Here is a 57,671-nt window from a genome sequence, read left to right as displayed (position 1 = left end):
GCAGGCCGCGACCGTCGCGCTTCCCTGCGTGTGGCTGATGTCGAAACACTCGATGCGCGCCTCCTCTTCATCGTCGGGTTCGAGAGCGAGCGCACGACAGAGGGCGTCGAGCCTGGCACCCTGTCGCGCCAGCAGGTTGCGGCGCGAACGGATCGCCAGCTGAGCGTTCTGCTCGGCCATTTCGACCCAGATCCGCTGCATCGTCGATCTGGGCTCCCCGATTCTTGTCGGCTGTGCGGCCATTTCCTTGAGGCAGTCGCCAACCTCGTCGTCGGCCAATGCCAGATTGACGAAGATTCGCGGCGGGATCGGATGCGAGAGATAGTGCTGGTAGAGAAATGCCGTCAATGCCTCGCGCGGCGTGGACTCGGCGGCATGGACGGGGAACTGCGGCCGGTCGCCGAGGTGCCGACCACCTCGCACCATCGCCAGGTTGACGCAGAGCAGGCCGCCATTCTCGACGGCGGCGACGATGTCGGCATCGCCATCCCTGCCACTCTCGACGTACTGCTTTTCCTGGACCTGCCGCAGCGACTGAATCTGGTCGCGATACACCGCCGCCTGCTCGAAGGCGAGCCGCGCGGCCGCCTGATCCATGGCCGCCGAGAGACTGCCGATCACGTCCTGCTGCCGGCCCTGCAGAAACAGGGTGGCCAGGCGCACGTCCTCGGCATAGCGTGCCGGCGCGATCAGCCCCACGCAGGGGCCCGAGCAACGTCTGATCTGGTAGAGCAGACACGGCCGTGAACGATTGTGGAACACGGGATTTTCGCAGGTGCGCAGGCGAAACATCCGCTGCAGCAGATGGATGCTCTCGCGCACCGCGGTCGAAGACGGGAAAGGGCCGAAGTAGTCGGCGCGCCGGTCGGTGGCGCCGCGGAAGAAGCCCAACCGCGGATAGCCGTCGTGCGTCAGAACGATGTAGGGATATGACTTGTCGTCACGAAACAGGATGTTGTAGCGGGGAGAAAGGCTCTTGATCAGATTGTTCTCGAGCAGCAGCGCCTCGGCCTCCGAGCGCGTGACGGTCGTTTCCACGCGGGCGATCTGCGCCACCATCAGCGCGATGCGCGGACTTGGATGATTTTCCCGGAAGTACGAGGCCAGCCGCTTGCGAAGATTCTTCGCCTTGCCGACGTAGAGCACCTGCCCGGCAGCATCGAGCATCCGATAGACGCCGGGCAGCTCCGTGACGCTGGCCAGCAGCGATTTCGCGTCGAAGGGTTCGATAGGGGTGGGCATGACCGTTAAGCCATAGCCGACGGCTGAAGTCGTTTGGCGACTTTCATCTTATCATGCGCGTCTGCGTTGTCCGCGTCAGCCCTGTCCGATGTGCGAGAATCGCCGCGGGACATGTGCTCTCAGCTCATCGACGACTTCCTTGACGCCGGCGGTTGGCGATGACCGACCGGGCAAGCTGCCAGCGTCCGGTCACGCCGGCGGGTGCACGGAGACGAGGATCGCGCATGGCGTGAATCGCGCTCACCCTCCGCGCGCGCTCGGTCAGCTGCCGCAAGAGGCCAATTCCAGGTTATAATGATTTGTTTTATCGTTGATTTCCGGATTCGCAGGATGAACTTCGCAGCACGCCACGCGGCTCGCGCGTTCGCCGATTCGCGGGCCAGCCGCTGCCGTCGAACGTGCAGCGCATCACAGGCGAGTCTTGCCGCTGGCAGTGCGCTTGGCGCCGGGGCTGGCCGGGGTACGGACTGGCCGCCTGCAATTCGTTCGTGGTTCGCGGGAAGCGTTTCGTGGAGAAGGAGAAGTCGAGGTGCTCGGTACGGTCTGCTATGACTGGTTCGGCTTGAACCAGGCAATTTTTGCCGCAGTGAATGGCTTCCATGGCCCGCTGCTCGACCCACTGATGGTGCTCGCAACCAGGCTGGGAGCATTTGGCAATGCGCCGTGGATCATGGCGGCTATGCTCTGTCTGCTCGCCGTGCCGCCTGTCGCAGCGCGGCCGGCGGTGCTTTCCTGGCTGCCGGCGCCGGCAACCGTCTTGCGAACGCTGGTGATTTTCGTGTTCGCTTGCGGGCTCTCCGTCGTGCTCGTGAGCCTCATGAAGATCGGCTTCGACCTGCCTCGCCCGTCGGCCGTGCTGCCCGCAGGCAGCGTGCGCGTCCTGGTCGAGCCGGAATCGCCACACAGCTTCCCCAGCGGGCACTCGGCATTCGCCATGCTGGTATTGACCGTCTTCTGGCGGCCGGCGGGGTACGGCTGGCGCGCGGTCCTCGTGCTTTTTGCTGCGCTGGTCGGCGTCTCGCGGGTCAGCGTCGGCGCACATTTTCCGGCGGATGTTCTCTTCGGCTACCTCTGTGGCGGAACCTGTGGCTGGATCGCGACCAGCGTCTTTTCCCTCCCGCGCCGCGCCGCGTCTCCTGTCGCGCCTCCTTCGCCCGCCGACGGCGAACGAGCAACGCTGCCGCCGAGTGCTGTGTGAAGCGGCTGGATCAAGCGGCGGGCCGGCGTTCGCGATGGTCGACGATGAGTGCGTGCCGTCTGCCGCTCGGCGCATTTGCGCGGACGGCCAGGCAACGACGACCGCCGGGCAGCCCGATCCTGCGCCACTTGCTGGCCGCCCTGGCCCTGAGCACGATGCTTGCCGGAGCGAGTTTCGCTGACGACATTCCGGATCCGACCAGGACACCGGGAGCGGTCCGCCCGGGATTGACCAAGGCCAGGATCTGCAGCATCCGCTGGGGTCGTGACGAGCGCCATGTGAGCGACGCCATGAAGCAACAGGTTTTTGAAGCGTATGGCCTGTCCGGCAATGACGACGCCCGCTGCGTGCCCGATGCGCGTGGCAGACGCTGTGAGATCGATCACCTGATCAGCCGTGAACTCGGCGGTGCCGACGAGGTGAAAAACCTCTGGCCGCAGACCTATGGCACCAGCCCATGGAACGCCGCACTCAAAGACAAGCTCGAGAACCGCCTCCACATCGAATTGTGCGCCGGCAGAATCTCCCTCGATGCTGCGCGGGCGATGCTGGTCAACGACTGGCGAAAGGCCTACGAGAAATATTACGGCAAGCCGTGAGCGTCGTTCTCCGGGCAGCACTCGCCGCCCCGCGGTGCACGGCCTTGCTCATCTTTCCTTCTCGTCACCCGCTCCCGGAGGAATCCGCTCGGCGGTGCGAAAGCACACGAAGGAAACGGCGATCGTCAGCACGGCCAGGATCAGCGCCAGTCGCCGGCCATGCCAGAGACTGCTCAGCCAGCGCGTCAGATCGTCGGCGAAAACTGCAGCCTTACCGCCGAAGCGTTCCAGATCGTGGCGATAGATCTTGGAGTCGCCGGTGGTGACCGGATAGCTCCTGCCGTCGACGATCTCGTAGCCGATCACGTCGCTGGCATCCTCGCCAGCGGTGAAAAAGATCCAGGCCGACGCCGCGAGACCAATGACGAGCACCAGCGTGCCGATCAGGTTGAAACGGGATTGTCGCGCTGCGTTTCTTTCGTGCATGGCTCCAGATCATTCGACGTACGCATGGGGCCGACATATCCGACGACTCTTGTGAGCGCTTGCGACCTGCGGGAATAAATCGGCAGCGGCGGAAGTATGGCATGGTGTATCCATTCCGCGTTGACGCGAAGGAGCAGAACTCATGAAAAACGCCATCGATCGGCGCGAATTCATCCGCCTCGCAGGCTTGGGCGGCATCGTCTTCGCCTCCGCCGTACGCGCGGCGGGCTACGGTGCCGCCAGCGCGGCCGACGATTTCTATTTCGTGCAGCTTTCCGACACGCACTGGGGTTTCGACGGAGCAGCCAACCCCGATTCGCGCGGCACGCTGCCCAAGGCGATCAAGGCGGTCAATTCGCTGTCGCGACCGCCGGATTTCGTGGTCTTCACCGGCGACCTGACCCACCTGACGCTCGACGCCAGGGTGCGACGCGCGCGGATGGCGGAATTCCGCGAAATCGTCGACCGCTTGAACGTCGGCAGCGTGCGCTTTCTGCCTGGCGAGCACGACGCGTCTGCGGATCGCGGAGAAGCGTTTCAGGAGTTTTTTGGCCCGACGCATTACAGTTTCGACCATCGGGGGATCCATTTCATCGTTCTCGACAACGTATCGGACCCCAAAGGCGTGATCGGCGACGCCCAGCTGGCGTGGTTCGCCGGCGATCTGGCGAAACTCGACAAGTCGCAGCCGATCGTCATCCTCACCCACCGACCGCTGTTCGACCTGCAGCCGGAATGGGGCTGGGCGACGGGCGACGGCGCCCGCGCCGTCGAACTCCTCCTGCCGTTCCCCAGGGTCACGGTGTTCTACGGACACATTCACCAGGACAACCGACACGTCACCGGCCACATACCGCATTACGCCGCGAGATCACTGATCTTTCCCCTGCCGGCACCGGGGTCGGCCGACCACAAGCCGATGCCGTGGGACCCGGCGCAGCCCTATCGTGGACTCGGCTGGCGCGAGATCGAGGTCGAGTCGAAGGGAGCGGCGTACGAGATTCACGAACATCCCGTGGTGGCGGGCTGAGAGATCATGCGCCGAATTGGCTCGCCTCTCGGGAAGCTGCCGCGGACGACGGTCAGCGTGTGTGCCTCGGTCGCTCTCGTGCTCGGATCACCATGCCATGCTGCGCCAGTGGATGGTAGCCGGAGCAGGATCGTTTTCACCGCAACGCAGATGGACGTTTCGCTCGACGGCAGCTTTGCCCGCTTCACCGCCGACGTGGACTTCGATCCGGCGAAACCTGAGACAGGCAAGGTCGATCTGGTGATCACCGTCGCGTCGGTCGCTACGGGCAGCGCAGAAGCCGACGACCTGCCGAAGGCCAAGGAGTTTTTCGACGCCGCACATTTTTCGCAGGCGACATTCACTTCACGCAGCATTGCCCCCACCGGCGCCGGACAGTTTCAGGCGCTTGGCGAGCTCTCGCTGAAGGGGCGACGCGCCGCGATCAGCGTTCCCTTCAGCGTCCGCCCGGAGGGCGGCGGCTTGCGAATCGACGGCAGCGTTCCCGTTTCGCGCCTGACCTACCGGGTCGGTGAGGGACAGTGGGCGGACCCTGGTACGCTTGCCGATCAGGTCCAGATTCGCTTCAGCCTCTACTTGCCGCGCTGAAGCGCTGATTCGATGAAGCGAACCGCGACTGCCTGAGCTTCGGCCGTGTTCATGGCTCCCACCTCATTGTCAACCGGCGCGTAGCGTACCCCAATCCCGGGAATCCGTTCGCCGGCATCGCTGTCCGCCGCACGGCAGACCGACAGCCGCCGGGAAGTGCTCTACACTACCCTTCCCTGAACATGTAAGGAGAAATCAATGATCGGCTATGTGACACTTGGCACCAACGACCTGCCCAAGGCTGCGGCTTTCTACGACTCGCTGCTGCAGGAGGTCGGTGCGAAGCGGCTATGGGAGTTCCCGCGCGGCATCGCCTGGGGAGTGGCACAGGACAAGCCGAGTCTGTGCGTCATGAAGCCTTTCGACGGCAATCCCGCGACCGTGGGCAATGGCGTCATGGTGGCCCTGGCGGTCGGCTCGCGCGAGGAGGTCGATCGCGTCCATGCCAAAGCGCTCGAGTTGGGGGGCAAGGATGAAGGTGCCGCCGGTCCGCGCGGCGATGGCTTCTATGCCGGCTACTTCCGCGATCTCGATGGCAACAAGCTCGACGTTTTCTGCCTCGGCTAGCCGGACGCCGGCTGCGCCGGGTCACGCAACTGCGCGCCCCGGCGCAGCCGACCAGTCCGGCAGTTGCTGGACGATCGCCATAAAAAAGTTGGCAAAGAAAGGAGCAAGCGATGATCTTCTATGATTGCAGCAGCGCGCCCAGCCCTCGACTGGTGCGGGTATTCATCGCAGAAAAAGGGATCGACATCCCGACCCACCAGGTCGACCTTCGCCACGGCGAGCACCTTTCGCCCGAATTCCGCAAGATCAATCCCTACTGCACGGTACCGGTGCTCGAACTCGACGATGGCTCACGTTTGACCTCCACCCAGGGCTGCTGGCGCTATCTGGAGGAAACCTTTCCCGATCCGCCGCTGCTCGGCGGCACGCCCGTCGAGAAGGCGGTCATCGCCGATCGGGTGTGGCGCATCGAGAGCGATGGCTGGCAGGCGATGACCGAGGCGCTGCGCAATTCGACGCCGGGAATGAAGGACCGGGCGCTGACCGGCGCCGAGAACTACGCGCAGATTCCCGCGCTCGGCGAACGCGGCAAGCTGAGAAGCGTACGCTTCCTCTCGCATCTCGACGAACTGCTCGCCGATCGCGCCTATCTTGCGGGAGACCGCTTCAGCGCGGCCGACATCCTGGCCATGGTGGTCGTCGATTTCGCCGGCTGGCTGAAAATCTCCCTGCCGGCGGAGGCCGTCCATGCGCTTCGCTGGTACGCCGCCGTCCGCAGTCGCCCGAGCGCCAAACTCTGAGGGCTACCCGAAGCCATCCGGTCGTTCGCGCAGGGGAGCGCGTTCCTGGCAAGCGGTCAGCGCTCGGCAGCGGCAAGGAAAGGCCGCTTCGAAACCGCATGGGGCACCTCGCGCACGAAGCGAGGAACGAGATAACCGGGCAGACGAGCGAGCAGCGCATCGTGCAGGGCTCGCACGCGCGCTTCGTCAACCGCGAAATGCGCGGCGCCGGCGACACGATCGAGCAGATGCAGGTAGTACGGCAGCACGCCGATCTGGAACAGGCGTTCGGAAAGATCGCTCAATGCGTCGGCATCGTCATTGACTCCCGCCAGGAGTACCGACTGATTGAGCAGCGTAACCCCGGCACGGCGCAAGGGATCGAGCGCCGCCGCGACGGAATCGTCCAGTTCCTGCGCATGATTGGCATGGATCACCAGGCTGGTGTGCAGGCGTGTTCGCGAAAGCATGGTGATCAGCGCCGGCGTGACGCGCTGCGGAATGACCACCGGCAAACGGCTGTGAATGCGAAGGCGCCGGACATGATCGATCGTCTCGATCTGGTCGATCAGCCACTGCAGATGACGATCGGGCGCCGACAGCGGATCGCCACCCGACAGGATCACTTCGCCGAGCGTCGGGTCCCGACGGATGTAATCGAATGCCTGCGACCAGTCGGTGCGCGACGGCTGGCTCGCCGCATAAGGAAAGTGGCGGCGGAAGCAGTAGCGACAGTGAATTGCACAATGACCCGTGACGATCAGCAGCACGCGCCCCCGGTACTTGTGGATCAGCCCCGGCACGGCCGTGACCTCGGCCAGCGGGTCGGGGCTGAAGCCGGCGTGCGCCTCGCGTTCGACGAGCAGCGGCAACACCTGCGTGAGCAGCGGGTCATCCGGGGCGCCGCGTTGCATGCGCGCGACGAAGGCACGCGGGACGCGCAGCGAGAAGGTCTGACCGCGGTCGATGGGCAGTGCCTGCGGCGCGAGGTCGAGCAGGTCGAGCAACTCGCCACCTTCGCTGACCACCGTCTGCAGCGCCAACTGCCAGGGCTCTGCGTCCCGGCCCTGCCATTTGGCCGGGCTTCGCGCTATCATGGCGCCCTTCATTTTTACCGTCTCACGAAGGAATGCAATGGCGAGCTATTCTACCAACGAATTCAAGAGCGGCCTGAAAGTCATGCTGGAAGGCGACCCATGCACCATCCTCGAAAACGAGTTCGTGAAACCCGGCAAGGGCCAGGCTTTCAATCGCGTCAAGCTGCGCAACCTGAAAACCAACCGCGTCTGGGAAAAAACGTTCAAGTCGGGCGACACGCTCGATGCCGCTGACGTCATCGACCGCGAGCTGCAGTACCTCTACAGCGACGGCGAGTTCTTCCACTTCATGGAGCCGGAGAACTTCGAGCAATACCAGGCGAGCAGTGCCACCGTCGGCGATGCCGCGCTATGGCTGAAGGAGCAGGCGGTGTGCACGGTGACGCTGTACAACGGGGCGCCACTGGCGGTGAGCCCGCCGAATTTCGTCGAACTGGAGATCGTCGACACCGAGCCGGGAATCCGCGGTGACACGGCCACCGGCGGTACCAAGCCCGCCCGTCTGTCGACCGGCGCCGTGGTCAAGGTTCCCTTGTTCGTCAATCAGGGGGAGATGGTCAAGTGTGACACCCGTTCCGGCGAGTACGTCTCGCGCGTGAAGGCCTAGCCGTTCCGGCCTGATACCCCCTCGCCGCTGCCGATGCCGATGCCGGAAATCGGCCCGGCGGCCTTCGCGTCGGGGTCATCCCAACACCGCCGATGCCCAAGATCGACTGGCGACCCAGCGCACCGCTCGCACACCTGCGCCGCCGCGCGCGAATCGTGGCGGAGATTCGTGCCTACTTCGCCGAACACGATGTGCTCGAAGTGGAAACGCCGCAGCTCTGTCCGCGCACGGTTACCGATCCACACCTGCAGAGCATTCGCGTTCCCGGCTACGGTTACCTGCAGACGTCGCCCGAATACGCGATGAAACGCCTGCTGGCATCGGGCAGCGGCTCGATCTACCAGATCGCCCGGGTGTTCCGCGCCGACGAAGTGGGACGCCTGCACAACCCCGAGTTCACGATGCTCGAGTGGTATCGCGTCGGCTTCACGCCGGATCGACTGATCGACGAGGTCGCCGCGATCGCCCGCATTGCGCTCGGCGAGATCGGCATCGTTTGCCGCAGCTATCGCGATCTGTTTCGCACCCATTTCGGTCTCGACCCGCTGTCCTGCAGCCTCGACAGCCTGCGCTCGGCGGCGAGACAGCAACTGGACCTTGCATTCGACGATGCCGACCGCGACACCTGGCTCGAGCTGTTGATGAGCCAGGTCATCGAACCCAGGCTCGGCATTGGCGAACTGTGCTTCGTGCTCGACTATCCGCCGTCCCAGGCCGCCCTCGCCCGCCTGCACGCGGACGCCGACGGACAGGCGGTTGCCTCACGTTTCGAGCTGTATTATCGCGGCGTCGAGCTTGCCAACGGTTACCACGAGTTGCTTGACGCCGACGAACAGGGCGCACGTTTTGCTGCCGACCTGCGTGAACGCGAATTGCTCGGACTGCCGGCCGTTCTCCCCGACGAAAGGCTGCACGCTGCGCTCGCACATGGCCTACCGGACTGCAGCGGTGTCGCCCTCGGACTCGACCGCCTGATCATGCTCGCCGTCGGTGCCGATTCGCTGCGAGAGGTGATGGCATTCCCGGTGTCGCATCTCTGAGAAGCGGCATCGTCGCCCGGGAACAAAAAGCGCTTACCGCTTGCGGCGGCTCACGCCGAGGCCGGCAAGACCGAGACCGAGGATGGCAACGGACGCAGGTTCAGGCAAATCCACGTCTGACTGAAACGTCGCTGTCCAGCCGGCCTGCTGCAGAGCCGGCAACAGATACATGGTGGCATCCACCGGGAGATTGGTCTCCGGCAGGTTGAGGGTGAAGCCAAAATCCGGCAGTCCGCCAGCATCGCCATCGGACGCAAAGGCAAGGAAATACTCTCGATTGACGGTGTTGATGCCGAAGTAGTCGCTGATGCTCCCATCAGGTCCTCGGAGATTCGTCATTCTTGCAAACTGCGCCGAGTCTGCGAGGCCGGGAACAGGCAGATACCAGATCTGGACCGTGTCGAGAGTCGCCGCCGGGTCCTGCTCTCCGGGACCGCAATCGGTGAAATTGTCACGGATGCACAGAGCTCCGCCAAAGACGACCCCTTGTTCCGACACCCCAAACCGTTGCTGAATCGTCCGATTCGCATCGTATACGGTGAAAACGTCGGAAACCGCGGCGTCGGCCAGAGCCGGCCCAGCGGCAATGGCGCCCAGCGCGCAAATCGTCGTCAGAATTCGCTTCATCCTTTTTCTCCATTCCTGGAAATCGGTACACATCGCACCCGTCGGCCAAAAAGCAATATTCGTGCTAAATTTCACGAATCTCGCGTCCAAAGAAAAGAATCAATGACTTGGACTGCCACCGGCAGCTGCCCGACAGCCGATGTGTAAAACTCCCCGGCAGACTGCAACAGGTGGTGAAAGGGGTCGGTGGCGCAATCATGCGGCCGGGGCGCTTGGCCAACTGCCCGGACCCGACTTCCACCCGCTGGATTTGCCGCTGGTACTGCGAACGGCATGCAGATCGGGGAACAGGCGTGCCAAGGGCCGGCGAAGTAATGATTCGAACCGAAATGATGAGACAATCGGCAACTCGGCGGTCTGCGTAACCGCCATTCGATCGCCCCGGTTCGCGGACCGGTGCAAGGTAAGTCGCGAGGGCTTCCGCCTCGCGACGGCTGCTGAATACGGGAGAAGTTGCTGGAACCGAATGTGCACCAGCCGCGCAGATGTCGCCGCGGTCCGTCAGCTCGTCTGCTCGCCGGGCTATGTCTCGCGTGGCTGGCTTGGCTATTCCCGGAGAGTCTGTACGCTTCCGGATTGACCCGTGTAGCTACTGCTCCGCTGCCGGGCCCGACCGATGGCCCGCTGCCCGCACTGATTGCTTCGTACCGGGGCCAACCGGTGATCATCAGTTTCTGGGCGTCGTGGTGTGAACCCTGCCGCCAGGAAATGCCGTCGCTGCAGCGCCTCGCCGAACGCTGGCGTGCGCTTGGCCTGGCGGTGATCACCGTTGCCGTCGCCGACCAACGCTCACGGATCGCGGATTTTCTCTCCGAAAACGAGCTGCAGCTTGCCGTCGTCGACGATCGCGAGCGGATCGTCAGCCGCGCCTGGGGCGCCCGCCTGCTGCCGACTACCGTCGTCCTCGACCGTCGCCACCGCATACGCTTGCGCGGCGAAGGCCCGATCGACTGGGACTCGCCAGCCATCGACCAAACCCTTCAACCCCTGATGAAATAACGGAGAAAGCCAACAATGGACCGTCGCCAATTTCTCACCGCCGGCATTCTGCTGACGGCTAGCTGCCTTGCCGGATGGCGTCGGGCACAGGCCGCAGAGCAAACCTTCCAGCCGTCTCCGGCCAACGGCTGGCGAGTCTTCGAAGTCAGCACGCGTGTCGAACTGGCACCCACCGAGAGCGCCACGCGCGTCTGGCTGCCGCTGCCATCGGTCGATGAACCGGTCTGGATCAGGACCATGGGCAACCTCTGGCAGGGCAATGCGGCGAGCGTCCGGATCGAGCGCGATCCGACCTACGGCGCGCTGATGCTGGCGGCCAACTGGGAGCCCGGCGAAGCGGCACCATCGCTCGAAGTCATCAGCCGCTTTGCCACCCGCGACCGAGCGCTCGACTTCACCCAGACGGGCCGGCCGGCGCCGCTCGATGCCGCCACGGCCCGCCTCTACACGCGATCGACCGAGCTGCTGCCAACCGACGGGATCGTGAAGAAGACATCGGCGACAATCACCCGCGGTGCCCACAGCGATGTCGACAAGGCCCGGCTGATCTACGAATGGATCGTCGAGAACACCGCACGAAATCCGAAAACTCGCGGTTGCGGCGTCGGCGACATCCGCGTCATGCTCGAAACCGGCAATCTCGCCGGTAAGTGCGCCGACCTCAACGCGCTCTACGTCGGTCTCGCGCGCGCTGCCGGCCTGCCGGCGCGCGACGTCTATGGCATTCGTGTCGCCGACTCCCGCTTTGGTTACAAGAGTCTCGGCAAGAGTGGCGACATCACCAAGGCACAACATTGTCGTGCCGAAGTCTGGCTGGCGGGCTTCGGCTGGGTGCCGGTCGATCCCGCCGACGTGCGCAAGGTGGTACTGGAGGAAAGGCCCGGCCTGTCACTCCAGGACGAAGTGGTGATCGCCACCCGCGAGAAACTTTTCGGCGCCTGGGAAATGAACTGGCTGGCGTACAACGCCGCGCACGATCTTGCCTTGCCGGGATCCACGGGTCCGAAGATCGCCTTCCTGATGTATCCACAGGGAGAGAATGCGGCCGGCCGTTTCGACAGTCTAGATCCGGACGGTTTCCGCTACCGGATCAGCTCTCGCGAGTTGGCGGGCTGAACAGTGGGCGCTCCGACGCTCGGTCGGGGCGCCCACTGGAGCACGCGATCACAGTGTCTTCAGATACTCCAGCAGCGCAGTCTTGTCTGTTCCCGACAGCTGGCTGCCGAACTCGTGCCCCTGATTGCCGCCCGCCCGGCTGCGGGTATCGAACCGGGTTCCGACGCGCTGCGCCTCCGGGGTGTCGGTGACGAAGCCGACCTTGATCGGGTCGTACACGTCGTAACCCCGCCAGAACACTTTCGGGCGCTGCGCGACCGGTTCCAGGAGGTCGCGCAACGTCGGCACGGAGCCATTGTGGAGGTAGGGAGCTTTTAGCCAGATCCCGTCGAGGAAGGAGACGACATAGCCTTGCAGGTCTTCCTCGACGAGGCCGCGGCGATCGAGCCCCATGTCCTTGACGACCTGATTGGCCCGGATCGCGGCACCCTTGTTCCAGGAGTCGAGGCGTCCGCGGTCGGTCCCGACTTCGTTGAGCGGTAGCGGCCGGCCGGTAAGTTCGCTGGCGTGGCAGCGCGCGCATTCGGCAGCAAACACTGCCTTGCCGGCCGCTGCCTTGCTTTCGTCGATCGGGAAAGGATATTTGGGCGGCAAAAGCTCCGACAGATACGCATGCAACCACTTCACCTGCTGGAGAAAGTCGTCCTTGTGCGCCGGCGCTGCGCCGAGCAGGCCAAGAGCCGAATCCATCACCACCGAGTAAGCGTCCTGGCTGTCGCCGGCGTAGTTCAGGCGGTGCCCCTTTTCCCAGACGTATTTCTTCAGGTTCCAGACGGAAGGCATGTCGGTCGGACCATAGGTGTCGTCCATCGGGGCGCGGATCATGAAGTACTTGGTGAGATTCATTGCATCGTCGCGACCGCGACCCCAGTCGGGGAAGTCCGGGCGATAGATCCAGGCAAACTGCGCTTCCCGCTCCAGCAATCGCTGTTTGGTGATGGGGATGATGAAGAAGCGGTAGAGCAGCTTGTCGATCGGGTCAAGATTGGTCACGCGATTGATCTCGGCCATCAGGATGTCTGCGTTGAAGCGCGGGTCCTTGGCGCAGTCGATGAGATAGCGGAAGAAGCCTTCGACGTTGGTGGTGTGCGCCGGGCCACCGATCACGAAGACGGGGTTTGCATCCGGCGAAACACGGTAGCTGGTGGTGTGACAGACGGCACAGTTGTTGGCGACGCGTGGAAAGCCGATGGTTTTCTTGGTAAAGCCGACGGGGAGCTCCTGGCCCATTTCCCATGGCACGCCGAGCGCCGCGTAGCCGCCGGGAACGATCCTGCCGTCCTGGCTCAGCTTTTCCGGAAAGATTCGCGGCAGCACATAGAAAATCCAGTAGGGCACCCCGGCATCGTGCTCGGCACCGATCGAGCCGTACTTGAAGCGTGTCTCGGGCGTGGCGGTGACCCACGCCGGCTGTGGGTGCTCACGAAATCCGCGGTCGTAGGCGACGATGGCGCCGATCACGACGATCAGCAGCACGGCCAGGCCGATCACCGTGAACCAGGTCTTGCGGGAATTGCGGGTACTCATGATGGCATCCTCAGAAGGTCTTCAGGAATTCGACCAGCGCCCTTTTCTCGGCGGTGGCGAGTTCGGTGCCGTAGGCCTTGCCCTCGTGACCGAAATTACCGTTGCCGGGGAGCGTCGTATCAAGCCGGAAGAGCTTGCGGCCATTGACCTCCGCCTGATCGGAAACGAAGCCGACCTTGATCGGATCGAAGACGTCGTTGCCGCGGTAGAAGGCCTTGGGCCGCTTTGCTGCCGGCTCCAGCAGATCCTGCAGGCTGGGCACCGAACCGTTGTGCAGATAGGGGGCACGTAGCCACAGACCATCGAGAGGCATGTTGGCGTAGCCGTACGTCTTGCGGAAGTGAGTGAATCGCCACGGATAACCGGCATAGAGCGTGGCCTGGTTGACCGCCAGCGTGTAACTGTAGGAATCCAGCCGCCGGCGATCGGTACCGATGCGGGCCAGAGGCACCACCTGGCCAACGTATTCGCCGCTGAAGTCGCTGCCCGATGCGCCGTGGCAGGCAGCACAGTACGCCTGGTAGATTGGCGCACCACGTGCCGCAAGCTTCTCGTCGATCGGGAAGAAGTCCCCGAAGGCCGGCGGCGCCGCGTCCATGATCCACGCCTCGACGCGTGCGATCCGCGCGAGATCGATGGTGGGCGGTGTCGTCCCGGTGCCAAAAGCGGCGCTCTTGTTGCGCTCCTCGACGGTGTCGTTGTTGCCATCCCAGTGGAGCTGCATTTCCCTTGGCTCCTTGCGCTGGCGCTGCCGCCAGATCGAGGGAAAATCGGCAGGTGCGTCGAATTCCTTGGGATCGAGGTGGGCCATCGGAAAATTGAAGATCACCTTCGCCGAATTGAAGGTATCGACGCGACCCGGTCCCCAATCCTGCTGCTGGAACACCCAGTCGAACCGCCCGGCCAGCGCCAGCACCCGATCACGCATGATGGCGATGGCCACCGGGTAGACGAGATAGCGGTCGATGAGGTCGAGTCGCCCCCCCTGGCGCTCGATTTCGGGCACGATGTATTCCTTGGAAAATTTGGGGTCGGCGGCGCAGCGGAAGAAGAACTCCTCGAAACCCTTCATGTTGAAGGTCGCCGCCGGCATGCCGAGGACGATCGTGGGCGGCCGATCGGCGCCGGCGCGCACGGTGCTGACGTGGCAGACGGCGCAATTGACGAAGACGCGGTCGATGCCCTGGTAGCGTCGTTTCGACGTACCCACCGGAAGATCGCGGTCGCTGCCGTCGGGATTCTTTTCATAGACCATGCCCAGCGACTGGTACCCCTTGCCGGGCAGGTACTGCGCACAGATCTCGGGCAGCACCCGCCAGATCCAGTAGGGAAAGCCCATTTCGTGCTCGCCACCGGTGGAACCGTACTTGAAGTGTTCGCTCGGGCTGTCGTAGTCGACCGGCACGTCGCCACCAAAACGCATTGCCAGCCATCCCGCCACTGCGATCGGGATTGCCACGATCGGCAGCAGCAGGATCAGGAAACGCTTCTTCCAGGGGTCTTGCGTTGGTGTTTCGTTCATGGCGCTACCCTTCCTGTTGATGGTTTCACTGCGCCGGCAGGCAGGGCCGCAGGGCTTCGTAGCCGGCATTCAGCAGCGAGGCAACTTGCGGCGCCTGACCGTTTTCGGCCCGTAACCACTCACCCACCTGCGCCAGCAATTTCGCCCGCAAGGCACTGCCACGCCATGCCGGTGGGTCGCTACCGAAAGCCGGCAGCACGCTTTCGGGCGGCATCGGTGTCTTCGCGCGCTGATCCGGCGCGACATCGGCCATCGCCAGGCGAACGTAGAGTCGCGGCGCGCAGTGTCGAAGCCGGGTCATCACCTCGCCCGGACTGCCCTGGAGGAAATTTGGCGGAAAGGTTTCCGCGGTCTGGTGGCAGGCGGCACAGTAGAGCTGGAAGCCGCGCTGCACCGAGTCGTCGGTGGTCGTGGTCCCCTGGGCGGCAGCTGCCGGCCCCGCGGCAGCGATGGCGGGAACTTCCAGCCGCGGTGGCGGCAGGTCACGCGCCGCCTGGCAACACGGCGCACTGCTGCCGGCACCCAGTTCGCCGAACAGCGCGGCGAACAGTTCCTGGCGCGGAAATGGGGTTGCTCCGAACAGGGTCGCCGCCTGCGGTCCTTCGGCGAGACGCTCGATCGCCCGCTGCACGAGCGCGAAATCCTGCCGTACCTCGATGCGCACTTCTCCGCTGTCGCCATCGGCACGGGGCCAAACCTCGATCGAGCGAATGGCATTGCCGTCGGCAGTGCGCGCCGGCTGGCCATCGACCTGCGCGAGGAACTTTGTTGCAACCGTGGCCGTCCGGCCAACGGGTCGCAGTTCGACCGCGCTCAGTGCCGTACCGCCAGGCAGAGCGAGTCGCGTCAATTGGCCACCGAGCGCTTTCCTGCCCTGCCAGTCGACCGTGCCCGCGAGTTCCACTCCATTGGCAGCGCGGCAACGCAGCGCGGCGCGCGACGCGAGCGCGCCCGCCTCGATGCGACACGGTGCGGCAAGGCGTACCGTGTCGACCGCAGACGCTCTTGCCAGCACGCGGTCGAGTCGCTGCCGATCCGGCACCGCGACGAATTCGCCGAGACCGGCGAGCAGCCTGCCGAACGCATCCGGCGCGTCGACGCGCCAGATCTCGCGCGTCGCTCGTGGCAGCAACGGTTCAAAGTTCGCCGGCACATTCGAGACGGCCACGCGCGCAGCACGATCGGCCGGCCAGTGGGCCACGGCTTGCAGGGGGTTGCGATTGGGGATGTCGGGATTGCCGTTGGCAAGTCCGCCTGGCCAGAGGCGACGTGCTTCGGCGCGCAACGGGGCGGCGACGGTCTGCTCGAAGGCCGCATCAAGTGGCCAGTTCTGACCGGCGGCGAGAACCTGACGCAAGGTTGCGGCGAACAGGCCGGCACGGCATCGCTGCGCCACGGCGTCGTCGCCGCCACAGGCTTCACGCCAGAGCCGTTGCGTCAGCGCAAGGCCGTTCGCCCGTTCGGTTGCATTGTCGATGGCGTACGGAACGTCGACACCGCGTTCGACGGGAATGCCGTAGAACGGGCGGCCAGTGGCCAGCAACAAGGCGGCAATCTGCGGATTGGCGTTGGTCTCGTCCCACAAGGCCCGGGAGAAGATCGGCGCACCATTCTGATGGCAGGCAAAGCACAGGGTACGCGGAGCGTAAACGACCCGCGGCCGGCCACCCGCGCGGTAGTCCTTGACCAGCTGGAACTCGAAGCGACCTGCCGCTTCGTTGTAGCTGATCACCTCGAGCAGCGACGACTTCTCCTGGTAGCCGATATACAGCCGATCCTTGAGCAGTGGCGCGGCTTCGCCGATCGGCGATCCGTCGACGGCAACGACCACGCGCGGATAGGCGAAGTAGTCGGGGGCCGCGGCCGTCCGTTGCAGCGAGCGGCCGAGCGGAATCAGCACACGCTTGACGGCAGGCAGGGCGCTCCCCAAATCGCGCTGCAATTGCGCTTCAAGCCTGGCGAGCAGTGCCTCGAAGGGAAAAGGCAACTCGATTTCTGCCTGCCGGCCATGCTTCACTGCAAACACTTGGTCGAACAGCGATCGCCCCACGCGCGGTAGGTTTTCGCCGGGAAGCGCGGGGGCGACGACCCACATTGGCACCGGCGCCTCGGCCGCCGCGATCTGCGGAGTCCTTCCGGGACCACAGGCGAGGCCGAGCAGCAGGAGCAGCAGCGCTCTGCACCGAGTCATCGCTCTCTACGATCTTCGTGCCCGGCAACCGGCCGGAGTCAGGAACTGGCGGCGACCGGCGCCCGCCCCTGCGTCCCCGGCCAACATTCCTCCTGAACCTTGCCGGTCTTGATGAAATCCTCTCGCGCCTTTTCGTCGGTAGCCTTGTCGTAGAGCGTGAAATTGAGTGCGAAACCGCGGTCCAGATAGGCGCGGCCAAGGTAGAAGCCCGGCCGGATCATGCGAATCTCGTCGCGCACACGCAGGCCGCGGCGGCCGGCGAGGTAATCCGGGTTTTCCTGATAGCCGGCGATTTCGTCGGTGAAAAGGTAATCGATGATGATCGATTCCCGACGCGCGTCAAGCAGACTCTGACCACAATACAATTTGGCCGGGAACAGCAGCCAGGTCTCCTTGCCTCCGTAAGACATTTTCTTCGGCTCGCCTTCGACCAGACCGACCTTCTTCAGCAGAGACAGATCGTCGATGCGATTACGCAGCACTCGCTCGTCACGATAGAAGACCTTGCCACGCCAGAGCACTTCGCCGATGTCCTCGACGACGAGCCCCTTGATCTGTAGCGCGGTACCGGCAAAACCGCCGACGATCTCGGATAGGCGGAACTGACCGCTGCTGCCTCGCGGCAGCAGGATGCGGCCGTCAAACGCACCGTCGGGGATTGGTCCGGCGGGCAGACGGGCGTAAATCTGATCAAGCTGCTCCTGGTCAAGCGTCGCCAGATAGTCCGGAGTAATTTTCGCCAGCTCGGCGGGGGCGATCGGATACCGGTAATCGACCTGCGCCAAATCCATTTTGGACTGATAGCCCTTGTCGTACGGTGCGAAGCCGATTGTTGGTGGCTGCTGCTTGTTACACGAGGCCAGGGCAATGATGGCAAGAGCAAGCGTACCAGCTCGAAGGGTCAAGGCTTGCGGCAGTTTCATCTTGTAGTCCTCCCGTTTCCCTAGAGCGTGGCGAGGAAGGCGGTCAACGCCTTCTTGTCGGCCTCGGAGAGATCCTCGCCGAATCGATGCCCCTCGTTCTCGATCGCCTGCGTACAGGTCTGGTAATTGGCATCGATGAAGTCGCGTTTGTCGTTGAGAACATCGACGAAGCGCAATGGCTGTTTGAGAATCTCGTCGGCGATCGCCTGCAATGTCGCAATCTGGTCCTTCTTGCCGGCCGCTTCGAGTTTCGCCGGGTCGCGCTTGGCAAGAAACAGATCATCGACCAGTTGCTTGTGCGTCAGTCCATCGAGGAAACCCACGCTGGCACCGGCGGGAATCCTCACCTGTCCGAAACCGAGCAGCGGCTTCTCGGTCTTGCCGTCGAGCGGCCGAACACCGATGTCAATCAGTACGTCGGCATTGGTCAGGGTGCGCTTGATGCCCCTTTCCGTCGGGTGCAGCAGGTCGAACATCGAACGCTTGTAGAGTTCGAAGCGACCCTCGACGCTCGGGTCGTAGCGCAGACAATCCGGTTGCTTGGCGAGCAACCTGCCATTCGCGTCAACATAACGGACGCGATGGAAGTCGTTCGCCTGATTGGCCGGCTTGCCGCAGATTTCGGGCCCGATGGCGTTGTTGTGCATGAATGGCGCAGTCGCCCAGACGTTGACCAGAGAGATGTTCCGGTAATAGCCGCGACCGCCATCCTTGAACTCGTTGCGTTCCGGGATGTCGGCTACGATCGGCCGCTTGTGCAGTGTGTCGGAGGCGTACTCCATGTAAATGTGGCCGATCTTGTGATTGGAGTGCAGCGCGCGACAGCGGAACGTGCCCACCTCGGTCACCGGCGTCGCCTGATCGTTGCCGAGGAAATCGGCGCGCACCTTGCGCGGGTGCTGCTCGTTGGCGGCGGCGAAATCCCGATTCCTGAACGGACCGCCGGCACTTTCGGGAATGCTGGAATGGCAGCGAGCGCAGTTCTCGGCGAACACGGTCTGGCCGCGGCCGACCGCTCCCTTGCCGAACTCCTTCTCCAGATCGGCAACAAAATCGGCGCGGCCATAGCTGGCTGCCGGATTGGCGGCCTTGCGCGCATTGGCACGGGCAAGCTGCAGATCCGTCTGGTCCGATTCAGCGGAAGCGAAGAAATCGAGCACGTTCTGCAGACGATCCTCGATCGCCCGGAAGTTCGGGCAATCGCGCCGGCACTGGCCGATGTTGAACGGGGTCTGCCCATAGCCGCGTTGCTCCGGATCGACCTGGCGCATGTCGGAGAAATGGTTGACCCAGCACTGTTCGGAACACGATCCGATGTTGAAGTACACGCGCTGGATGGCTTCGTGGGCACCGATCGAGTCCTCGCCCCCTTTCAAAATGTGATGCACGCCAGGCAGCACCACCTTCTGGCCATCGAGATGAATCAGCGTCGTGTCGTCCTCACGCGTGCTCTTCTGCCAGCACTTGCCATTGCGGCCGGGTTCGCACCAGCACTTGTCCTCGTCCTTCTCGGCGCCACAGTGATTCACCTTACGCCACTTGGTCACCCTTTCGCCCTGGAAGACCGGCCGCTGCGCGACGTTGATCAGGGCGTTGATCGTTCCGGGATTGTTGACCTGGTCGTTCGCCAGCGCCGACGTGTCGGTCACACCCGGCCGGGCGTGGGCAAACATCTGGTATTCGAGGCTGTTGATCGACATCCCTGAACCCAGCAGTTCGGACATCCGTGTGTATTGGTTGCCGATCAGTCCCTTGATGTTTTCCCATTTCGGATGCGCGGGGTCAGCTGGCGGGTTGAGCGGATCGAAGGCAATATGGCAGGAGCCGCAGGAGGTGCCGATCAGGAAGGGCGGTTCAACCGACGCATCGGCAAGCTTGCTCACCCGCCGGTCCGACTCGATGCCAGTGATATCGGCGACATTGCGGTCATAGCCGGACCAGTCGGCGAGCCCCCCGTTCAGCTGTTTCCACCTGGCGGCGTCGAAACGCGGATTGGGAAACTTGCGAATGCCGAGCGCACCGGTCGAGGTACCAAACTGGAGATCACAGGCCGACTGGCGCTGATCGGTCTTGCCCCCCTGGCTGTGCGGATCGTCGCCATCGAGCGCGGCATCCTTTAGCGCACAGGCGGGGTCGACATAGCCTAGTTTGCCGACGTACTTGAGCAGGACGTCGTCGCCGGGACACCAGTCAAAACCGTACGTTTCCTCCGCCGACTTGGCCGGACAGCCGGGAGAACCCGGCTTGCAGCACGAGGGGTCGTTGATGATTCCCCACGCCCAGAAGCGATCGTCGCGCTGGTCGGTGCGCAGAACCCGGAACCAGTCGACCAGCACACCGACCCGCTGCTGGAAGGTATAGGTATGGAAGCGGGCGTTGCCGGCGGTGGCCTTGAACCAGATAAGACGACCGACGCACTCCGATTCGTTTAGACCCTCGCGCGCGCAGGCCTCGTAGTACGAAGCATCCTGATCGACACTGGACGCTTCGGGAAACGGCTTGGCTGGCACGGCAACCGTTGTCGCCGGCGCATTTTCGGCGCGGGCATCGACTACCCCGCGCTCGTGCCACACACCAACGGCGACCGCGAGAATGAGCAATGCCGCGACCGCGGCAGGCAGAACACGTTTCATGTCTTCCCTCCTGAAGTACCACATCCCCGACAACGGGCGTCGCCATTCGCCCGCGCGACGGCAACAGATCGCTCTACCAGGCGGATTGAAAAGCAGACATGTGCCTGTACAGGCAGTTCCATAGAGATGCCGAATGGGTCGGGCGAATCAGATAAGCGAACGATATGCAAGATCGCGGCCCCGGTTCCCGCCAAGACTGCCGCCAGCGACCCGTCGCCGCCAGACCGGATACCGCAGATCGGGTGGCACCTGCACCGCCGGCACGCTCGCCCAGGCCCCGGCGAACGCGTCTGCAGGCGCGAGCGCACGAGAATCGATCAGGGTTTGGGCAAGCGACCCAGGAGAAAGAATTCGTCGTTCGGTCGCATCGAAGTCAGGTTCGCCAACCGGTTGGACATCGCGAAAAACGCCGTAACCGCGCCAATGTCCCATATGTCGTCGTCCGAAAAGCCGTGTTGGCGGAGTTCGGCGAAGTCGGCGTCGCCAATCTCCGCCGAACGAAGTGCAGTCTTCAGGGCAAAGTCGAGCATTGCGCGCTGGCGAGGCGTGAGGTCGGCCTTGCGATAGTTGACCGCCACCTGATCGGCGATCAGCGGATTCCTGGCGCGCACCCGCAGGATTGCACCATGCGCGACGACGCAGTACTGGCATTGATTTGCGCCGCTGGTGGCGACGACGATCATCTCGCGCTCGGCCTTGCTCAAACCACTTTCCTTCTCCATCAACGCGTCGTGGTAAGCAAAGAAGGCACGGAACTCTTCGGGGCGATACGCGAGGGTGAGGAAGACGTTGGGAACAAAACCGGCCTTCTCCTGCACTTCGAGAATGCGGCGACGAACGTCGTCGGGGAGTTGATCAAGCGGCGGGACGGGGAATCGACTGATCGCACGGCCCATGGCTCACCCCTCGCCGACGGTGGCAAGCGGCGGCAACGCGCTGCCGGTAACACTCATTCCGGGATTCACGCGCGTACCCGGTTGCAGAAGAACGGGGTGGCCGTTGGCGAGTGAAATCATCTGTTTCTCCCTGATCGGATGGTTGATTGTGCGATGATACACAAAACGGGATTCGTCAAAGGAGTGAGCAATGAACAGCGAGAGCGATTTCGACGATCTGGTACCGGCGGTCCCGGTCAGTCGCCGCCGGTTCATCGTCGGCGCGCTCGGCGCCGGTTTCGCGCTGGCCGTGCAACCGGTAGCGGCGCAGACCGTCATCCACACCGACAGCATCGGCCTGGACGCCGGCGAGGTCGGCATTCCTACCGGCGATGGCGAGGTCCCGGCCTACCGTGCGCAGCCCGCCGGCAGTGGCCGCCGCTGGCCGGTGGTTCTCGTCGTTCAGGAAATTTTCGGCGTCCACGATTACATCAAGGATGTCTGTCGGCGACTGGCCAAGCAAGGTTACCTGGCGATCGCGCCCGAGTTGTACGCGCGCCAGGGCGATCCACGGCAATACAAGGACATTCAGGAAGTGCTCGCCAAGGTGGTGAGCAAGGTTCCGGACACGCAGGTGCTGGCCGACCTCGACGCGTGTGTCGCCTGGGCGCAGGCGCACGGTGGCGACACGGCACGCTTGGGAATCACCGGTTTCTGCTGGGGAGGTCGGATCGTCTGGCTGTACGCGGCACACAATCGGCAGGTCAAGGCCGGCGTCGCCTGGTATGGCCGACTCGTCGGCCAGCCCAGCGAGCTCAGCCCGACGAATCCGATCGACCTTGCCGGCAGGTTGTACGCACCGGTGCTCGGACTCTACGGAGGAACCGACGCGTCAATTCCGCTCGCAACCGTCGACCAGATGCGCATGGCGCTCGCCGATTCGGGCGATCCCGCCAGCAAGGAGTCGAAGTTCCAGGTGTATGGCGATGCCGGGCATGCCTTTCATGCCGATTACCGGCCGAGTTATCGCAAAGACGCCGCCGAAGATGGCTGGCAGCGGATGCTGGCGTGGTTCAGGAAGCACGGCGTGTAACGCGACGAGGCACGACAGTCCGACACCGAGGGTCGTGTGCTTCGGCCCGGTATTGCGACCGCCGTTTTGCACGAATCGAACACGATTCCAGCGAGGGGGCTAGAGGAAAAAAACTACGTCCACGACAGCTCGACCATTCCTGGTGTCTGACCACGCGGGTGCCGACCACCCGCGTGCTGTCACCCGGGTGCTTGCCCCAACGTCCAATTTGGATCAACATAGCCGCGCCAGCATCATTGATGGACCTAACAATGGGGGAAGCGCCGTGTATACACACATTCTGGTTCCTACCGATGGTTCCGATCTATCCAAGGAAGCCGCCCGTGCGGCAGTCGCACTCGCCAAGGAATCTGGCGCACGTATCACCACAATCTTCGTCAAGAAGCCGTACCCCGAGAATCTTTACGATGACGGCGCACCAGTCGGCGCGATCAAGCCCGAGAAGTTTGCCAAGCTCACCGAACAGCAGGCCCAGCGCAGCCTTGGCTTCGTCATCGACCTGTGCAAGAAGGCTGGCGTCAAGGTGAGCAAGATTGCCACGATCTCGCAATCCCCCGCCCAGGCGATCCTCGACACCGCGACCAAGGGAGGCTGCGACCTGATCTTCATGGCATCGCGTGGCCGCCACGGTCTCACCGCCATGTTCCTTGGAAGTGAAACCTACAAGGTGCTCAGCTACGCGAAGATCCCGGTGCTCGTCCATCACTGAACGTCACGGTCTAGGCGGCACGCTCGCACATCGCAACGCGAAAGGCAGGACTCCCAGCGCAGGGCCGGAATCGTCTTCCGGGAGGTGGCGCGTTGCGGTGGCCTGGGACAGGCTGGAACGCTTCGACGTCACCCGCAAGGTCGGTCAGAGCAAGATCCCTGACGTCAAGCTGCGCCAGCTAATCACTTGCCTCGCCATCCATCGCCTGCGCAAAGAGGACTCCGGGATGCCGGACCTGCCCGGCGCCATGGACGGCATCTACGTGGGTGATCAGCGGCGCGGTGTGCGCATGAGGCGAGCGAACTCGGCAATCGAGTGCACGTTAAGTTTCTCGATCAGCCGGCTCCGATGAAGCTCGACGGTCCGATAGCTGATGCCGAGCTTTGTGGCGATGACCTTGCTGGAGCTGCCTTCGATGGCCAGCGCCAGGATCTCGCGTTGGCGCTCCGTCAGTTCATCCAGCGCGCGCGCGGGCCCCTCGGGTAAGTTGGCGCAGCCCGGCGCTGCGCGTTGTGCACGATCCTTCTCCAGGGCATCGTTGATTGCATCAAGTAGCCTCTGCTCTTGATAGGGCTTCTGCACGAAGTCCACCGCACGCCTCTTGATTGCATCGACGGCCATGCCGATATCGCCGTGCCCGCTGATGAACACGATCGGGATACGCGCCTGCATCTCGACGAGTCGTGCCTGCAGGGCGAGCCCGCTCATGCGGGCCATCCGAACGTCGAGCACGAGGCAACCGGGGCGGGCTGGGTCGAAGGCATCGAGATACGCCTGCGCCGAGTCGAACGTCTCGGCTGCGAGCCCCACCGACAGGACCAACTCGCGGATGGAGTTGCGCACTCCCCTGTCGTCATCGATGATGAAGACGGTCGGGTCGAACATGGCGTCATGCCCCACCAGCGACGGGAAGCGTGAAGAGAAAGGTCGCGCCACCACTCGGATTCGGCACACACCAGATCCGGCCGCCATGGGCTTCGACGATAGTTCTGGAAACCGCCAGCCCCATGCCCATGCCACTCGCCTTGGTGGAGAAAAGCGGGGCGAAAAGCTCCTCGATCGCGTCGACAGGGGCGCCGGCCCCGGTGTCCGCAACGGAAAGCTCGACCTCGCCGTCATCGGTAGCCCGCGCGGAGATGGTAACCCTCTTCGCGTCTCCGGCCGGAGCGAACTCGACGCTCTCCAAAGCGTTACGCAGCAGGTTCGCGACGACCAGTTGCAGCTGAAGGGGGTCGGCGAGAACCGGCGGTACATCAACCTCGATCTTCATCGAGACTCGGGTTCGGTCGGCCGGCATTTTTGCGGTCAACTCGCGCAGCACGTCGCGCACGACCGTGCTCAGGGAACAACGCTCGGCGTGCACCTGGCCCGTGCGCAGGAGCGCGCGAATCTTCTGAATGATTACCCCCGCCCGATTCGCTTCCGCCTCCATCTCCGCAATCAGTTCGACGAGCTTTGAACCGTCAGGACTCTCCCCCTCTGCATATCGTTTCGCGGCTCGGGCATAATTCTTGATCGCCACGAGTGGCTGGTTGACCTCGTGCGCGATGCCGGTAGCGAGCGCGCCGAGGGCACCTTGTTTGCTCAAGTTGGCGAGGCGCGCGCAGTACATTGGACAAGCTCTCGGCACGGGCGCGCTGTTCGAGTTCCTGCTGTAATGAACACTGCGCACGGCGCAGCCGCCTCCGACTGGTGAGCAAAGCGATGATCAACGCCGCCTGCAAGCCGATGACGAGCACGATCATGACGATCGCTCCCCGGTGCTCCTTCCACAGCGAATGTTCAGAGTAGAGAACGCGGCTGCCTTCGGGCAACCGTCGTTCGGAGATCCTCCACCGCGCGAGTTGCCTGCCGTCGAAGATGGCTTGGCCAAGGCTGTGGACGAATGGTCGAGGGCGCGCTCCCCGTCAGAACGCGCGCGGCGATCGATCCGGCCACGATGCTGGCCTCCTCCATGGTCGCGAGCCAGCCGCCGGTGATTCCGCTGCCGATCAGCGTGTCCCAGGTCCCGTAGACCGGAGCTGAAGCCGCTTCCGAAACGGCGGCCGCCACCGCCCGCGGAACGTAAGGCGTGCCGTACATGTCGGCGAACTGGACGAGGTACAACACCGCCGATCCAGGTGGCAGGGAGCCGACCGCGCGGGTAAGTTCCGGCAGCGGCAATCCTCGCAGCCACGTGAATTCGACCTTGGACGAGTGAGTCTGCAGCTCGGACTGCGCGTACGCCTCCCACGCTCGGTCCATGCTCCCGGCGCCGACAACCAGCGTGACGTGCCGCAAGTCTGGATCGATCGTCTGCATCACTTCCAATGTCCGTGCGAAGTCCCGCTTCGCGTCCACGCCGGTGACGTTGGACGGCAATGAGCGACCTGCGACGTACTCGGTATCCGCCGCGCAGAAGACGATAGGCAAGCCCGGAAACAGGTCCTTGCCATGCTCGAGGAGGAAGCGAGGAGCCGGCGTATCGGTGGGAATGATCAGATCCGGCCGGCGCTAACGGTACTTGAGCCGGAAGATCTCCTTCAGCTTGTCGACGTAGATCTTGTCGTCGAAGCGCGAGAGGTCGAGGCTCTCGCTGTCGATCTCCACCGCTGCCGACGTGGTCGACGCCAAGCCCTTCGAAATGCCCGCCATGAAGTTCGCGTTCATGGGAAGTGCTGTCCGGAACGAATGCAGGACGAGAACATGGTACGGCTCGCCACCTCCCACGGCGGCCAACGGCACGAGCAGAGTTGCGAGCTCCGACAGCCGGACGACTGCGACGGCGGCACGGCGAGGACGGTAGCGGCGCACGATCGGCGGAATCACCGGCAAGACGATGGTCCTGTTCGGACCCCAAGGTCGACGGACACCGCCGCGTACGTGACGTACGTGTGCACATATATAGGAGCGAACCGTTAAAATGAAAATAATACGGGAACGGGTAATTCCCTCCAAAGCCACGTGAAGAAAAATCAAACAGGAATGGGCATTTCGATGGACGACGCAGCCGTCGAGCTGGACAGGTATTCCGTGCCGCAGAGGCTGGGGGATCGCGCAATTCGGCGCTTCCACGTCATGGCCAAGCCGGCGGGCTCCGCTTGCAATCTCGACTGCAGCTACTGCTTTTACCTCAGCAAGGAAAGACTCGACGGCGGCCTTGGGCTTGGCCACATGCGTGACGAGATACTCGAACGCTTCGTCCGCGACTACATCACCAGTGTAACCGGATCCGAGGTCGTGTTCTCCTGGCAGGGCGGGGAACCAACGCTACTCGGGCTCGGCTTCTTCGAGCGAGTGGTCGCGCTCCAGCGCCGCTACGCCAAGCCGGGCCAGCGCATCGAGAACGACCTGCAGACCAATGGAACCCTGCTCGACGAGGACTGGGCCCAATTCCTGAAGCGGCACCGCTTCCTCGTCGGACTGTCCATCGACGGCCCAAAGGACGTTCACGACGCGATGCGTCCCACCAAGCGGGGGCAGCCTTCGTGGGACGAAGTGATGCGCGGGCTCGAACACCTGAAGCGCCACGGCGTGCCGTTCAACACCCTGACCTGCGTGCATCGCCATAACGCCTCGCGCCCGCTGGATGTCTACCGGTTCTTGCGGCGCGAGGTGGGTTCAACCTACCTGCAGTTCATTCCGATCGTCGAACCGCGCAACTTCGAGACCAGCGCGCCCGGAAGCGGGAGTCCGGCGGACATGCCCATGCTCGGGAGTCCACGTAGCAAGCCCGGACATCCGCTCTCGGTGGTCACGCCGTGGTCGGTTGACGCGGAGGAATATGGCTATTTTCTCTGCAAGGTCTGGGACGAGTGGCTGAGCCGCGATCTCGGCAAGGTCCTCGTGGCCTTCTGCGAGACCCTGGTGGTGCAGCGCATGGGCCGGCCTTCGCAGGTGTGCGTACACGCGGAGAACTGCGGCAAGAACGTCGCAATCGAGCACGACGGCAGCGTCTACGCCTGCGATCACTAAGTCTATCCCGAGTTTCGACGGGGCAACGTGAATGCAAGGTCGCTCGGCGACATGGTATTCGATCCGGAGCAGGTGAAGTTCGGGTACGCCAAGTCCGAAACTCTGCCACGCTACTGCCGCGAATGCGCGTATCTCAAGGACTGCTGGGGCGAGTGCCCGAAGAACCGCCTGCTGCGTGATCCCCATGGGGAGCCGGGACTCAACTACCTGTGCGCGGGATTCAAGCGGTTCTTTGCTCACGCACGGCGCGGCGCGGACGCCCTCGCGGCGAAGATCACGGCGGCGCCGGCTGCGGAACCAACCATCGGGGCCGGCGCCGTGCGGTGATTGACAGGGGAAGTATGAATCAACTCATTTGCGAGGGGAGAAGCACATGAGCAATACTGGAGAAAGTCCGCGCGGATTCGGCGCCATGGCGCGATCCGCGCTTCTGGCCACGGCGGTGGCGGCGACCGGGGGGATCGGCGCCGCGCAGGCGGCAGACAAACCGAACATCGTCGTGCTGATGACCGACGACACGGGCTGGGCCGATTGAGGATACATCAGCGGCGGGGGTGCCGGGCTGGGCCATCCGACGCCCAACATCGACCGCCTCGCGAAGGAAGGCACTTACTTCACGAACTGGTATGGGCAGGCGAGTTGCACGGCCGGGCGCGCGTCGTTGATGACTGGACGCATCCCGATCCGCTCGGCGATGTCGGTAGTGGTAGTGCCAGGCGACGAGAACGGTCTGCGCAAAGAGACACCGACCATTGCTGAATTTTTCAAGAAGAACGGCTACGGCACCTATTTTTCTGGCAAGTGGCATTTGGGTGACCAGCCGCAGTTCTACCCGACCGAGCACGGCTTCGACGAAATGAAGCACTTCGGCGCCTATTATCCGGGCGTCTACACCTACAGCGACACCAGCAACGCCTTCCACCCGTGGTTCCCTTCGTACAACAAGAAGTACGCCGAGGAATATTTCAAAGCCGTCAACATGTATGAGTGGGAAGGCGTAGCCGGCCAGCCAGCCAAGAGGGTCGCCGAGTTCAGCTGGGACCACCTCGCCGAATTCGACGTCCGCCAGGCAGATTCGGCCGTCGAGTACATCAAGAAGCATGCCAACGATAGCAAGCCCTTCTTCATGGACATCAACTTCATGAAGATGCACAACCCGAACAGTCCGGCCAAGGCCTTCGTCGGCAAGTCGAAGCTCGGCCGGTACTCGGATGCGATGCTCGAACTCGATTCCAACATTGGCCGCATCATGGACGCGATCCGCGCCGAAGCGCCGAACACCATCGTCGTTCTCACCGCCGACAACGGCGCCTGGCAGGACGCCTACCCCGACGCCGGCACCACCCCGTTCCGCGGCGACAAGGGCTCGGCGTTCGAGGCCGGCTGGCGCGTGCCGGCAGTGATGTGGTGGCCTGGCAAGATCCCGGCGGGTGCTGCGCTCAACGAGATGATGTCGCACATCGACTGCTGGGCGACGCTGGCGACGATGGCGGGGCTGAAGGCGCCGCCACCGACCGGTGAGATGAGGGACAACGCCGGCAAGCAGATCTACTTCGACAGCATCGACAACAGCGCGTGGATTCTGGGCAAGGCGCAACACTCCGCGCGCAATACCTGGGTTTACATCGACGGCGAGCAGTTCATGGGCGTGCGGGTCGACATGGGCGACGATCCGGCCAACCCGGACCTCAAGATCGCCTGGAAGTATCTCTATACGGCCAAGGACACATGGCTTGGCTCCGAGCAGAATCTCGGCGCGCAGGGGGCGGTGTACAACCTCACGATGGATCCATACGAGAAGTACGACATGCTCTTCAATGGCGCCATGGCTACGCGCATGCCGACGAACTCGCCCGGCAAGTGGTCCGGCGAGGACAACGGTTGGGTCCTGTCGCTGGCGTACCTCGCCATGATCGACTTCAACAAGTCGATCATCAAGTATCCGAACATCAAGCGCTTCCCCGGCGGCGACTCGAACGACCTCGTGCCGAATCTCAAGAATCCCGAGAATCCGGTGCCCGCGATGTCGGGCGGCAGAGATGTCAAGGTCAAGGCGAGCGGCGGCTGATCTCAAGTTTCTGGCACGCGCGAATCGACGGGGACGCGGTCTTCGCGTCCCCGTCGGATGTGGCGACCGCGCAGCGACTTTCCGAAGCGGGTGGAGCGCGCTGGCGGCAGGTCCTCATACTACCTCTCCTTCATGGCCGCGATCCGCAAGGGCCGAATGGCAGCCGAAGTGAAATCATGATCCACGTCGGAACAGGCGATATCCTGGCGTACATGGCCGCAACAACGGAATCGACATGGTGAGTCTTCAACATCCGATCCTCGCGGTCATGGCCATCGCCGTGACCGCGCCCCTGCTCGCCGAACTGCCGGTCGGTGTTCGCATTCCCGTCGTCGTCCTCGAGGTGGTGCTGGGCGCGGTGGTCGGCCCGCATGCGCTGGGCTGGGTCCAGACAGGGGAATTCCTGGATCTGATGCAGAAGGTCGGACTGGGGGCGATGCTGTTCATGGCGGGCACCGAGATCGACTTCCGCACGATTGCCGGGCGGCCGCTCACCCTCGCGCTGGTGGGCTGGGTTGCCTCGGCAGCGGTCGCTTTCGTCGTGGTCGGCGTGCTGCACGCCGTGCCGTCGGTGCATGCCCCGATGATGGTGGTGCTCGCCCTCACCACCACGAACCTCGGGGTGATGATCCCGGTGCTGCGGGACGCAGGCGTGGTCGAGTCCGCCTTCGGCCGGATATTCCTTGCCCAGGGGGCCATCGGGGAGTTGGCACCGATCGTCGGCGTCTCGCTGGCGCTGTCCACCGCCTACAGCACATGGCAGGAATTCACGCTGTTGCTCGCCTTCCTCGCCGTGGTTCTGGCAGTGGCGTTCGTTGGCGCGCAGGCACGCGCGCCACGGCTGCTGGAATGGCTCGGACGCACGCTGAGGTCCAGCTCGCAGACGCCGGTTCGGATGTCGCTGCTCCTGGTGGCGGCGTTCTTCGTCCTTTCCGAGACGTGGGGATTCGAAGGGATCCTGGGGGCGTTCGCCGCAGGCATGGCTGTGGGCGTGGCGACGCGGGGCGAGGATTGCGAAGCTTTCCGGATGAAGCTGGAGGCGGTGGTCTTCGGCTGGCTGGTGCCTTTCTTCTTCGTGGGGACGGGCCTCCGCTTCGACGCCGGCGCACTGCTTCGCAGCACCGACACGATGGTCCTGGTGCCCACGTTCCTCTTGCTGCTGCTGCTCGTGCGCGGTCTGCCGACCCTGCTGTTCCGGAACGAGCTGCCGCCCCGGGAGCGCTTGCCGTTCGCGTTCGCCTCCTCCGTCGCATCGGTCGGCCTCGTCATCGTAATCACCGAGATCGGCAAGAGCACGCAGAAAATGAATGTGGATGTCGCGCAGGCGTTGGTCGCCGCGGCCTTGCTGTCGATTCTCGTCTACCCAACGCTTACCGGCGCCACGATCGCGCGTTCTCGCCCTGCGACGGCGTCAAGGGGCGGAGCGGAAGACGCGCCCGGGTCTTGAGCAACGGTTCCAGCGTAACTTCCCTCCGTTGGCGGCGCCGCTGCGCCACCGTCTTGGACTCCCGGCGCCATTGCGAGCATCGCGAGTCCGCACGACCGGTAATACCTCGCACCCGCCTGGTGCCAATCCTAGCGGCTCGCGGCAGTGCGATTGCCGTTGGCTGCACGGCGAGCAGCAACGATAGCGGCGTGGCTTTCCGCCCACTGATGGCGGTTCGCGCCGCCGCTGTCACACCGGCGTGACCGGCGGATCCCGCTCGGCCCTGAAGGCTACTCGAAGAGGCGTGACCCCTGGTCAGCGGATCGCGATTTTCTCGGTGCCACGGCAGGCGAGCAATCGGGTCCGGCAGCGACCGCAAACCATGCACCCGGCTGCTGCCAGCTGGGAGAGCTTTCCGAATTCTCGCGCGTAGGCCCCGGCATGACAATGTACATGCAAAGAGCCTAAGACAAAGGCAACTGACAGCCTCGTGTATCGAAGAAAAAAGTTTTTTTGCCCTCCAGTCGGCAAAATGGTAGGCTAATTTCGGAACCAGTGGGGACTGGGACCGAAAATGGCGCCTTCCGTGGACCCCGGGGGAGCGATTTCAGAGGGCAGGGTCGAACCACACGCTTGTTTGTTTGCCGCTTCTCTTCTCACAGGAGGCAGTACCATGCGTTGGTCAAGCAACTCATCCACATGCCATTTCCTCTCCCACATCGCGCTGCTCGCTGCATTGTTGGTGACAGCCTGCGGCCGATCGGAGACTCCGCCAGCGATGGCCCCGGCGACAGCACCGGCGACAAGCGTGGCGACAGACGATATTCGATCCTTTACCGGCAACTGGACCACGACCGGCAGCCGCACGTTCATGGATCTCGGACCGGGCCACCAGGCAAGCATCTTTGAGCTCAGGGGATCGATGCTGTTGAGCGGCAAACAAAGAGTAAATCCGGGTTTCCAATCGCAAGCCATCGGCTTCACTGACACGACCACCGGCATGCAGGCACACAGCGTCTGGACCGACGAGCATGGTGACAAGGTCTTCAGCGAATGGAGCGGCGAAGGGATTGGCCCAGGACAGCTGATCGAAGGCAAGTTCACCGGCGGTACCGGCCGCTATGCCGGAATCAGTGGTGAATACAGTTTCAAATGGCAGCGCCTCGGCGCCATTGAGGGCGAAGACCTGGCCGGTCGGGTGGTCGGTCTGAAGGGTTGGGCGCGCCTCGGCTCGCCCGGTACGGTTGCTCCCACCAATGCAGGAGGCCAGAAATGAGCACAGCCACTTTTGGAACGGGAAGAATCTTGAAGTTGGTGGGCCTCCTGGTCCTGTTCTTTGGCCTCTGGTTCACGCCAGTTCCGCAGGGGCTGACGCTTGAGGCCTGGCATCTGTTTGCCGTCTTCGCGTCGGCGATCGTCTCGGTGGTTCTCAACGTGTTTCCGTTATTCACCTCGTCGCTGCTGGCGTGCGCGATCGTGGTGCTCACCAACACGCTGACACCGGCCAAAGCCTACGGCGCCTTTGCCAACGCCATCGTGCTGCTGGTCGTAACCGCTTTCCTGGTATCGCAGTCGGTAGTCAAGAGCGGACTCGGCAAGCGCATCAGTCTGTACGTGGTTTCGCTGTTCGGCAAGTCGACACTTGGCCTGGCGTACAGCATCTTCATCACCGATACCCTGATCGCCCCGGGGTTCCCGAGCAACACGGCGCGCGGCGGCGTGCTTTTCCCCGTGATCCTGGCGCTCGCGAACAACAGCGGCTCCACACCGGAAGACGAGAACAAGCGGCGCTTCGGCGGCTACCTGATGTTCTGCGGCATGTCGAGCCTGGCGATCACCTCGGCCCTGTGGTTCACCGCCACCTCGGGCAACCCGGTAGGCGCGTCACTGGCCGCCGAACAAGGGCTCAAGATCGATTTCGGCTCATGGCTGCTCGCCTCCTGCGTCCCTTGTCTGCTGGTGATCGGACTGCTGCCGCTGCTGCTCTATCGTCTTTTCCCGCCCGGAATCACCGCCACTCCGGATGCACCGGCGCGCGCCCGCCAGGAATTGCGGACGATGGGGCCGATGTCACGTCACGAGTGGATCACGGCGATAACCTTCATCGTCATGATCACTGGCTGGGTGCTGGCTGCCCCCTACAAGCTCAACCTGACGGCGATTGCCCTCGCCGGACTTGCAACTTTGATGATCACCGGTGTCCTGACCCTCCACGACATGCACGAGCAGGGCGGCACGCTGGTCACTTTCGTCTGGCTGGCGGTGCTTTTCGGCATGAGCGGACAGCTCAACGAAATGGGGTTCATGGGCTACGTCGGCGAACGACTGGCAGTCGGACTCGAAGGACTCGCCTGGCCAATGGCCTACGTCGCCCTGTTGGTGATCTATGTGCTGCTCCATTTCGGATTCGTCAGTCAGAACGCACAGGTGCTGGCGCTGCTCGGAGTGTTTCTCGACGTCGGCGTGAAGTCGGGAGTGCCCACCCACCTGATGGCCTTTGCGCTCCTCTTCGCCAGCAGTTACTTCTCGGTGATCACGCCGCAGGGCGGCAGCCAGAACATCATTTTCGTCGCCAGCGGCTATCTGAAGCAGGGTGAGCTCTACCGTCTGGGACTGCTGACGACGTTTTTCGCGACGGTGGTCTTCCTGGTCGTCGGTACCCCTTGGATACTCTGGGTCGCCGGGTAGTCGGAACCGGGAATGCTTCGCCCGCTTTGCGCGGGCGAAGCGATTGACCAGTAGCATCCCACACAAGCTGGCAGCAACGCACTGCCGGAGCCTATTGGAGACGACACAACATGAATACGAACTTTGCGGCCCCCATGAGCCGCCATCGTAGCGTCTGGGAAGTTCGCACGGAAAGCTGGATCGAGTTGGTCGATACCTTGTCGCAGCTTGCGAACCGGGGCAAGGAACCAGGCGTCCGGGAAGCGCAGGTGGCGCGCTTGAGCGAACTTACCGAAGTGCTGACGCCGATCGAAGCCTGCTGGGCGTATCCGGGACGCCGTGCCTTTGCCGATCTGTGCGGATTCATCACGCGGGGCGAGCTGGCGCACGCGGCAATCGTCGCGCGCCGCACCCATCGCATGCTTGCCTCTCTGACATACCGGCACGGAAACACCGGGACAACGAGCGATGCCGAGCTGCCTACGCAAATGGAAACCGAAAGGGAGTTCCAGACGCAGATGCGCTGCCCGTACTTCGAGGTTCTGGTGGTCGACGACCTGCCGGCCGAAGAAGAGGAGTCGCTACGGCGGCGGGTACGCAGTCGACGCCGCTCCGACGACGATTTCATCTTCGACGTGGTCGTCGTGCCGACTTTCGAGGATGCGTTGGTTGCGGCCATGGTGAATTTCAACCTGCAGGCGGTGGTGATCGGCTACGACTTTCCTTACCGCTCGCTGTATGTCCCCGAAATCGTCGCGCGTCGCTTCTTTGAAGGCCTGGACGTCAGCGGTGAGGAACTGCCCGAGTCCGAGCGCGGCCTGCTGCTGGGGCGACAGATTGCGCAGTTGCGTCCGGAGCTGGACCTGTATCTGGTGACCGACGCCAAGGTGGAAGACGTGGCGGCCAACGCGGCGGCGACCTTCCAGCGCGTGTTCTTCGGTGAGGAAGATCAGCTTGAACTCTATTTCTCGATCGTGAAGGGCGTCTCGGAACGCTATCACACGCCCTTCTTCGATGCGCTGCGCAAGTATGCGAAACAGCCTACCGGTGTCTTCCACGCGCTGCCGCTTGCACGCGGCAAGTCGATCATGAATTCGAACTGGATCGGCGACCTGGGCCAGTTCTATGGCATGAACCTGTTCATGGCGGAGACCTCGGCGACTGCCGGCGGACTCGACTCCCTGCTCGAACCGACGAGTTCGCTGAAGCTGGCGCAAGAGTACGCTGCGCGCGCTTTCGGGGCGCGTCGCACCTTTTTCGCCACGAATGGCACTTCAACCGCCAACAAGATCGTCGTCCAGGCGCTGGTTCGCCCCGACGACATCGTCCTGGTGGACCGCAACTGCCACAAGTCGCACCACTACGGCATGGTGCTGGCCGGCGCACAGATCACCTATCTCGAAGCCTATCCCCTGCACCAGTACTCGATGTACGGTGCGGTCCCGATCCGCCACATCAAGGAAACGCTGCTCGAACTGCGGCGTGCCGGCACCCTGAACCGCGTACGCATGGTGCTGCTGACCAACTGCACTTTCGATGGCATCGTCTATGACGTCGAGCGGCTGATGCTCGAGTGCCTGGCGATCAAGCCCGATCTGGTATTTCTCTGGGACGAGGCATGGTTCGCCTTCGCGCGCTTCCACCCGGTTTATCGCCAGCGCACCGCCATGGCAGCTGCAGCCAAGCTGACCGAGATGTTCCAGAGCGAGGCCTATGCCGCGCGTTACCGGGAATTTGCCAGCAGCTTCGACGAAACTGCCTGGGCAGACGACGAGCGCGTGCTCAACACCTGTCTGCTGCCCGACCCGACAAAGGCAAGGGTACGCGTTTATGCCACCCAGTCTACCCACAAGACGCTGACGGCGCTGCGCCAAGGATCCATGATCCACGTCTGGGATCTCGACTTCAAGGACAAGGCCGAGGAGGCCTTCCATGAGGCCTACATGACCCACACCTCGACTTCCCCCAACTATCAGATTCTCGCCACCCTCGACGTGGGTCGGAGGCAGATGGAACTCGAAGGCTACGAACTTGTTCAGCGCCAGCTCGAACTGGCGATGAACCTGCGTGAGCAGGTGAAATCACATCCACTACTGAAACGGTACTTCCACTTCCTGACCGTGGTCGATCTGGTGCCGCAGGAGTATCGCGAATCGCATGTCGAATCCTTGTTCAACATCGAAACCGGCTGGGTCAACCTGTTCAATGCCTGGCATACGGACGAGTTCGCGCTGGACCCGACACGTGCCACACTGGCCATCGGCCTGTCCGGGATGGATGGCGACACGATGAAGAATCAATATCTGGCCGACAAGTACGATATCCAGATCAACAAGACCTCGCGTAACACCGTGCTGTTCATGACCAACATCGGCAGTACGCGCTCGACGATCGCCTACCTGATCGAAGTCCTGGTGAACATCGCCCGTGACATAGACCAGAAAGTGGCAGACATGAGCACCCTCGAACGGCGGATTCACGAAAGGCGGGTCCGGTCGCTGACTGTGGATTTGCCACCGCTGCCCAACTTTTCGTGTTTCCACACCGCATTCCGTGGCCGCAGCGTGGACGGGGGCACGGAAACTCGCGACGGCGATATCCGCAGCGCATTCTTCCTTGGCTACGACGAGCAGAACTGCGAGTACCTGAGCATGGACGAGACGGATCAGGCGATCAAGAGCGGGCGCGACTGCGTTTCAGCCCAGTTCGTCATCCCTTACCCGCCGGGCTTTCCGATCCTGGTGCCGGGGCAAGTGATCAGCGCCGAGATATTGAAGTTCATGCAGGCGCTCGATGTGCGCGAGATTCATGGATTTCGGCCTGAACTGGGCTTTCGCATCTATACCGATGCTGCGCTACAGCGTGCGGCACAGGCGAACGCTGTGTGGACCGCGCAGATCAATTCACGAACCGAGCCAGGATGAACTGGCCGACCAACTGCACCGAAACAACAGTCCGATGGCAGTGATCACGACGAGGAGAAGACAATGGCTCACACCGTAAAGAACATTTCCGACCTGCTGCTGATGTTCCACCGTAATGAACGACCGATCTACTTCATCAGTGCCACCAACTTCAACCTGCTGGGAATGGACCGCTGGGTCAACCGTTTTCGCTATATCAGCTACATCGATTGTTTCGATGGCCGGCATCCGAATGTGTTCGTTCCGCCAGAGTCACCGCACGACGAATTCGAATCGATTGAAGATATCAACAACTATCTGCTGCAGCACAAGGACGTGGTCGACCTGATCGAGCGCCGTGGTGGCAATCCGGTCGCGACCTTCCTGATGTTCGACGAGAAGACCGAATCACTGGCCAAGGAACTCGGCATGGAGGTCTGGTTCCCGCCGGCCAAGCTGCGTCAGCGCCTTGACAACAAGATGGAAACCGTGCGCATCGGCAACAAGGTCGGCGTCCTGTCGGTACCCAATGCGCTGGAGAAGGTCAGCAGCTACGCCAGCCTCAGGGAGATTTGCGATCGGAACGGCCTGGGTCATGACCTGGTGATCCAGTCTGCCTACGGCGACTCCGGCCACACGACCTTCTTCATCGCGTCGGAAGACGACTTCAACAAGTACAAGGACGAAATCATCAACGACCCAGAGGTCAAGATCATGAAGCGGATCAACTGCCGTGGCGCAACGCTGGAAGCGTGCGCCACGCAGTCGGGCACGCTGGTCGGCCCACTGCTCACCGAGGTGGTCGGCGCTCGCGAACTGACGCCCTACAAGGGTGGCTGGTGTGGCAACGAGGTCTTCCCAGGTGCCTTCACTGAAGATGTGCGTGCCAAGTGCCGTGACATGGCCGAGCGCTTCGGCAACCAGTTGCTGGAGGAGGGCTATCGGGGTTATTTCGACCTCGATTTCCTGATCGACCAGGACGACGGCGAAGTTTACCTCGGCGAACTCAACCCGCGCGTCTGCGGCGCCAGCCCGATGACCAACCACGCCGCGCATGCCTACGCCGATGCGCCACTGTTCCTTTTCCACCTGCTCGAGTTCTCGGGCGCGCCGTTCGACCTGAACGTGCGTGAAATCAACGAACGCTGGGCACAACCCCACTTCATCGATTCCTGGTCGCAAGTCGTGATGAAATACACCGAGAAACACGTCGACCAGGTCACGCACGCACCCGCTACCGGCATCTACCATATGGGCGAAGATGGCGGTGTCAGCTACCAGCGCTTCGACTACAACCGCAAGGCGATCGATACCGAGCGCGAGGCCTTCTTCCTGCGCATCACCGGGCCAGGGGACTATCGCTACGAGGGCGCCGACCTGGGCATCCTGATCACCCGCGGCCGTGCGATGGACGACAACTTCAAGCTCAACCTGCGCGCACGCGACTGGATCCGCGGCATCAAGAAGTACTACGCCGGCAAGCCCATCCTCACCACCCAGCACGAGGCCGCACCAGAGCCTGGTGCGTTCAAGATCCTTTGAACCTGCTGCATACCGCAATGCCGATCCATCAGCGCTTCACGGCGCTGGTGGAGGACAAGCCAGGCGAGGCATGGCAGGCGCTGTTCGAGCGCTGCTGGCCAGGCTACCGAGACTGGTACCTGCGCAACGGCGTCTTCGGGCGGCCCAGCTATCTCGACTGTCGGCGTGCCCTGCGCAAGCATATGCCCGAATTGGTACCCACCTGGGAGCGGATGGTAGAACTGGCCGGCGGCGGCGACATCGAGGCGCGCATTCTTTCGCTCTGGTGTCCGCCGGTATACATTGCCGGATGCTCGCAAGCGGTATGGTTCGATCCCGTCGGTGCCTATTGCCCTGCCCTGCTGCGCAACTATGATTATTCTCCGGACTTGCTGGAAGGCAACTGGCTGGCCACGCGCTGGTGCGGCCAGCGGGTACTCGCCGTGGGCGACTGCCTTTGGGGCGCGCTAGACGGTATGAACGAAGCCGGCCTGGCTGCGTCACTGAGTTTCGGCGGCAGGACGGAAGCCGGAGAAGGTTTCGGCATCCCGCTGGTGATGCGCTACCTGCTGGAAGTGTCAGGCACGGTCGAGGAGGCTTGCGCCGTTCTCAAGCGAGTGCCCGCGCACATGTTCTACAGCATCACCCTGCTGGACACGAATGCGCACTGGGCCACCGTGTACGTTGGCCCGAACGAAGCCACCTATGTGACCCGCCGTCGTGCCATCACCAACTTCCAGCACAAGGTGGATTGGCCCGAGCACGCAAGAGCGACGTCCGCAGTGGAGCGCCTCGCCATGCTGGAACATCTGGTGGACAAGACCCATTCGCTGCCGGAAGTTGCCGCCTGCTTGCTGCAACCGCCTCTGTTCCAGACGAGTTACCGCCGCGGATATGGCACGCTGTACAGCGCGATCTACCAGCCGAGCAACCGCAGCGTGGAACTCTTCTGGCAGGACCAACGTTGGCAGCAGTCGCTGCTCGCGCCGCTGACAGGTGGACGTGACATCGTCTTCCTGCCTGGCCCGTACTGAAGCTGGCTCCGATGCGATCTGGAATCACGTTTGCAGGAGAACTACGGCAGGGCATGAAGCAAGGAGAGGACCCGCGGACCGTCCTCACACTGCACGGGAATTGGAAAACCCTGCTTGAACGGATTTGTGCCTGGCCATGACTTCGGGCGCCACCTTGCTCGGCCCAGTGACCAGGTTTCCCTTTGCACAGGAGAGCGAAACGATGAGCACAATCTTACGGCACTTGGTCATTGCTGCAACACTCGCCACGGCCCTGTTGTCGGCACCGGCACTGGCGCAGGAGTTGACCGGTACGCTAAAAAAGATCAAGGAAAGCGGCGTGATCACGCTAGGGCATCGCGAGTCGTCGATCCCGTTCTCGTATTATGACGACAAGCAGCAGGTCGTCGGCTACTCGCAGGACATGATGCTGAAGGCGGTGGAGGCAATCAAGGCCGAATTGAAACTTGCCAGGCTCGACATCAAGCTGGTACCCGTCACCTCCGAGAATCGCATCACGCTCGTCCAGAACGGAACGGTGGACATCGAGTGCGGCTCGACGACCAACACCACCGAACGGCAGAAGCAGGTCAGCTTTTCGGACAGCATCTTCGTCGTCGCTACCCGCCTGATGACCAGGAACAATTCCGGAATCAAGGATTTTCCGGATCTGGCCGGCAAGAATGTCGTGACCACTGCTGGCACCACCTCCGAGCGTCTGCTGCGCAAGATGAACGAGGCGAATAACATGAAGATGAACGTGATCAGCGCGAAAGATCACGGCGAGGCGTTCCTGACGCTGGAAAGCGGCCGCGCAGTCGCCTTCGTGATGGACGAGGTCTTGCTTTACGGCGAAATGGCGAAAGCCAGGAACCCCAGAGAGTGGATGGTCGCCGGCACGCCACAATCCTATGAAGCCTATGGCTGCATGTTGCGCAAGGATGACGTCGCGTTCAAGAAGGTCGTCGACGGAGCGCTCGCCAAAGTGATGACCTCAGGGGAAGCCGAGAAGCTCTACGCCAAGTGGTTCCTGCAGCCAATTCCGCCGAAGGGACTGAATTTCAACTTCGCCCTTTCGTACGCCCTCAAGAAGCTGTACAAGGCGCCCAACGACAAGGCCTACGAATAGCAACGGAGGCACTGCAGCGGGGCGGCCTGGGGCAGGGGCGCCCGGGCATGCCGACGGCGAGGCGGTTCGCTTCGCCGCGGTCACCGAGTGCCGGCCGCCAGAGAGAGCCGTCGGCGGGCGCGGCGTCGATCGTCAGACGATGAAACCGTTCGCGGTCACCCCGGCCGCCGGGCGCCGTCGTGTCCCGACGTTTCGCGCCATGCGCCGGCAGCGACCGCCGGCCTGGCAATCGCCCACCGACGTCGTCCGCTGCCTCGGCGGCCGGTGCGGTTCCCGCCAGAGCACTCAGAGATGGGCGTGGCCCAAGGGTGCAATGTCGACGGGCGCAACGGATTCGGCATCGACCACCATGCTCGCAACCGGGTAGGGCAACGCGCCGGCTGCATCGACGGTGCGCGCGGGCGCCACCTGGACATCGGAACGCGTTCCGCGCGTTGGCTTGATCAGAGGTCCCAGGCTGTCGAGATAGTCCTTCTTGCCAAGATGTTTCTGGTAGACGGGAAACTCGATCGGTCGGTCACGAAAACTCTTGAGAGTCTGGCCGAGACCGCGAATTCCGACCTCTCGCTCCCGCCGCACCCGCGACAAGTCAATTTCCACCGGCATGGTCTCTTCGCCGCCGCCCGCCTCGTGGATCACGTAACCGGAGGGGCCGACGACGATCGAGCGGCCCGTGCCACAATCGCCGACGCCGTTGATGTCGAAGAAGTAGCACTGATTGATCGTCGCGCTGGCCCGCGCAATCGGCAACTCGACGTCGCGGTCGATCGTGTCGGTCATGGTCGGGTGCAGGATACATTCGGCACCCATCGAAACCAGCGTCCGTGTCGTTTCCGGAAACCACATGTCGTAGCAGATGGAAACCCCGAATCGTCCGACATCGGGCACGTCGAAGACGCAGAACTCGGTTCCCGGCTTGATGCCCTGTTCATACGGCAGGAAGGGAAACATCTTGCGATAGCGGGTGACCACGGTACCGGTCGGAGAAATCACCGGCGTCGTGTTGTAGATGTCATCGCCGATGCGCTCGAACATCGAGCCCGGCAACAGCCACAGCCCGTGCCTGGCGGCCATCTGGCAGAAAATCTGCTCGGCGGGGCCACCGGTGGCTTGCGCATGGCGCGGAGCGGGCCCGAAAGGGGCCAACTCGCTGAACACCACCATCTGCACCCACGGAAAGCGCGCCATCAGGACATCCAGCTTGTGGCCCATCGCATCGATGTTCGCGTGCTCCATTGAAATGTTCATCTGGATGCCGGCGATTGAAAAAGGCACCATGGGCTGGATTCTCCTTCTGGTTAGCGTGAAAGTCGCCTCAGCGACTCACGAACCTCCCCTCGCCCGCTTGCGGGAGAGGGGTCGGGGGTGAGGGAAACGGGCATGACTTTCATAATAGGGGTTGTCTGGAACCGTCATGCCCGTTCAATGGATTGTACGAGTACCGAGAATCGTGTGGCAGGCACGGCACCCCGGACTTCCGCGGATCATAGCACACGGGCTGTGGGTGCTGGCCCGGACGAGGCACCCCGACGGCGGCCGACCGGCACCGCGCCAGGGCACCGAGCAGGCTGTCGGTCAGGCACCAATCGCCCGCAAAGACGCTTCGATGATGTCCAGTCCCTCGTCGAGCAGCGCATCCGAGATGGTCAGCGGAACCATCACGCGCAACACGTTGCCGTGCGCGCCACACAACAGCAGCAACAAACCACGCTGTGCCGCTTCGTTCTTCATTGCCATGGCGATATCCGCCGCCGGCTGCCGCGGGTCGCCATTACGGCAAAACTCCACCGCCGTCATTGCACCAAGTCCGCGCACCTCGGCAATGCTGGAAAACTGCTCCATCATGGCGCTGAACCGGGTCCGCATGCGTTCGCCGAGCGCCATCGAGCGCGCGCAAAGCTGTTGCTCCTCGACCACGTCGAGCACCGCGAGGGCGCCGGCAACCGCCACCGGACTGCCGGCGTAGGTGGAACCGAGACCGCCGACATCGGCGGCGTCCATGATCTCGGCTTTGCCGACGACGGCGGCTACCGGCAAACCACCGCCCAGACCCTTGGCCAGGGTAATGATGTCCGGCTCGACGCCATAATGTTCGCTGGCAAAGAGCTTTCCGCAGCGCGCGATTCCGGTCTGCACCTCGTCGACCACCAGCAGGATCCCGTGCGTGTCGCAGAGCGCGCGCAGACGACGCAGAAATCCGAGCGGCGCCGGCAGGTATCCGCCCTCGCCCTGCACCGGTTCGATGACGATTGCGGCGACGCGCGAGGCTTCGATGCTGGAAGCGAACAGGCGCTCGATCGCCACGATCGAGTCGTTTTCCGAGATGCCGTGCAGCGCATTCGGAAATGGCACATGGAAGATCTCGCCCGGGAATGGTCCGAACTTGATCTTGTAGGGAGCCACCTTGCCGGTCAGTGCCATGCCGAACATGGTTCGGCCATGAAAGCCACCACCGAAAGCGATCAGGCCGGACCGCCCGGTCGCCGCGCGGGCAATCTTCACGGCGTTTTCGACTGCTTCCGCACCGGTGTTCACGAGAAACGCCTTCTTCGCCGTGCTGCCCGGAGCGGCAGCGTTCAGGCGTTCGCACAGCTCGACATACGATTCGTAAGCGACCACCTGGAAGCAGGTATGGGTGAAGGCTGCCAGTTGCTGGCGCGCCGCATCGACGACCCGCGGATGGCAGTGACCGGTATTGACCACCGCGATGCCTGCGCAGAAGTCGATCCAGCGACGGCCTTCGACGTCCCAGATTTCCGCGTTCTCTGCCCTGGCCGCGAACAAGGCATGCCCCTGCCCGACGCCTCTCGGCAGGGCGGCCGTGCGTCGGGCCATCAGCTCCACATTGGTCTTCATGGTCAGGCTTTCTTTCGGTGCGTTCATTGCTGTCTCCTTGCCAAGAAAATGGTGCAGCGGCTCAGTTGATCCCGCCGATGCAGATGTATTTGATTTCCAGATAGTCCTCGATGCCGTACTTGGACCCCTCGCGCCCCAGTCCGGACGATTTCATGCCGCCGAACGGCGCCACCTCGGTCGAGATCAGACCGGTGTTGATGCCGACCATGCCGTATTCCAGCGCGCTGGCGACGCGCATGCTGCGTGCCAGGTTTTCGGTGTAGAAGTAGGAGGCGAGACCGTATTCGGTGGCATTGGCCATCGCCACGGCCTCCGCCTCGGTCTTGAAGGTGAAGACCGGCGCCACCGGTCCGAAGACCTCTTCGTTGGCGATGCGCATTGCGGACGTCACTCCTGCCAGTATCGTCGGCTCGTAGTAGGTGCCGCCAAGACTGTGGCGCCGGCCGCCGGAGACCAACCGGGCGCCCTTGTCGAGCGCGTCGGCCACCAGCTCTTCCACCTTGGCAACTGCCGCGTCGTCGATCAGTGGCCCCTGTGTAACGCCCTCGTCGGCCCCATTCCCGACGCGCAAGGCAGCCACTGCGAGCGCAAGTTTCTCTATGAAACACGCATGAATCCCCTCCTGCACGAGCAGTCGGTTCGCGCACACGCAGGTCTGCCCCGTGTTGCGATACTTGGAGAGCATCGCACCCTGCACGGCAGCATCGAGGTCGGCGTCGTCGAACACGATGAACGGTGCGTTGCCTCCCAATTCGAGCGACAGTTTCTTGATCGTCGGCGCGCACTGCTGCATGAGAATCCGGCCCACTTCCGTGGACCCGGTAAAGCTCAGCTTGCGCACCGTGGGGTTGGCACAGAGTTCGCCGCCGATGGCGATCGGATCTCCGGTCAGCACGTTGAAAACCCCCTTGGGAACGCCAGCGCGCTCGGCCAGTTCGACCAGCGCGAGAGCCGAGAGCGGCGTTGCCTCCGCCGGCTTGAGCACCACCGAGCAGCCGGCGGCCAGTGCCGGACCGACCTTGCGAGTGATCATCGCCGCCGGAAAATTCCAGGGAGTGATCGCAGCACAGACGCCAATCGGCTCCTTCGCCACCAGCACACGCTTGTCCGCGTTATGCGGAGGAATCATGTCCCCGTAGATTCGTTTTCCTTCCTCGGCGAACCATTCGATGAACGACGCCGCGTAGGCGATCTCGCCTCGTGACTCGGCGAGCGGCTTGCCCTGTTCCGCGGTCATCAGGCGGGCCAGATCCTCCTGGTTGGCGAGCAGCAATTCGTGCCAGCGACGCAGAATCTTCGCCCTCTCGCCGGCAGTTCGGGCACGCCATCCCGGCTGCGCCAGGCGAGCCGCCTCGATGGCGCGACGGGTCTCGGCGGCGCCCGCGTCGGGCACCGTCGCCAATTGCTCTCCGCTGGCCGGGTTGCTGACGACAAAGGTCCGCGCGTCATCGGCACCCACCCATTCCCCATCGATGTAGCACAGTTGCTTCAGCAATGATTTGTCAGCAAGTTCCAATGGCTCGTCTCCTCTGGGTTGGATCAATCGATAGACTCCCCACCGGAGCGAAAGCAAACGCACGCGCCACCCACGGGGAATTGGTGCCACTTTACACGCCGATCCAGCCCCCGGAAGAACCAATTGTTGCGACAATCGCGATACCAATTCGACGAAGCCGCCGATGGACAAGTCACTCTGCGCAGAATTGATCCGGTCGCGCTTTGAAAGCACTGCCGGTGAATCCAGGTCACAGACCACGCTCTATCTGTTGATCCGGCGCCTCATTCTCGACGGTGAATTGCCGCCGGGCTGTCCCCTGCCGCCGACACGCGTATTGACGAGCGAGCTCGGACTCAGCCGAAGCACCGTGGTGAGGGCGTACGAGAAGCTCCAGGTGGAGGGCTATCTGCAAAGTCGTGGCGGTTCGGGCACGCAGGTGTCGGAAACGCTGTCCCTGGCGGCACCCAGCCAGGCGCCGCGTAGCCGTCCTTGGCGGCATGGCAGACCCTTGTCGCGACGCGGCACCGCGATCGCGCAGCACGCCAGCAGCAGTCGAATCCAGAGCGGCGCGTTCGTTCCCGGCGTCCCCGACGTAAAGCTGTTTCCGTTCGCGACCTGGCGTCGCCTGATGTCCAAGTACACCTGCCTGGAGCACCGCCAACTCGCTCGCTACGGTCACGGCGGATACGGACCACTGAAAGCGGTGCTCGCCGAATATCTGCGTGTATCACGCATGATGTCGTGTTCGCCAAGGCAGATCGTCATCCTCAATGGATCGCATCAGGCCATCGACCTGTGCGCGCGCATGCTCTGTGACGAAAAGGATCGAGTCTGGATGGAAGATCCCGGCTACTGGGGCGCCAGCAATGTGCTGCGCGCCAGCGGCCTGCACATCGAAGCGATTCCGGTGGACGAGCAGGGCATGTCTCTCCCGGTCGATCCTGAGTCACCACCGCGGATGATCTTCGTCTCTCCGTCCAGCCAGTACCCGACCGGGGTGGTGATGTCCCTGAGCCGGCGAATCCAGCTGCTGGAACTCGCTGAAGCGCAGGAATCCTGGGTGATAGAAGACGATTACGACAACGAGATTCGCTATCACCCCTACACGATCGGCTCCCTGTTCAGTCAGGCGCGGTCGCAACGAGTCATTTATCTGGGCACCTTCAGCAAGACCATGTTTCCCGGCTTGCGCCTGGCCTACCTGGTCGTCCCGGAAGATCTGGCCGACGCATTCGCCATCGGCAATGCCGAACTCTACCGGGAGGGGCGACTCATCGAACAGGCAGCGCTCGCCGAATTCATCGAGGACGGACATCTGAGCGCCCATCTGCGACGGATGCGCAACGTCTATCAGGAGCGCCGCAACGTGCTGCGCCGGGCCATCGAGTCCCGACTTGGGGATCTGGTAAGCACCACCGGGGGCCTGGCCGGCCTGCATCTTCCGTACTTTTTCAACCGGCCTCTCGACGATCTGGCTCTTTCCCGAGAAATGCTCGAAGCCGGCATCGTCCTGCGTCCCCTCTCGATGTACTACGCCGATTCCCGTCGTCGTCGATCGGGGATGGTTCTCGGCTTCGCTGCGGTTGATGCCAGGACCATCGAGTCCGCTGCGGAGCAACTGTGCGTCGCCATCGAACGGCGGCGCGACTGACCGCTTGCTCCGGGAGCAGCCAGTCCACCCCCTCCTGCCAATTGCCGACACCCACTTTCCCCTTGCCTGCAGGCTCGCGCGCCCCCTGGCGCCTCCCTGCGGGCAAGTGGCAAGTGGAGGCCGCCATACCCGTGCGAACGTGGCCCGACCCATGAAAATTGGCGTTTCATGTCGTTTTATGTCGTATTGCATATGACACCAATTGGTGGTAGCTTGAATCGGCGGGCTTGGCACGACGCGGATATCGGCAGGCAACAGAATTGCCGAGCTCCGCATGCCGTAGGAACCTCGGTCGGGGGCTGCGGCGCCAAATCTCGCCGAGCAAGCCTGGGGCAGCGTACGGAGGGGCGATGATGCAGAAGAACGACGGTGAAGTACTGGTCAGTTTCCGCAACGTCCAGAAGACCTACGATGGCGAGACATTGATCGTCAAGGATCTGAACCTGGATGTGCGGCGCGGCGAATTCCTCACGTTGCTCGGCCCGTCCGGATCTGGCAAGACCACCTGCCTGATGTTGCTCGCCGGCTTCGAAACGCCCACCTCCGGACAAATCCTGATGGACGGGCAGCTGCTCAACACCATCCCGCCACACCGGCGCAACATCGGGATGGTTTTCCAGAACTACGCGCTTTTCCCGCACCTCACTGTACGCGAGAACCTGAAGTTTCCGTTGGCCGTACGGAAAATGCCGGCTGACGAAATCGACCGTCGCGTGGCAAGGGTGCTGGCAATGGTACAGCTCGAACAACTGGGGGGGCGCTACCCGCAGCAGCTCTCCGGCGGTCAGCAGCAGCGCATCGCATTGGCACGTGCGCTCGTCTTCGATCCCAAACTCGTACTGATGGACGAGCCGCTCGGCGCGCTCGACAAGCAGTTGCGCGAACACATGCAGATCGAGATCAAACACATCCACGAGTCACTCGGCATCACCGTCGTTTTTGTCACCCACGACCAGAGCGAAGCGCTGACCATGTCCGATCGCGTTGCAGTCTTCAACCACGGGATCATTCAGCAGATCGACCCGGCAATCACGCTCTACGAGGAACCGGCGAACGCATTTGTTGCGAGTTTCATCGGCGAAAGCAACAGTCTTTCCGGAACCGTCGAACAGTTGAACGGCGAGCATTGTGTGGTACGGCTCGATTCGGACGCAAGGGTGACCGCGCGTGCTGCCAACCTTGGCGGTACCGGCACAAGGACCGTGCTGTCGATTCGCCCGGAACGAGTGCTGCTGGGAGCCGACGCCAGCACCTGTGAAAACCGCTTCAGTGCGACGCTGAAGGAGATGATCTATCTCGGCGACCAGATTCGCGCCCGCCTCGACGTGGCGGGCACAGCCGACGTGATGGCCAAGACCTCCGTGGCCCACTGGGACAGTCGGCTTCAGGTCGGAGACCGGATCGACGTCGGCTTTCCCGTCGCCAACCTGCGCGCACTCGAACCGATGTGACGCGCCCTTCCGACCCGGCAGTCTGCACGTTTCCATCGCCAACCGGGCACCCATCCGGCCTGACAGCCGACCCCGCTGCAACCATTCACAAAGGAGATCGCAATGACAATGAAATCGAGATTCTCTTGCCTCGTCGGCGCCCTTGGCGCGGGCATGGTGGTGGCCGCCACCGCGCATGCGGACATCACGGTCATCTCGTTCGGTGGCACCGTGCAGAAGGCGCAAGTCAAGGCCTACTACGAGCCATTCACCAAGGCGACCGGAATCAAGCTGATTCCCGGCGAATACAACGGGGAACAGGCTAAGATCAAGGCAATGGTCGACACCAAGAACGTCACCTGGGACGTGGTCGAGGTCGAGTCCGCCGAACTGGTGCGTGGCTGCGAGGAAGGGCTGTACGAGAAACTCGATTTCGCGAAAATCGGCGACAAGAAGGACTTCATCCCGTCCGCGGTCACGGAGTGCGGCATCGGAACCTTCATCTGGTCAACGGTGATCGCCTACAACGCGGACAAGATCAAGACACCGCCCGCTTCCTGGGCCGAATTCTGGGACGTCAAAAAGTTCCCGGGCAAACGCGGCATGCGCAAGGGTGCCAAGTTCACCATGGAAATTGCGCTGCTCGCTGATGGCGTCAAGCCGGACGACGTGTACAAGGTGCTGGCGACCAAGGAAGGCGTCGAGCGTGCCTTCAAGAAGCTCGACCAGTTGAAACCCAACATCCAGTGGTGGGAAGCCGGCGCGCAGCCGCCGCAACTGCTCGCGGCCGGGGACCTCGTCATGTCTTCCGCCTACAACGGCCGCATCGAAACCGCGCAAAAGGAGGGAAAGAACCTCAAGATCGTCTGGAATGGAGGCATCTATGACGCGGACAACTGGGCGATCCCGAAGGGGACACCCAAGCGTGAGGATGCTTACAAGTTCATCAAGTTCGCCAGCGAAGCGGCAAATCAGAAGGTCTACTCGAGTGAAATTGCCTACGGTCCGACGAACCTCAAAGCGATTCCGCTGCTCGACCCCAAGATCCTGCCCGAGCTGCCGACCTCACCTGCGAACCTGAAGAACGCCCTGGCCTGCAACACCAAGTTCTGGGTCGAGCGCGGCGAGGATCTGGAACAACGCTTCAACGCTTGGGCAGCCAAGTGACGAGCAGGGCCGGGCGGGCACATCGCCGTCCGGCCCGTCGCCCTGACCTGGACGACGCGCCGCCGGACCGGCCATTCCCGTTCCAGAGGCGCGCGGGGAGCCGAAGATGAACACGGTCGAAGACGCGATGAAGCCGCCCGCCGGCGGAAGAGAAGTTCCGCTGAAGGTCAGGCTGCGTCGCGCCGAGCGCGCACGCACGCTCGGTTACCTTGCGCTGATCGCGCCGCTCGCCATATTCGTGCTGCTGATCTTTGTCTGGCCGCTGATTTCGCTGCTGCAGCGCAGCGTGGACAACCCGGAAGTGAGCGCCGCTCTGCCCAGGACCGTCGCCGCTCTGCACGGATGGAGCGGCCACGAGCTTCCGGGTGAACCCGCCTTCGCCGCACTCGCGGCCGACCTCGAAGCACTCAAGGGCACCAGTGAACTCGCGTCAGCCGCCAAGCGGGTCAACATGGAACTGATCGGCTTCCGTTCGCTGCTGCTGGGCGCCGCTCGCGAGATGCCGCTGGCAGCCGGCAAGCCGGCCAAGGACGCGATGATCGAGCTCGACGAGCGCTGGGGAGAGCTCGCGACCTGGCAGGTGCTGGCACGTAACCGCGCGTCGGTAACCCCGTATTACCTTCTCACTGCGCTGGATTTCGCAATCGACGACACTGGCGCGGTCATCAACGCACCGGCCGAGCGTACCATCTATCGTGCGATTCTAGTGCGCACGCTGTGGATGAGCGTGATCGTGACCTTCTGGTGCCTGCTCCTCGGCTTTCCGGTCGCCTACCTGCTGGCAACGCAGCCGCCGAAAGTTGCCAATCTGCTGATGATCCTCGTCCTGCTCCCGTTCTGGACCTCGGTACTGGTGCGCGTTGCCGCGTGGATCGTGCTGCTGCAAAACGAGGGCCCGCTCAACACCGCGATGGTCAGGCTGGGACTCATCGACGCGCCGGTACAACTCGTCTTCAACTGGATCGGCGTATACATCGCAATGGTGCATATCCTTCTTCCGTTCACGGTACTGCCGCTTTACAGCGTGATGAAGGGAATTTCGCCGACCTTGATGCGCGCTGCGCTCTCGCTCGGTTGCCCGCCGTTCGCGAGTTTCTGGAAAGTCTACTTCCCGCAGACGCTGCCGGGAATCGGCGCCGGCGGCTTGCTGGTCTTCATCCTGAGCATGGGCTACTACATTACGCCGGCGCTGCTCGGCAGCCCGAAAGAGCAGATGGCAAGCTATTTCGTTGCCTTTTATACCAACGAGACGATCAACTGGGGAATGGCGGCAGCACTTTCGACGATCCTGCTGGTCGCCACGCTCGCGCTGTACGTCATCTACGCCCGTTATTTCGGCCCGGCGAAAGTCCGCTAGAACCAGTCGCGCTGCTCATCGGGAGGCCACAACATGCTGCAATCCTACGCATCCCCGCTCGAACGAATCTGGTACTACGTTTTTCGGATACTCTGCGGCCTGATCCTGCTGTTTCTGATCGTTCCGATTCTCGTCATCATGCCCTTGTCCTTCAATTCCGACTCCTTCCTGATGTATCCGATGTCGGGTTTTTCCATGCGCTGGTACGAGGAGTTCTTCGGCTCCGGAGTCTGGCGCACGGCACTGAAGAACAGCATGATCATCTCGCCGCTGGCCACGCTGCTTGCCGTGGCGCTGGGGACGCTTGCGTCGGTCGGCCTCGTGCGCGCCAACTTCCGTGGCAAGGCACTGCTCACCAGCATCCTGATCTCGCCGATGATCGTCCCCGTGGTGATTGTCGGCGTCGCCGTCTACCTGGTGTTTTCGCCGCTTGGCCTGAGCGGCAGCTACACCGGACTGATTCTCGCGCACGCGGTGCTCGGCGTGCCATTCGTCGTCATCACGGTGACCGCGACGCTGCAGGGGTTCGACTACAACCTGATTCGCGCGGCTGCCAGCCTCGGTGCCGATCCGGTCACCGCATTCTTCAAGGTAACCTTGCCGCTGGTCGCACCGGGAGTCATTTCGGGTGCATTGTTTGCCTTCGCGACGTCGTTCGACGAAGTCGTGGTCACCCTTTTTCTCGCGAGCCCGGAACAATCGACCCTTCCCCGTCAGATGTTCAGCGGCATTCGTGACAACATCAGCCCGACGATTGCCGCCGTGGCCACCGTGCTCATCGCAACGGCGACCTTGATGTTGCTCCTCCTCGAATGGATGCGTCGCCGCAACGAACGCTTGCGCACGGCGCGGCCCTGAACTTCGCCAAGCTCCAGGGGCATCGGGTCCGCTCGCACCCGGCAATGCGCACGGGCAGCGCCGATGACCACCGCGGCCGATCGGCGAACTTCCGGGCAATCGGCTGAAATCCGCAAGGCTCCCGTTTATACTGTGCACCATGCGATTGCGCCTGTTCATCGTCTGCAGCACTGCCCTCCTGCTGGCCGCCTGCGCCAGCAAGCCGCCAGCGCCCGAATCGACGACGGAGCGGCGTCCCGATCGGCCAACGAGCAGTTCGAAAGGCCACGATGTGGTCATTTTTGCGCTCGGTCTGATCGACACCGGATACCGCTTCGGCGGCAAGAACCCCGAGGCCGGCCTCGACTGCAGCGGCATGGTGTCGTACATCTATGGACGTGCCGCAGGGCTCAAGATGACCGGCAGTGCCGCCGACATTGCGCGCCGTGGCCGCCCGGTGGATCGATCCGGACTGCGCCCCGGCGACCTCGTCTTCTTCAACACCCGCAACGCCTCTTTCTCGCACGTCGGCGTGTATATCGGCGACGATCGCTTCGTTCACGCTCCTTCGAGCAGCGGCCGCGTGCGCATCGACCAACTCGACGCGCGCTATTACGCGCAACATTTTGAGACCGGGCGCAACTACTTCGACTAGGCGCCGAAATTAGTCGTTGCGCAGTTCAACCCGGTCGGCAACGACGCGCACGCGGTCACCCTTGCGCACCACCGGCTCGTCGTCCTGATCGATGAAGGCAAAGGTCCCGTCGTCGTAGCGAACGGTGATGACGTAGCTGATGACCGGCGCGCCCGCCTGGCGCGCGTCCTGGACGGTGCTGCCGGTGCCGAAAATTGGAGTCGTCGTCAGATTGCCGCCGAGACCGCCTGTGTCACGCCGCGTCGGTCCCGGATTGCGCGGTGCCTGACCCTCCCGGCTTTGCGTGCGAATCGCGGTCACCACCCCACATTGCCCGCATGGCCCACTGCGCTGATCGTCGAGCAATTCTCGAAAGTCGTCCGGAGCACTGGGCAACTGCAGTGGAGACTGCGCCAGAAGCGGCTGCGACAGCATCGTCAGCCACAGGACGGCCAAGATTCTTGTGCTTCGCATGACGAACACCCCCTTCGTTCGATGGTTGCGACTGCCGCCAGCCCCGCGCCCTGCGGCCCTGCGATCTTAGCACTGCTCGCAGGACGTTTGCTCCGAGCAGAGGCACGAGAGCGAAAGCACGTTATGATTCCTTCTGTCGGCCACCAAATGAACGAGGATTTGCCATGGATCCCAAGTCTTTCGTCGACTCCGCCGTACTGCTGCTTGTGGTTGCGTCGATCGCTGTCGCCGTCTTCCAGCACTTCGGCCTCGGATCGATCCTCGGATTGCTGGTCACCGGCGTCATCGTCGGGCCATACACGCCAGGACCTCTGGTCACCACCGAAGTGGAAGGCGTCCGCCACTTCACCGAAATCGGCGTCGTGCTGCTGATGTTCGTGATTGGCCTGGAGATGAAGCCGCGCCGCTTGTGGGAGCTGCGGCGCACGCTGTTCGGACTGGGTTCGCTGCAGATCATCCTGTCCGCGTTGGCGATCGCCAGCTATTTCAAACTGTTCCAGCCGAACTGGGCGGCCGCGCTGCTGATCGGCTGCGGCTTCGCACTTTCGTCTACCGCCTTCGTCGTGCAGATGCTCCAGGATCAGGGCGAACTTGCCAGCCGCCACGGCCAGACCGCATTCTCGGTCCTGCTGATGCAGGATCTCGCGGTGGTGCCGCTGCTGGCGATGGTCCCGATCCTCGCCGACGTCGGGCCTCTGCCCAAGGAAATTCCTCTCTGGGAGCAGATCGGAATGGCGCTGGCCCTGGTCGCACTGGTGATCGGCGGCGGTCACTACCTGGTGCCGCGAGTGCTCGATTATCTGGCGCGAACGCACAACCGCGAAGCTTTCCTGCTCGCTGCCATGGCCGCGGTGTTCGTCGCCGCCATGGCCATGGAGCACGCCGGCATGTCCATGGCACTGGGCGCTTTCCTGATGGGCATGATGCTGTCGACCTCGCGCTACAGCATCCAGCTCGAAGCCAGCATGGAGCCCCACAAGGGCCTGCTGATGAGCCTTTTCTTTGTCGCTGTGGGTATGTCGGTCGATATTGGCGCGCTCGCGCAGCACCCGTTCGAGTTCGCGCTGCACGTGCTGGCGATCATCCTCATCAAGGTGCTGCTGCTGTTCGTGCTCTGCCTGAGTTTCGGCACTGGTCGCGCCACCGCGTTGCGCGTCGCCTTCCTGCTTTCGCAGGGAGGGGAATTCGGCTTCGTGCTCTTCGGTGCCGCCAAGGCATTGGCGGTGATCGACGATCTGACCTTCGTGATGGCGGTGGCAGTGATCTCGGTGAGCATGTTGCTCACGCCGCTGCTGGTGAGGATCGGGAACCGACTGGCGCTGCGCGCCGAAAACCGCTCGGCAGGCATCGATGAGCGCTCCCGCCTGGAATCGCCCGACGCCGAAGCCGGCGCGCGCGTGATGGTCGCCGGCTACGGCCGCGTCGGCCATACGGTAGGCACCATCCTGGCGAGCAGGGGAATTTCCTTCATCGCCTTCGACACCGATGCGCTCCTGGTCGCCAAGTGGCAAGGCGAGGGGCATCCGGTGTATTACGGCGACGTCGGCAACCCCGAACTGCTCGCCACCTCGCCACTGCAGGCGGTAGACCTGGTGATCCTGACGATCGATGACCCGCACGCGGCGCTGCGCGCGGCGACGCTGGTGCGCGCGCACGCACCGCACGTGACGATCATTTCGCGCGCTCGCGATCTCGCCAGTTGCGACATCCTGTTGCAGGCCGGAGTCGACAAGGCCTTTCCGGAAACGCTCGAGGCCAGCCTGCGCCTGGCCGGCGAAGCGCTCGAGACTCTCGGAACCTCAACCCACGACGCCGACCTGCTCCTGCGCGGCGTACGCGCTACCGATTACGCGCTGGTACGGGACAGTGAAGAGGGAACGATCGAAGAGACCCGTTCGCCCTCCTGATCGACCAGGCCGCAGACTCCTTGTGGCTGATTTGCCCGTCACTCGAAGCGGGCAAGCAGGCGCAAGTCGGCACCCAGCGAACGGACATCGTGGATCACCAGCCGGCGCCGATCGGCCAGCGATGCGAGCGCCGGCATGGCGAACATGCCGCGCGCCGTATCGCCGAGCAGGCAGGGCGCCAGGTAGAGCAGCAATTCGTCCACCAGGCCGGCGCGCAGCAGCGAGCCACTGAGTCCGCAGCCGGCTTCGCCATGCACTTCGTTGATGCCGCGCCGCGCAAGCTCGGCGAACAGCGCCGGCAGATCGACCTGGCCATCCGCGGCGGGCAGCAGCACGACCTCCGCACCCCGCCGGCGCAGGGCGTCGATCCTGGCCTCATCCGCCTGCGCGGCAGCAACCAGGACTCTGCCAGCACGCAGAACCGTGGCGTCGGGGGACAGATCGAGGTGGCTATCCACCACCACCTTCAGCGGCTGACGCAAGTCCCTTTCGGGTGCCTCGACGCCCCGTACAGTGAGCTGTGGATCATCGCCGCGCACGGTGCCGATGCCGGTCAGGATCGCGCAAGCGCGAGCGCGCCAGCGATGACCGTCCTGGCGCGCCGCCGGACCGGTCAGCCACTGGCTGGCGCCATTGCTCAGCGCCGTCTTGCCGTCGAGACTGGCGGCCAGCTTGAGCCGCAACCACGGCCGGGAACGCGTCATGCGGGAAACGAAGCCGATGTTCAGTTCCCGCGCTTCGGCAGCCAGCAAACCGCATTCGGCAAGCACCCCGGCAGCGCGCAGCCTGGCCAGTCCCTGTCCGGCCACCAGCGGGTTCGGATCCTGCAGCGCGGCGACCACCCGGATCACCCCGGCAGCCAGCAGCGCCTCGGCGCACGGCGGCGTACGACCGTGGTGACTACATGGCTCGAGCGTGACGTAGGCGCAAGCGCCGGGCGCATGCTCACCGGCGGATTGCAAGGCGTGGACTTCGGCATGTTGGCCGCCGGCACGCACGTGCCAACCTTCACCGACGACCCGTCCGTTCTTGACGATGACGCAGCCGACGCGAGGATTCGGAGTGGTGGAGTAGAGGCCGCGCTCGGCAAGCCGCAGAGCACGCGCCATGAATTCGTGATCGGCCGCGGAAAACGCGGGCACCGTCAACTGCCGAGAGAATGCGGCGAGCGACCTGCCTCGCGCGAAACCTCGCGGATGACCTTGGAGAATTCGTCCACGTCCTCGAAATTCCGATAAACCGAGGCAAAGCGGACGTAAGCCACCTTGTCGAGTTTGCGCAACTCGCGCATCACCATTTCGCCGACTTTCTCCGAAGCCACTTCGCGCTCGCCCAGCGCGAGCAACTTGTCCTCGATGCGGACGATCGCTGCCTCGACTGCCTCGACGCTCACCGGTCGCTTGCGCAGCGCCAGCCAGAAGCTGGCTGCCAGCTTCTCACGATCGAAGTCGACGCGCGAGCCGTTTTTCTTGATCACCTGCGGCAGACGAAGTTCCGCCCGCTCGTACGTCGTGAACCGCTTGTCGCACTTGAGACAGCGCCGCCGACGGCGGACGATGTCGCCGTCGTCGTTGATGCGGGTGTCAGCGACGGACGTTTCGTCGGCGCCGCAGAACGGGCATTTCATCTCGTCCGCGAACCGTACACCGGAAACTTGTGGCACAGCGCCGCGACGTCGGCGCGCACCCGCTTGAGCACCGCCGCATCGCCCGGAGCGTCGAGCACATCGGCAATCAGATGCGCCACCTCCTCGCTCTCGAGTTCGGCGAAGCCGCGCGTGGTCATTGCCGGCGACCCGATGCGGATGCCGGAAGTCACGAAAGGCTTCTGCGGATCGTTCGGGATCGCGTTCTTGTTGACCGTGATGTGCGCCGCACCGAGCGCGGCCTCGGCATCCTTGCCGGTAATGTTCTTGGTGCGAAGATCGACCAGAAAGACGTGCGATTCGGTGCGTCCGGAAACGATGCGCAATCCGCGCTCGGCGGACAGGACGCGCGACAGGACGCGCGCGTTGGCAACCACCTGCTCCTGGTAATCGCGGAAAGCCGGCGTCAATGCCTCCTTGAAAGCCACCGCCTTGGCTGCGATCACGTGCATCAGCGGCCCGCCCTGCAGGCCGGGGAAGATCGCCGAGTTGATCGCCTTTTCGTGCTCGGCCTTCATCAGGATGATGCCGCCGCGCGGCCCGCGCAGCGTCTTGTGCGTCGTCGAGGTCACGACATCGGCGTACGGCACCGGACTCGGATAACAGCCGGCTGCAATCAGGCCGGCATAATGCGCCATATCGACCATGAATATCGCGCCGATTTCCTTGGCGATGTTGGCGAAGCGCTCGAAGTCGATGCGCAGCGAGTACGCCGAAGCGCCGGCAATCAGGATGCGGGGCCGGTGCTCACGCGCCAGAGCCTCCATCTTTGCGTAATCGATCGCTTCATGCCGATCGAGCCCGTAGGCGACCACGTTGAACCACTTGCCGGACATGTTGAGCGGCATGCCGTGCGTCAGGTGGCCGCCTTCGGCCAGACTCATGCCCATGATCGTGTCGCCCGGCTTGGCGAAGGCCATCAGCACGGCCTGATTGGCCTGCGATCCCGAGTTTGGCTGGACGTTTGCCGCCGCGGCGCCGAACAGCTTTTTCAGGCGATCGATCGCCAACTGCTCGACGACATCGACGTACTCGCAGCCCCCGTAATAGCGCTTGCCGGGATAGCCCTCGGCGTACTTGTTGGTCAGCTGTGACCCCTGCGCCGCGAGCACTGCGTGGCTCACATAGTTTTCCGAGGCGATCAGTTCGATATGCTCCTCCTGACGCCGATTCTCGTTCTCGATCGCCTGCCAGATCTCGGAATCGACTTTCGCCAGGGTGTCTCTATCGGAAAACATCGTCCACCTCACAAGGCTTGGAAAGGCTCGCATTGTAGCACGCCGCGGATCCCGCCGATCCTTTCCCCCGAGGCGGTCGCGACCAGGCGCACCCGGGAACCCGCCGGCGCCCCGACGGCGACGTGCGACGCCCCGCTGCCGCATACAATGCGGCGACTGTTTTCTGCAAGGCACTCAACCGTTGGCGCCGCACATCCGTTAACCAATCCAGATGCCTCGCTCCGGGGAGAAGACCATGGTACACGACTGTACGGATCAGACCGATCTCGACGAACTGATCGGCAAGCAATGCTGGGAGGGGCAATGTCTGCTCTTCCGCTATGGCCCGCTGGCGCGGGCGATGAAGATCGGCGAGGAATTGATCCTCGAAAACAGCGAGGCGCTGTCGCCCTTGCTGCTTGCGAAACTGGGATCACTGCTGCACGACGACCTCTTCATCGACGAAACGGCGGAGCAGATCCACCCGCCCGCGGGTTTCCGCCTCACGCTGCAGCCAACGCGACGTCCCGGCCAGAGGCAGACCCTGCCCGCCTCGGCAGCACCGGACTGCTGACCGGACAACCCAGGATTTCGTGCTCGGGGTCAGCGGTCGTGGCCCTTCCAGCCGTGACCCGACTGGAGCGCCGTTCACTCGCCGCGATCGCGCGGTGGCGATGAATTGCACCCAATCGATTCCTCCCGTACGGGTGCATCGTCACCCTATCGCCGCCAGCGCGGCATCGATCCACGCCAGCAACTGTTGCGCTTGCCTGGCGGCCGGCCTGCGTTCGTTCCAGTCTTGCGCCAAGGCGCGCGCCGCACGCAACGCCTCGCGCGCTGCAGACGCGTCCCCCTGCTTCGCCAGCACCGTCGCGTACAAGGTCAAACTGACCGCCAGATCCTGCGCCGCCTGCGGCGTGTCGCCCAGCGCTGCGCGCAGTTGCCGGCTGAGCTCCAGACTCTCGGCATACGCCGCCCGCGCCGCTTCC

Annotated in this window: 51 protein-coding genes and 2 pseudogenes (1 of these 53 running past the window's edge); 31 read left to right on the top strand and 22 right to left on the bottom strand. The window is 63.2% G+C overall.

Annotation, left to right across the window (positions count from 1 at the left end):
- Nucleotides 1-1,242 carry the 5' portion of an excinuclease ABC subunit UvrC gene (uvrC, locus tag NFV80_RS17085; RefSeq protein ID WP_295326344.1) on the bottom strand. It extends 585 nt beyond the left edge of the window, so the window shows 1,242 of its 1,827 coding nt (coding positions 1-1,242); the start codon lies at nt 1,240-1,242; its stop codon lies off the left edge, out of view.
- A 421-nt stretch (nt 1,243-1,663) separates the two neighbouring features.
- On the opposite strand from uvrC, the gene NFV80_RS17080 reads away from it, so the two are divergent.
- Nucleotides 1,664-2,440 (top strand): phosphatase PAP2 family protein, encoded by a 777-nt coding sequence (locus NFV80_RS17080; protein ID WP_295326346.1) that lies wholly within the window; start codon nt 1,664-1,666, stop codon nt 2,438-2,440.
- A gap of 44 nt (nt 2,441-2,484) precedes the next feature.
- Entirely contained in the window at nt 2,485-3,039 is a 555-nt protein-coding gene (locus tag NFV80_RS17075) for a hypothetical protein (RefSeq protein ID WP_295326347.1), read from the top strand.
- A 48-nt stretch (nt 3,040-3,087) separates the two neighbouring features.
- Here the strand turns inward: NFV80_RS17075 and NFV80_RS17070 are convergent, their stop codons facing one another.
- The gene (locus tag NFV80_RS17070) at nt 3,088-3,465 is read right to left on the bottom strand and encodes a hypothetical protein (RefSeq protein ID WP_295326349.1); all 378 of its coding nucleotides are present in this window, start codon (nt 3,463-3,465) and stop codon (nt 3,088-3,090) included.
- Between the two features lie 142 nt (nt 3,466-3,607).
- Here NFV80_RS17070 and NFV80_RS17065 point away from each other — a divergent pair, with 142 nt between their 5' ends.
- The 4 genes from NFV80_RS17065 to NFV80_RS17050 all read left to right on the top strand — a co-directional run bounded on the left by NFV80_RS17065 (nt 3,608) and on the right by NFV80_RS17050 (nt 6,390).
- Nucleotides 3,608-4,495 carry a metallophosphoesterase gene (locus NFV80_RS17065; RefSeq protein WP_295326350.1) on the top strand — a complete coding sequence of 296 codons (888 nt, stop codon included), beginning with the start codon at nt 3,608-3,610 and terminating at the stop codon, nt 4,493-4,495.
- Between the two features lie 6 nt (nt 4,496-4,501).
- The gene (locus tag NFV80_RS17060; RefSeq protein WP_295326352.1) at nt 4,502-5,083 is read left to right on the top strand and encodes a YceI family protein; all 582 of its coding nucleotides are present in this window, start codon (nt 4,502-4,504) and stop codon (nt 5,081-5,083) included.
- Nucleotides 5,084-5,281: 198 nt separating this feature from the next.
- Nucleotides 5,282-5,650 carry a VOC family protein gene (locus NFV80_RS17055; protein ID WP_295326354.1) on the top strand — a complete coding sequence of 123 codons (369 nt, stop codon included), beginning with the start codon at nt 5,282-5,284 and terminating at the stop codon, nt 5,648-5,650.
- Nucleotides 5,651-5,760: 110 nt separating this feature from the next.
- Nucleotides 5,761-6,390, top strand: coding sequence for a glutathione S-transferase (locus NFV80_RS17050; RefSeq protein WP_295326355.1), 630 nt, complete (start codon nt 5,761-5,763; stop codon nt 6,388-6,390).
- Between the two features lie 56 nt (nt 6,391-6,446).
- On the opposite strand, the gene epmB is transcribed toward NFV80_RS17050, so the two are convergent.
- The gene (gene epmB, locus NFV80_RS17045; RefSeq protein ID WP_295326357.1) at nt 6,447-7,466 is read right to left on the bottom strand and encodes an EF-P beta-lysylation protein EpmB; all 1,020 of its coding nucleotides are present in this window, start codon (nt 7,464-7,466) and stop codon (nt 6,447-6,449) included.
- Nucleotides 7,467-7,503: 37 nt separating this feature from the next.
- Between epmB and efp the strand changes: the two genes are divergently transcribed.
- Together efp and epmA are read left to right on the top strand one after the other, a co-directional pair.
- Nucleotides 7,504-8,073 (top strand): elongation factor P, encoded by a 570-nt coding sequence (gene efp, locus NFV80_RS17040; RefSeq protein WP_295326358.1) that lies wholly within the window; start codon nt 7,504-7,506, stop codon nt 8,071-8,073.
- A gap of 92 nt (nt 8,074-8,165) precedes the next feature.
- A complete protein-coding gene (gene epmA, locus NFV80_RS17035) occupies nt 8,166-9,113 on the top strand; it encodes an EF-P lysine aminoacylase EpmA (RefSeq protein ID WP_295326360.1) in 948 nt (315 codons plus the stop codon).
- Nucleotides 9,114-9,146: 33 nt separating this feature from the next.
- Here the strand turns inward: epmA and NFV80_RS17030 are convergent, their stop codons facing one another.
- Nucleotides 9,147-9,830 carry a PEP-CTERM sorting domain-containing protein gene (locus NFV80_RS17030; RefSeq protein WP_295326362.1) on the bottom strand — a complete coding sequence of 228 codons (684 nt, stop codon included), beginning with the start codon at nt 9,828-9,830 and terminating at the stop codon, nt 9,147-9,149.
- Between the two features lie 486 nt (nt 9,831-10,316).
- Here NFV80_RS17030 and NFV80_RS17025 point away from each other — a divergent pair, with 486 nt between their 5' ends.
- Both NFV80_RS17025 and NFV80_RS17020 read left to right on the top strand, forming a co-directional pair.
- On the top strand, nt 10,317-10,739 hold the full coding sequence (locus tag NFV80_RS17025; protein WP_295326363.1) for a TlpA disulfide reductase family protein: 423 nt from the start codon (nt 10,317-10,319) through the stop codon (nt 10,737-10,739).
- 15 nt (nt 10,740-10,754) lie between these two features.
- Nucleotides 10,755-11,855 (top strand): transglutaminase domain-containing protein, encoded by a 1,101-nt coding sequence (locus tag NFV80_RS17020; protein WP_295326365.1) that lies wholly within the window; start codon nt 10,755-10,757, stop codon nt 11,853-11,855.
- Nucleotides 11,856-11,903: 48 nt separating this feature from the next.
- On the opposite strand, the gene NFV80_RS17015 is transcribed toward NFV80_RS17020, so the two are convergent.
- The 6 genes from NFV80_RS17015 to NFV80_RS16990 all read right to left on the bottom strand — a co-directional run bounded on the left by NFV80_RS17015 (nt 11,904) and on the right by NFV80_RS16990 (nt 21,547).
- Nucleotides 11,904-13,382, bottom strand: a complete 1,479-nt coding sequence (locus NFV80_RS17015) for a hypothetical protein (RefSeq protein WP_295326366.1) — start codon at nt 13,380-13,382, stop codon at nt 11,904-11,906.
- Nucleotides 13,383-13,392: 10 nt separating this feature from the next.
- The gene (locus tag NFV80_RS17010; RefSeq protein ID WP_295326368.1) at nt 13,393-14,904 is read right to left on the bottom strand and encodes a cytochrome c; all 1,512 of its coding nucleotides are present in this window, start codon (nt 14,902-14,904) and stop codon (nt 13,393-13,395) included.
- Nucleotides 14,905-14,929: 25 nt separating this feature from the next.
- Nucleotides 14,930-17,095: a hypothetical protein gene (locus tag NFV80_RS17005; protein ID WP_295326370.1), complete on the bottom strand. Its 2,166-nt coding sequence runs from the start codon at nt 17,093-17,095 to the stop codon at nt 14,930-14,932.
- A gap of 38 nt (nt 17,096-17,133) precedes the next feature.
- Nucleotides 17,134-18,018 carry a hypothetical protein gene (locus tag NFV80_RS17000; RefSeq protein WP_295326372.1) on the bottom strand — a complete coding sequence of 295 codons (885 nt, stop codon included), beginning with the start codon at nt 18,016-18,018 and terminating at the stop codon, nt 17,134-17,136.
- Nucleotides 18,019-18,038: 20 nt separating this feature from the next.
- On the bottom strand, nt 18,039-20,651 hold the full coding sequence (locus tag NFV80_RS16995; protein WP_295326374.1) for a cytochrome c: 2,613 nt from the start codon (nt 20,649-20,651) through the stop codon (nt 18,039-18,041).
- 317 nt (nt 20,652-20,968) lie between these two features.
- Nucleotides 20,969-21,547 (bottom strand): peroxidase-related enzyme, encoded by a 579-nt coding sequence (locus NFV80_RS16990; RefSeq protein ID WP_295326376.1) that lies wholly within the window; start codon nt 21,545-21,547, stop codon nt 20,969-20,971.
- 190 nt (nt 21,548-21,737) lie between these two features.
- Here NFV80_RS16990 and NFV80_RS16985 point away from each other — a divergent pair, with 190 nt between their 5' ends.
- A complete protein-coding gene (locus NFV80_RS16985) occupies nt 21,738-22,619 on the top strand; it encodes a dienelactone hydrolase family protein (RefSeq protein ID WP_295326377.1) in 882 nt (293 codons plus the stop codon).
- Nucleotides 22,620-22,884: 265 nt separating this feature from the next.
- On the top strand, nt 22,885-23,328 hold the full coding sequence (locus NFV80_RS16980; RefSeq protein ID WP_295326379.1) for a universal stress protein: 444 nt from the start codon (nt 22,885-22,887) through the stop codon (nt 23,326-23,328).
- Between the two features lie 270 nt (nt 23,329-23,598).
- Here the strand turns inward: NFV80_RS16980 and NFV80_RS16975 are convergent, their stop codons facing one another.
- From NFV80_RS16975 to NFV80_RS16960, 4 genes are all read right to left on the bottom strand, one after another.
- Entirely contained in the window at nt 23,599-24,213 is a 615-nt protein-coding gene (locus NFV80_RS16975) for a response regulator (protein WP_295326381.1), read from the bottom strand.
- A gap of 4 nt (nt 24,214-24,217) precedes the next feature.
- Nucleotides 24,218-24,940 (bottom strand): HAMP domain-containing sensor histidine kinase, encoded by a 723-nt coding sequence (locus tag NFV80_RS16970; protein ID WP_295326383.1) that lies wholly within the window; start codon nt 24,938-24,940, stop codon nt 24,218-24,220.
- Between the two features lie 170 nt (nt 24,941-25,110).
- Nucleotides 25,111-25,806, bottom strand: a complete 696-nt coding sequence (locus tag NFV80_RS16965; protein WP_295326395.1) for an ABC transporter substrate binding protein — start codon at nt 25,804-25,806, stop codon at nt 25,111-25,113.
- Nucleotides 25,807-25,821: 15 nt separating this feature from the next.
- Complete coding sequence (locus NFV80_RS16960; RefSeq protein ID WP_295326385.1) at nt 25,822-26,142, bottom strand: hypothetical protein; 321 nt, start codon at nt 26,140-26,142, stop codon at nt 25,822-25,824.
- A gap of 162 nt (nt 26,143-26,304) precedes the next feature.
- Here NFV80_RS16960 and NFV80_RS16955 point away from each other — a divergent pair, with 162 nt between their 5' ends.
- From NFV80_RS16955 to NFV80_RS16905, 11 genes and pseudogenes are all read left to right on the top strand, one after another.
- Nucleotides 26,305-27,282, top strand: a complete 978-nt coding sequence (locus NFV80_RS16955; protein ID WP_295326387.1) for an anaerobic sulfatase maturase — start codon at nt 26,305-26,307, stop codon at nt 27,280-27,282.
- An 18-nt stretch (nt 27,283-27,300) separates the two neighbouring features.
- A pseudogene (locus tag NFV80_RS16950) lies at nt 27,301-27,609 on the top strand (SPASM domain-containing protein); the annotation flags it as partial.
- Between the two features lie 46 nt (nt 27,610-27,655).
- Complete coding sequence (locus NFV80_RS16945; protein ID WP_295326389.1) at nt 27,656-27,817, top strand: hypothetical protein; 162 nt, start codon at nt 27,656-27,658, stop codon at nt 27,815-27,817.
- Nucleotides 27,818-27,823: 6 nt separating this feature from the next.
- Nucleotides 27,824-29,350 carry an arylsulfatase gene (locus NFV80_RS16940; protein WP_366143449.1) on the top strand — a complete coding sequence of 509 codons (1,527 nt, stop codon included), beginning with the start codon at nt 27,824-27,826 and terminating at the stop codon, nt 29,348-29,350.
- 235 nt (nt 29,351-29,585) lie between these two features.
- Nucleotides 29,586-30,797, top strand: coding sequence for a cation:proton antiporter (locus tag NFV80_RS16935; protein ID WP_296759429.1), 1,212 nt, complete (start codon nt 29,586-29,588; stop codon nt 30,795-30,797).
- 787 nt (nt 30,798-31,584) lie between these two features.
- The gene (locus NFV80_RS16930; RefSeq protein ID WP_295327780.1) at nt 31,585-32,052 is read left to right on the top strand and encodes a hypothetical protein; all 468 of its coding nucleotides are present in this window, start codon (nt 31,585-31,587) and stop codon (nt 32,050-32,052) included.
- Nucleotides 32,053-32,081: 29 nt separating this feature from the next.
- A complete protein-coding gene (locus NFV80_RS16925) occupies nt 32,082-33,464 on the top strand; it encodes a DASS family sodium-coupled anion symporter (RefSeq protein WP_366143448.1) in 1,383 nt (460 codons plus the stop codon).
- Between the two features lie 110 nt (nt 33,465-33,574).
- Nucleotides 33,575-36,367: a beta-eliminating lyase-related protein gene (locus NFV80_RS16920; protein WP_295327781.1), complete on the top strand. Its 2,793-nt coding sequence runs from the start codon at nt 33,575-33,577 to the stop codon at nt 36,365-36,367.
- A gap of 63 nt (nt 36,368-36,430) precedes the next feature.
- The gene (locus NFV80_RS16915) at nt 36,431-37,888 is read left to right on the top strand and encodes a biotin carboxylase (protein WP_295327783.1); all 1,458 of its coding nucleotides are present in this window, start codon (nt 36,431-36,433) and stop codon (nt 37,886-37,888) included.
- Nucleotides 37,889-37,905: 17 nt separating this feature from the next.
- Nucleotides 37,906-38,901: a C45 family peptidase gene (locus NFV80_RS16910; protein ID WP_295327785.1), complete on the top strand. Its 996-nt coding sequence runs from the start codon at nt 37,906-37,908 to the stop codon at nt 38,899-38,901.
- A 202-nt stretch (nt 38,902-39,103) separates the two neighbouring features.
- Nucleotides 39,104-40,009 (top strand): glutamate/aspartate ABC transporter substrate-binding protein, encoded by a 906-nt coding sequence (locus tag NFV80_RS16905; protein ID WP_295327787.1) that lies wholly within the window; start codon nt 39,104-39,106, stop codon nt 40,007-40,009.
- 285 nt (nt 40,010-40,294) lie between these two features.
- Here the strand turns inward: NFV80_RS16905 and NFV80_RS16900 are convergent, their stop codons facing one another.
- The 3 genes from NFV80_RS16900 to NFV80_RS16890 form a co-directional block, all read right to left on the bottom strand.
- Entirely contained in the window at nt 40,295-41,287 is a 993-nt protein-coding gene (locus NFV80_RS16900; protein ID WP_295327789.1) for a carbon-nitrogen hydrolase family protein, read from the bottom strand.
- 297 nt (nt 41,288-41,584) lie between these two features.
- Entirely contained in the window at nt 41,585-42,892 is a 1,308-nt protein-coding gene (gene gabT, locus NFV80_RS16895; RefSeq protein WP_295327791.1) for a 4-aminobutyrate--2-oxoglutarate transaminase, read from the bottom strand.
- A 34-nt stretch (nt 42,893-42,926) separates the two neighbouring features.
- On the bottom strand, nt 42,927-44,381 hold the full coding sequence (locus NFV80_RS16890) for an NAD-dependent succinate-semialdehyde dehydrogenase (RefSeq protein WP_295327793.1): 1,455 nt from the start codon (nt 44,379-44,381) through the stop codon (nt 42,927-42,929).
- Between the two features lie 163 nt (nt 44,382-44,544).
- Between NFV80_RS16890 and NFV80_RS16885 the strand changes: the two genes are divergently transcribed.
- The 6 genes from NFV80_RS16885 (at nt 44,545) to NFV80_RS16860 (ending at nt 51,460) form a co-directional block, all read left to right on the top strand.
- Nucleotides 44,545-46,014, top strand: coding sequence for a PLP-dependent aminotransferase family protein (locus NFV80_RS16885; RefSeq protein ID WP_295327795.1), 1,470 nt, complete (start codon nt 44,545-44,547; stop codon nt 46,012-46,014).
- Nucleotides 46,015-46,364: 350 nt separating this feature from the next.
- Nucleotides 46,365-47,465, top strand: a complete 1,101-nt coding sequence (locus tag NFV80_RS16880; protein WP_295327797.1) for an ABC transporter ATP-binding protein — start codon at nt 46,365-46,367, stop codon at nt 47,463-47,465.
- Nucleotides 47,466-47,573: 108 nt separating this feature from the next.
- A complete protein-coding gene (locus tag NFV80_RS16875; RefSeq protein ID WP_295327815.1) occupies nt 47,574-48,611 on the top strand; it encodes an ABC transporter substrate-binding protein in 1,038 nt (345 codons plus the stop codon).
- Nucleotides 48,612-48,717: 106 nt separating this feature from the next.
- Nucleotides 48,718-49,968, top strand: coding sequence for an ABC transporter permease (locus NFV80_RS16870; protein WP_295327799.1), 1,251 nt, complete (start codon nt 48,718-48,720; stop codon nt 49,966-49,968).
- Between the two features lie 33 nt (nt 49,969-50,001).
- On the top strand, nt 50,002-50,826 hold the full coding sequence (locus tag NFV80_RS16865) for an ABC transporter permease (RefSeq protein ID WP_295327801.1): 825 nt from the start codon (nt 50,002-50,004) through the stop codon (nt 50,824-50,826).
- Between the two features lie 139 nt (nt 50,827-50,965).
- A complete protein-coding gene (locus NFV80_RS16860; RefSeq protein ID WP_295327803.1) occupies nt 50,966-51,460 on the top strand; it encodes a C40 family peptidase in 495 nt (164 codons plus the stop codon).
- 9 nt (nt 51,461-51,469) lie between these two features.
- Here the strand turns inward: NFV80_RS16860 and NFV80_RS16855 are convergent, their stop codons facing one another.
- Entirely contained in the window at nt 51,470-51,913 is a 444-nt protein-coding gene (locus NFV80_RS16855; RefSeq protein ID WP_295327805.1) for a hypothetical protein, read from the bottom strand.
- Between the two features lie 164 nt (nt 51,914-52,077).
- Between NFV80_RS16855 and NFV80_RS16850 the strand changes: the two genes are divergently transcribed.
- Nucleotides 52,078-53,820 (top strand): cation:proton antiporter, encoded by a 1,743-nt coding sequence (locus tag NFV80_RS16850; RefSeq protein ID WP_295327807.1) that lies wholly within the window; start codon nt 52,078-52,080, stop codon nt 53,818-53,820.
- A 38-nt stretch (nt 53,821-53,858) separates the two neighbouring features.
- Here NFV80_RS16850 and ribD read toward each other — a convergent pair whose 3' ends face one another.
- Genes ribD through glyA form a run of 3 tightly spaced genes read right to left on the bottom strand, consistent with a single transcriptional unit; the run spans nt 53,859 to nt 56,703 of the window.
- Nucleotides 53,859-54,929: a bifunctional diaminohydroxyphosphoribosylaminopyrimidine deaminase/5-amino-6-(5-phosphoribosylamino)uracil reductase RibD gene (gene ribD / locus NFV80_RS16845; protein WP_295327818.1), complete on the bottom strand. Its 1,071-nt coding sequence runs from the start codon at nt 54,927-54,929 to the stop codon at nt 53,859-53,861.
- 35 nt (nt 54,930-54,964) lie between these two features.
- Nucleotides 54,965-55,447 carry a transcriptional regulator NrdR gene (nrdR, locus tag NFV80_RS16840; protein ID WP_295327809.1) on the bottom strand — a complete coding sequence of 161 codons (483 nt, stop codon included), beginning with the start codon at nt 55,445-55,447 and terminating at the stop codon, nt 54,965-54,967.
- Entirely contained in the window at nt 55,444-56,703 is a 1,260-nt protein-coding gene (gene glyA, locus NFV80_RS16835; RefSeq protein ID WP_296759423.1) for a serine hydroxymethyltransferase, read from the bottom strand. Before glyA ends, nrdR begins: the two co-directional genes overlap by 4 nt.
- A gap of 235 nt (nt 56,704-56,938) precedes the next feature.
- Here glyA and NFV80_RS16830 point away from each other — a divergent pair, with 235 nt between their 5' ends.
- Nucleotides 56,939-57,256 (top strand): hypothetical protein, encoded by a 318-nt coding sequence (locus NFV80_RS16830; protein WP_296759420.1) that lies wholly within the window; start codon nt 56,939-56,941, stop codon nt 57,254-57,256.
- Nucleotides 57,257-57,397: 141 nt separating this feature from the next.
- Here the strand turns inward: NFV80_RS16830 and NFV80_RS16825 are convergent.
- Nucleotides 57,398-57,671, bottom strand: a pseudogene (locus tag NFV80_RS16825) (hypothetical protein); the annotation flags it as partial.

The organism is Accumulibacter sp. (assembly GCF_023806565.1).
Classification (GTDB): domain Bacteria; phylum Pseudomonadota; class Gammaproteobacteria; order Burkholderiales; family Rhodocyclaceae; genus Accumulibacter.
Note: the sequence above shows the minus strand (reverse complement) of the source record. Positions and strands in the feature narration are given on the sequence as shown.

Excerpts from the sequence above, each read along its gene's own strand:
- NFV80_RS17075 (WP_295326347.1), top strand. The coding sequence starts at position 2,485 with ATGAGTGCGTGCCGTCTGCCGCTCGGCGCATTTGCGCGGACGGCCAGG.
- NFV80_RS17070 (WP_295326349.1), bottom strand. The coding sequence starts at position 3,465 with ATGCACGAAAGAAACGCAGCGCGACAATCCCGTTTCAACCTGATCGGC.
- NFV80_RS17065 (WP_295326350.1), top strand. The coding sequence starts at position 3,608 with ATGAAAAACGCCATCGATCGGCGCGAATTCATCCGCCTCGCAGGCTTG.
- NFV80_RS17060 (WP_295326352.1), top strand. The coding sequence starts at position 4,502 with ATGCGCCGAATTGGCTCGCCTCTCGGGAAGCTGCCGCGGACGACGGTC.
- NFV80_RS17055 (WP_295326354.1), top strand. The coding sequence starts at position 5,282 with ATGATCGGCTATGTGACACTTGGCACCAACGACCTGCCCAAGGCTGCG.
- NFV80_RS17050 (WP_295326355.1), top strand. The coding sequence starts at position 5,761 with ATGATCTTCTATGATTGCAGCAGCGCGCCCAGCCCTCGACTGGTGCGG.
- epmB (WP_295326357.1), bottom strand. The coding sequence starts at position 7,466 with ATGATAGCGCGAAGCCCGGCCAAATGGCAGGGCCGGGACGCAGAGCCC.
- efp (WP_295326358.1), top strand. The coding sequence starts at position 7,504 with ATGGCGAGCTATTCTACCAACGAATTCAAGAGCGGCCTGAAAGTCATG.
- epmA (WP_295326360.1), top strand. The coding sequence starts at position 8,166 with ATGCCCAAGATCGACTGGCGACCCAGCGCACCGCTCGCACACCTGCGC.
- NFV80_RS17020 (WP_295326365.1), top strand. The coding sequence starts at position 10,755 with ATGGACCGTCGCCAATTTCTCACCGCCGGCATTCTGCTGACGGCTAGC.
- NFV80_RS17015 (WP_295326366.1), bottom strand. The coding sequence starts at position 13,382 with ATGAGTACCCGCAATTCCCGCAAGACCTGGTTCACGGTGATCGGCCTG.
- NFV80_RS17010 (WP_295326368.1), bottom strand. The coding sequence starts at position 14,904 with ATGAACGAAACACCAACGCAAGACCCCTGGAAGAAGCGTTTCCTGATC.
- NFV80_RS17005 (WP_295326370.1), bottom strand. The coding sequence starts at position 17,095 with ATGACTCGGTGCAGAGCGCTGCTGCTCCTGCTGCTCGGCCTCGCCTGT.
- NFV80_RS17000 (WP_295326372.1), bottom strand. The coding sequence starts at position 18,018 with ATGAAACTGCCGCAAGCCTTGACCCTTCGAGCTGGTACGCTTGCTCTT.
- NFV80_RS16995 (WP_295326374.1), bottom strand. The coding sequence starts at position 20,651 with ATGAAACGTGTTCTGCCTGCCGCGGTCGCGGCATTGCTCATTCTCGCG.
- NFV80_RS16990 (WP_295326376.1), bottom strand. The coding sequence starts at position 21,547 with ATGGGCCGTGCGATCAGTCGATTCCCCGTCCCGCCGCTTGATCAACTC.
- NFV80_RS16985 (WP_295326377.1), top strand. The coding sequence starts at position 21,738 with ATGAACAGCGAGAGCGATTTCGACGATCTGGTACCGGCGGTCCCGGTC.
- NFV80_RS16975 (WP_295326381.1), bottom strand. The coding sequence starts at position 24,213 with ATGTTCGACCCGACCGTCTTCATCATCGATGACGACAGGGGAGTGCGC.
- NFV80_RS16970 (WP_295326383.1), bottom strand. The coding sequence starts at position 24,940 with ATGTACTGCGCGCGCCTCGCCAACTTGAGCAAACAAGGTGCCCTCGGC.
- NFV80_RS16955 (WP_295326387.1), top strand. The coding sequence starts at position 26,305 with ATGGACGACGCAGCCGTCGAGCTGGACAGGTATTCCGTGCCGCAGAGG.
- NFV80_RS16945 (WP_295326389.1), top strand. The coding sequence starts at position 27,656 with ATGAGCAATACTGGAGAAAGTCCGCGCGGATTCGGCGCCATGGCGCGA.
- NFV80_RS16935 (WP_296759429.1), top strand. The coding sequence starts at position 29,586 with ATGGTGAGTCTTCAACATCCGATCCTCGCGGTCATGGCCATCGCCGTG.
- NFV80_RS16920 (WP_295327781.1), top strand. The coding sequence starts at position 33,575 with ATGAATACGAACTTTGCGGCCCCCATGAGCCGCCATCGTAGCGTCTGG.
- NFV80_RS16915 (WP_295327783.1), top strand. The coding sequence starts at position 36,431 with ATGGCTCACACCGTAAAGAACATTTCCGACCTGCTGCTGATGTTCCAC.
- NFV80_RS16910 (WP_295327785.1), top strand. The coding sequence starts at position 37,906 with ATGCCGATCCATCAGCGCTTCACGGCGCTGGTGGAGGACAAGCCAGGC.
- NFV80_RS16905 (WP_295327787.1), top strand. The coding sequence starts at position 39,104 with ATGAGCACAATCTTACGGCACTTGGTCATTGCTGCAACACTCGCCACG.
- NFV80_RS16900 (WP_295327789.1), bottom strand. The coding sequence starts at position 41,287 with ATGGTGCCTTTTTCAATCGCCGGCATCCAGATGAACATTTCAATGGAG.
- gabT (WP_295327791.1), bottom strand. The coding sequence starts at position 42,892 with ATGAACGCACCGAAAGAAAGCCTGACCATGAAGACCAATGTGGAGCTG.
- NFV80_RS16885 (WP_295327795.1), top strand. The coding sequence starts at position 44,545 with ATGGACAAGTCACTCTGCGCAGAATTGATCCGGTCGCGCTTTGAAAGC.
- NFV80_RS16880 (WP_295327797.1), top strand. The coding sequence starts at position 46,365 with ATGATGCAGAAGAACGACGGTGAAGTACTGGTCAGTTTCCGCAACGTC.
- NFV80_RS16875 (WP_295327815.1), top strand. The coding sequence starts at position 47,574 with ATGAAATCGAGATTCTCTTGCCTCGTCGGCGCCCTTGGCGCGGGCATG.
- NFV80_RS16870 (WP_295327799.1), top strand. The coding sequence starts at position 48,718 with ATGAACACGGTCGAAGACGCGATGAAGCCGCCCGCCGGCGGAAGAGAA.
- NFV80_RS16865 (WP_295327801.1), top strand. The coding sequence starts at position 50,002 with ATGCTGCAATCCTACGCATCCCCGCTCGAACGAATCTGGTACTACGTT.
- NFV80_RS16860 (WP_295327803.1), top strand. The coding sequence starts at position 50,966 with ATGCGATTGCGCCTGTTCATCGTCTGCAGCACTGCCCTCCTGCTGGCC.
- NFV80_RS16855 (WP_295327805.1), bottom strand. The coding sequence starts at position 51,913 with ATGCGAAGCACAAGAATCTTGGCCGTCCTGTGGCTGACGATGCTGTCG.
- NFV80_RS16850 (WP_295327807.1), top strand. The coding sequence starts at position 52,078 with ATGGATCCCAAGTCTTTCGTCGACTCCGCCGTACTGCTGCTTGTGGTT.
- ribD (WP_295327818.1), bottom strand. The coding sequence starts at position 54,929 with ATGGCGCGTGCTCTGCGGCTTGCCGAGCGCGGCCTCTACTCCACCACT.
- nrdR (WP_295327809.1), bottom strand. The coding sequence starts at position 55,447 with ATGAAATGCCCGTTCTGCGGCGCCGACGAAACGTCCGTCGCTGACACC.
- glyA (WP_296759423.1), bottom strand. The coding sequence starts at position 56,703 with ATGTTTTCCGATAGAGACACCCTGGCGAAAGTCGATTCCGAGATCTGG.
- NFV80_RS16830 (WP_296759420.1), top strand. The coding sequence starts at position 56,939 with ATGGTACACGACTGTACGGATCAGACCGATCTCGACGAACTGATCGGC.